Raw genomic sequence first — 57,671 nt, 5'->3', positions numbered from 1 at the left:
TATACGAAGTCATGTGCAGTTACAGGTGTTCCATTTGACCATTGTGCATCACGAATTTTGAATGTATAAGTCAGTCCATCTTCACTGATTTCTGGCTCACCTTCTGCCATAGCTGGTACCGGAAGGCTTTCTTGGTCAAGGCGGTAAAGCCCTTCCATGATGTTGTTCAGTACGTTGAAACCAACTGCATCTTCTGAAATTGATGAGTCAATAGAAGGAATCTCTGCCTCTTCAACCAAATTAAGAACTTGTGCTACATCTTCAGCAGGTTCTTCCGTAGTTCCTTTGTCTTTGTCTTTGTCTTTTTCCGGTTCTGTAGTGCCTGCGTCTTCATTTTTGTCGCCGCACGCTGCTAGGAACACGCTAAGTACAAGCATGATACTAATTAGCCACATAAACTTGTGGGTTTTCAAATCGATGACCTCCTCTAAATTGTCTGATAACTAGGTACTTCATCATTATACTATGATTATTTCAGTTGTACATACCTTTTTAAAATATCATAGTGTACTAATACAGATATTATTCCTATAATGCTATAATGGTAACGCTTACAGCAGAACTTTTTGGTAAAACATTCATAAACTTTTTTCTGTACTATTGATTTTTTCTGTCTATACCATTACTATTACTTTGGAACGAGGTAGTTATATGAAAACAATTTTCCGTAACTTTCTAATCACACATCTACTAATTGCTGTAATGATGCTTGTCTATTTCAAAGAGATGACTCTCCTCTCTTATATAAATGCATCTTTCATCATTGGCGGTATTATAATGTTCATCGGTTTGGTTTCACTTGTTTTTTCAACCGGTTTTTTCGATGTATTCACGGTAAGCATGAGAAAAGTATTTACATCTAAGAAACGAATGGAAGATGTCATGTCAATGCGAAAGCCTTCAGAAATATTTACAGGGAATGTTGGCCCTTTTCTAAGCGTTGGTGCACTCATCCTCGCTGTAACAGGAATTGCCCTCGTTATCTTCTATTTATAAGGAACCCGCCTATTGCATTGTTTTCTTTTACGCTTTATAATGGTGAATAACATTTATAGCGAATGGCTTTGAAGGAAAAGAGTATTTCAGTATTCGTATTGCAGAGAGCTTGTGGTTGGTGCAAACAAGCATACTAAACTGGAAGAATGGGATCCTGAGCCTGACAAGTCAACCCACTTGAGTTCGTTCAATTTAGCTTGAATTTATTGATCGAACCGTGTGGAAATTTGTCACGTCCCCCGCGTTATGGGAATCAGAGTGGCCTTCGGGCAATTCGGGTGGTACCACGGTTGATCAAACATCAGTCGTCCCTTTTTTACGGGGACGGCTGATGTTTTTTTATGATTGAGGAGGAGATGTAAAGATGAAAACCATTTTTTCAGGCGTTCAGCCTACAGGAACAGTGACACTGGGCAACTACATTGGAGCGTTCCGTCAATTTACAGAGTTGCAAAATGACTTTGAATGTCTGTTTTGCATTGTTGATCAGCATGCGATTACAGTTCAACAGGATCCGGTGGAACTCGCAAAAACCATTCGTTCTCTAGCTGCCATTTATATTGCAAGCGGGATTGATCCTTCCAAGGCGGTATTATTCATCCAGTCGGAGGTTCCGGCGCACGCACAAGCAGGATGGATGATGCAATGTATATCGACGATCGGCGAGCTTGAGCGCATGACACAATTTAAGGATAAGGCGGAAGGCAAAGAAGGTGTTTCGGTTGGCTTGCTGACATATCCACCACTTATGGCCGCTGATATTTTAGTGTATAACACTGACATCGTTCCTGTCGGCGATGATCAGAAGCAACACCTCGAGTTAACACGAGATTTGGCGGAACGTTTTAATAAGAGATACGGCGAGGTCTTAACAATTCCTGAAGTCCGGATTCCAAAGAATGGTGCACGTATCAAATCCCTTCAGGATCCCTCAAAGAAAATGAGTAAATCCGACCCTAATAAAAAGGGAACCATCTCTCTTCTCGATTCACCGAAAGATATTGAAAAGAAAATCAAAAGCGCAGTGACTGATTCAGAAGGCATCGTTACATTCGATATCGAGAATAAGCCCGGCGTATCAAATCTGCTAACAATTGAAGCTGCATTGTCTGGCGTGTCAATTGACGATCTCGTTGCGAAATACGATGGTCTTGGATACGGTGCATTTAAAGCGGGTGTTGCTGAAGCAGTTATTAATCATTTGACGCCTATTCAAGAAAGATATTATGAATTGTTGGATTCAGCTGTTCTTGATGAAATTCTGGATAAAGGTGCGGAGAAAGCAAACGCAATTGCGTCTGTCACTCTCGGTAAGATGGAGGCCGCGATGGGGCTCGGACGTAGACGGTAAGAATGATCACGATTGAAGAAATGACGAACAGTGTAAAATCTGCCGTACGTAAAATAAAATAGAATATTTGATACCATTCATATCCTAGTGATCTGTAGTTAAAATAGAAAATCATATTTGAAACTGTAACGACAATGAGTCCGTAGCTCATAAGGAATAGGAATAACCTTGTCATTATGCATCGTCCTTTTGATTTTCTTTGATTATATGACTGCATGCCCCTCTTTTAGACGAAAGAGGGGCTTTTGTGTGGAGTAAATTTAGAGATATAGTTGGTTGGCTTATATGGCTAGGGCAATTTGGAGTGTGGAATTTAGATTTCTTGGCGCTTTGGGGATGCCTCTCGCCATGAGCCTAGATTAACGCTTCGCATCCAGTCTTATAGCTTCGCCGACCCCTTTGCCGCGCCGGCACTGGAGTGTAACATTATTGATTGAGTTTTAGTTCAGAGTGTGGAATTTATACCGCTTGGCGCTTTGGGGATGCCTCTGGCCCTGAGCCTGGAATAGCGCTTCGCATCCTGTCTCAGGGCTTCGGCTACCCCTTGTCGCGCTTGCGCTGGAGCGTTCCATTATTGATAGTAATTCTGAGAGGTATGCACTGAGATTATAATGTGATTACTATTTGATACTAATTTCATTGGAGAAAAAGGCACTATAGATTGCAAGTCAAATCTCCAATAACGAAATAAGCTTTCCTATTACATTGACCTTCCAGCGAAAGCGCGACTTCGTGGTAGCAGAAGCGATAAGACTGAAAGCGATCTCCTTTCCGGCTTATCGCGGGAGGCATCCACAAAGCGCTGAAGCAGTATTAGCCGGCTTTCTGGTTCGTTCTATATATACATACTGTTGTCAAACTCATTCTCTCATTTTATGGAATTAACATTTACCAATCTCATCCTCAATAACGAAATGTGCTTTCTAAAATAGACCTTCCAGCGCAGGCGCGACTACGTGGTAGCCGAAGCGATAAGACGGAAAGTGCCCTCCTTTCTGGCTTATCGCGAGAGGCACCACAAAGCGCCAGAGCGGTATTAGCAGAATCTCCGTTTCACTCTATGTATATATACTGTCGTTAATTGCCATCGCGCTGTTTATAAACCGAATCCAATACCTAACCAAGCAAAAAAAGACGCCCCTTTTAAAAGGGACGCCCAATCATTAAAATTTATATCTTTTTGAACACGAGTGTAGCGTTATGTCCGCCAAAACCAAGAGAGTTGCTCATTGCATAAGTGATGTCGGCTTTACGTGCACCTTCAGTGACATAATCAAGATCACATTCAGGATCCGCATTGACATAATTTGTTGTCGGTGGAAGAATTCCTTCTTGTAGCGCCTTCACTGTGAAGATTGCTTCCAATCCGCCTGCCGCACCAAGTAAATGACCCGTCATTGATTTGGTTGAACTCATTGCAAGTTTATAAGCATGCTCACCGAAAACTGTTTTTGCTGCCATTGTTTCGTATTGATCATTATACGCTGTGCTAGTCCCGTGGGCATTGATGTAATCGATTTTGTCAGGACTGATGCCGCTGTCTTCAATCGCTTGCATCATCGCTCGCGCACCGCCTTCGCCACCAGGTGCTGGAGCTGTTATGTGATATGCATCACCTGTCGAACCGTAACCGACCATTTCCGCGTAAATTTTCGCACCGCGTGCGACAGCATGTTCATACTCTTCAAGAATGAGAATCCCCGCACCTTCTCCGATTACGAAGCCGTCACGTTCCTTATCGAAAGGACGTGATGCAGTTGCTGGATCCGGATTTAGTGATAAAGCTGTGTTTGCACAAAAACCAGCAACAGCCATCGTTGTAATCGGTGCTTCTGCCCCGCCGGTAATCATGACATCCGCTTCACCTCGACGGATGACTTCAAATGCGTCGCCTATTGAATTCGTACCTGATGCACAAGCTGTTACTGTACATGAATTAATGCCTTTTGCACCGTGGTAAATGGAAACTTGGCCAGCTGCCATATCCGGTATCATCATTGGAACGAAAAATGGACTAACGCGGCGGTAGCCTTTCTCTTGGAATGTTAGAAACTGTTGTTCATGTGTTTCCATGCCACCGATGCCTGATCCAATCCATACACCTGTACGAAGCGCTAAGTCGCCTTCAAGTACCAGGTCCGCATCTTTCATCGCCATAATCGAGGATGCAAGCGCGAAATGTGTGAATCGGTCCATTTTACGCGCATCTTTCCTCGAGATGTACGTTTCGATATCGAAATCTTTAACCTCTGCTGCTACTTTTACAGGAAACTTATCACTGTCAAGTCTTGTCAATGGTCCAATTCCAGACTTGCCTTCTAATGCCGCACTCCATGACTCCTCAGCGGAATTCCCCAATGGAGAAACAGCACCAATTCCTGTAACTACTACACGTTTTGTTTCCATAGCGTATAAACTTCCCCTCTATATAAGATAATTCGATCAGTTATTGCAAAACCATTTTAAAACGTATTTCCCCAATTCTTAACGTCCCCACTTGATGCATAAAGCACCCCATGTTAATCCTCCACCGAATCCAACAAGAACCAGGACATCATCATCTTTTACTTTGCCTTCAGCTAAATCATCGACAAGTGAAATGGGAATAGATGCCGCAGATGTATTACCATATTTATGAATTGTCTTCGACATTTTTTCGACTGGTAAACCAAGTCGTTGTCTAGATGCTTCCATAATTCGGATATTTGCTTGATGTGGAATGAGAAAGTCAATATCTTCTTTTTGAAGACCCGCTTTTTCAATAACACTTTCAGCCGTTTCTCCCATTTGACGAACAGCAAATTTGAATACTTCGCGGCCGTTCATGACAAGTTTTTCATCCTGGTAAAGATGTTTGCCACCACTACCGTCTGCACCAAGTTCGAATGACAGAATTCCACGTCCTTCACTCACTTTTCCGATGACAGCAGCTCCCGCTCCATCTCCAAAAAGAATCGCGGTATTGCGGTCTTCCCAGTTGGTGATTTTTGAAAGTTTTTCAACACCAACAACGAGTACATAATCATATGCTCCCGACTCGACGAATTGTTTCGCAGTAACAACACCGTACATGAAACCTGCACAAGCCGCTGAAACATCCATTGCTGCTGCATGTGTTGCGCCTAACTGTTCTTGAAGCATGGCAGATACAGAAGGAAACGGTCGGTCCGGTGTTACTGTCGCAACAAGGATTAGTCCGATTTCTTCCGGCTTAATTCCTGCTTTATCAATCGCTTCCACTGCGGCATTGTAGGCCATATGAGAAGTATTCGTTGAATCATCTGCAATTCGTCTTTCTTCGATGCCTGTCATTGTACGTATCCATTCATCTGAAGTATCTAAACGCTTCTCAAGGTCCGCATTCGTTAAAACTTGTGTTGGCACGTATTTACCCATGCCTAATATACCAGCATTCATTTCGCATCCCCCGCTCTTTATCATCTATTATTAGTACCTGCTCTTAACTATAAAAGAAACAGGCCGATTTTTCAACCCGCTGACACTTTTTCGCCAAATAAACTTCTGATTCCATGGAAAATAGTTTCTCCAATGCACTTGCTGTGCTATGATAAATAATGAAATAGTAATGTAGAGGTGAATTCGATGAGATACGTAATGACATTTTTCTGGTCTTTCTGTTTAATCACAATGTTGAACTATGTAACTGGTGCAATTGCCAACGTACCATTTGACTTCATGGCAGGTGTGGTTGTTTCTTTAATCGTTGGTGTAGTCGTCATCATCTTGGGTGAAGCTTTACCAAACGGCGAAGTTGCAGATAATTGATCAACAAAAACCATCTCCCACGTCGGAGATGGTTTTTTATTGGATAACCCATAGAAAAAGCCACGGAATTCAAGCGCCGCGGCTTTTTCTTTTAGACTAGCTGAATAACCAGTTTTCCTTCTTCCATAGTAAGAACGAGCTTATCATTCAGCTTGAGATCGCCTTTAATGACTTCTTTTGCAACAATTGTTTCAACATGGCGCTGGATGAACCGCTTCAATGGACGTGCACCGAAATCGGCATCTGTTCCTTCATTAATAATCCAATCAAGTACATCTTCGCTGTATTCCAAAGCAATTTCCTGCATGCGTAATCGTTTGACGAGGTCATCAATCATTTTTCGTGCAATCCTGCGGAACGAATTTCCTGTAAGCGAATGGAAAATGATAATATCATCCATTCGATTTAATAATTCCGGTTTGAAATGATTTTTTAATTCAGCCATAACGAGATCTTCTGCTGCATGATTTTCTGTATCGTCCAAACCATGAAGCAAGTAGGCTGAGCCAATATTGGACGTCATGATGACAACTGTATTTGTGAAATTTACGAGTCTTCCCTGACTATCGGTAATCCGTCCATCATCTAGCACTTGTAGCAAGATATTTGCAACGTCCGGATGTGCTTTCTCGATTTCATCCAACAAGATGACCGCGTATGGATTGCGACGAACCGCTTCTGTCAACTGGCCGCCTTCTTCGTAACCGATGTAGCCAGGTGGTGCGCCGACCAGTCTCGATATACTGTGTTTTTCCATGTATTCCGACATGTCGATGCGGATGAAATGATCTTCCGAATCAAACAGTGTTGCTGCAAGCGTTTTCGCTAGTTCAGTCTTTCCGACGCCGGTTGGCCCTAAGAACAGGAATGAACCAATAGGCTTGTCTGGATCTTTAATACCTGCACGCGCACGCCATACGGCTTCCGTTACAAGTTGAACCGCATCATCTTGCCCGATAACTCGCTCTTCAAGTGTTTCACGCAAACGCAGCAGTTTTTCACGTTCACCTTCAACCAGTTTCGTCACTGGAATGCCCGTCCACCTCGCAACAATCATTGCGATTTCTTCTTCCGTTACTTCTTCACGGAGCAGTCGATTTTCCTGACCATCTACGAGGATGGCCTCCAGTTCATGCAACTCTTGCTCAAGCGTTGGGATTTTTCCATAAGAGAGTTCCGCTGCTTTGTTTAAATCAAAGCGGTTTTCAGCATCTTCCAGTTCGCGCCGGAAACGATCTAATTTTTCCCGTTTGTCCTGAATGACACGCAATGCCGCTTTTTCCGAATCCCACTGCTCACGCATTCCTGCGGACGAATCTTTCAGTTCTTTCAATTCCCCCCGCAGTACCTCTAGACGGTTTTTACTCACTGCATCTTTTTCTTTACGCATAGCTTGTTCTTCAATTTCAAGTTGCATAATCCGACGTGTCACTGCATCTAATTCAGATGGCATTGAATCGATTTCAGTCCGAATCATCGCACTTGCTTCATCAATTAAGTCAATTGCTTTGTCCGGCAAGAAACGTTCTGTTATATAGCGGTCTGATAAGGTTGCCGCTGCAACAATTGCGCGATCATGAATGCGCACGCCATGATGAAGTTCGTAGCGTTCTTTCAAACCCCGTAAAATTGATACGGTATCCTCCACGGAAGGTTCGCGTACAAGTACCTGCTGGAAACGACGTTCTAGTGCTGGATCCTTTTCGATATTCATGCGGTACTCATCGAGCGTTGTAGCCCCGATACAATACAGTTCGCCACGTGCTAGCATTGGTTTTAGCATATTTCCAGCGTCCATTGCACCTTCAGATTTTCCAGCACCGACAATGGTATGGATTTCATCGATGAATAGAATGATTTCCCCTGCACTGTCTTTCACTTGTTTCAGTACGCCTTTTAAGCGCTCTTCAAATTCACCGCGGTATTTTGCACCCGCGATAAGTGAACTCATATCAAGTTCGTAAATTTGACGGTCTTTCAATCCTTCAGGCACGTCGCCCTTCACAATCCGCTGTGCGAGTCCTTCTACGATTGCTGTTTTCCCAACGCCAGGTTCACCTATTAAAACAGGGTTATTTTTCGTTTTTCTCGATAAAATCCGAATGACGTTTCGAATTTCTTCATCACGTCCAATAACTGGATCCATTTTACCTTTTTTTACTTCTTCGACAAGATTGCGTCCGAATTGTTCAAGAGGTGTACGCTGGTCTTCTTGTTGTCCATCCATTCGCATAACCATCCACCTTTCTATAGGTCACTTCTAACTTTGACTATCTTTGATTAATTAAATTATAGGATGGATTGAACTTGTTGTAAAGTATTTGCACTAGATTGTAAACAAGGAATAACCTCTGAGAAGAGGCTTTCCTTCTCAGAGGTTTGTCAGTTGCTAAATAGATTTCTAGGAGCGACGACGACACCATCCTCATCAGCATAAACATAATGATTTGGCGTCCACTCGATGTCTCCGAAGCGTAATGCGATATCCCGCTCCCCATTACCTACTTTTATAGTCTTCATTGGATTGGATCCAAGCGCGAGAACACCGATGTTGTGCGCTGAAAGTTCAGTTGTATCGCGGACACAACCATATATAATTATACCGGCAAGCTTACGTGTTTCCGCAATTTCACCTAGGTTTCCTCCAAGTAGTGCACATCTTTTGGATCCGCCTCCATCAACCACGAGAACGCTGCCCTCGGGAATTGTTTGCAGCGCTTCTTTTACTAGAACGTTATCTTCAAATACTTTAACCGTTGCAATCGGACCAGAAAAGTTTTTATTTTTACCATATGATTTAAATTCAATGGCACATACTTGTAACTCACTTGCAAAATCGTCACACACATCAGCTGTATTTATCGACAAAATCATCCACTCCCTATATGTATATCATTCGACATTAATTCCAGATTCCTTTTTTACCAGGTACTAATTTAAAGCTATGTTTGAATTACGTTCGACTTTGTAGATTTTCCAAACAAAAAAACTGCATGACTCATCTCTAAGTCACACAGCCTGGATATTGGTATCATCTAACGCCAAGCGCTATTTTTGCATAGCGTGACATTTTTTCTCTAGACCATGGTGGATTCCAAATGATGTTAACATCAACATTTTTCACTTCTGGGAGTTCCATCAGTTCTTGTGTCACGTTGGCAACGATTTGCGGCCCCATCGGACAGCCCATCGATGTAAGTGTCATTGTAACTTTTGAAGTACCTTCTTCGTCGAGTTCAACATCATATACAAGCCCTAAGTTGACGATATCGACGCCAAGTTCCGGGTCAATAACGTTTTCCAAAGCGCCCATCATACTGTCTTTCATATCCTGACTCATCTACATCCCTCTTTCCCTGCGTTTGATAGTCCCATCATAACAGAGTTTGCTCCATCATTTCAAATGAACAGCAAGCCACTCAGCTGCTCCTAGCATTCCCGTTCTGGAAACAGCATGCCCAGCCAACTCATCCGAAACAAATTTAATGTTGTCCGGCGTGTCAGTATACGCTGCTTTGACGGCCTTATAAAAGTTATGCGTCGGTTCATAGGGCACAACTGTATCCTGCTCACCATGCCAGAAATAGACAGGTCGCTTGTTTAGAAGTGATGGTTGTTTCGTTAAATCGAACATTGCTAACGTTGTCAGTAGCTTCTGCTTTTCTTCAATTGTTACCGGTAATTTAAAACCGCGTCGCTCAAACTCAGACATTTGTGCTTTTGCCAACTGAACGAAGCCTGGTGCGCCCATCATTACCGCGGCCGTGTCAATCCATTTATAAAGGGCAAGACATCCGAGCGTTGTAATGCCGCCCATCGATGTGCCCGCAAAACCAATTTTCCCTGTTGTATGAAGACCCCGTTTGTGCAGTTCGTCATGCAAGAAACCTGCTTCTTCAATGGAGGTTAAGACGATTTCCCAAAACCGCAAACTCAACTGAACTTCGTCTAAATCCTCTCCCCTAGCGCCATGCAGATGCGCATCAGGCAGTAGAACCCGAATACCTTTTTTCGCTATATTATATGCGTAATGCAAATTATGTTCTTTAGCACTCGTAAATCCATGGAAGAAAATAACGACAGGCACTTGTTTGTCTGCAAACTCTTCTTCCACTATATGAAGTAATGGGATACTTCCCCAAGATTCGTCAGTTATCATCATGGACAATCACCTGTTCCTTTTCAATCTAGCCTACCAAAGTTTTTCTAATAAAACAAAAAGTACGGTTTATGCGTTGGAATTTTTTGACGTGCATCACACTTTAACGATAGACTAATTAACAGAAGGAGGCGTTTTTTTGAAGCCACATTTAATCGTCCTCGACCTTGACGGGACGTTACTCACAGATGAAAAAGTCATATCAGATAAAACAAAAAGCACATTAAAATTAGCAGAGGATAATGGCCACCACATCATGATCGCAACCGGTAGGCCATACAGAGCAAGTGAAGTGTATTATCGTCAACTTGGGCTTAAGACGCCCATCGTTAATTTCAACGGTGCTTTCGTACACCATCCGGGCGATCAATCCTGGAAAACCATACATGAGACGATTTCGCTTCCAGTAGTCAATGATGTCATTGATGCAATGCAGGAATTTACGTTCCATAATATCGTTGCTGAAGTGATGGATGATGTATATATGCACTATCATGACGAAAAATTGCTTGATATTTTTGGTTTTGGGAATCCTACAATTACACAAGGCGACATCCGTAAGTTTTTACAGGTCGATCCGACTAGTTTATTGATCCATGCACCTGACGATAAAGTCGATACCATCCGACGGCATCTCGGTGACGTGCACGCTGAAGTTATTGATCACCGCCAATGGGGTGCACCATGGAAAGTCATCGAAATCGTTCGGCATGGATTGAATAAAGCGGTTGGCATTTCTCATGTATCCAAATGGATGGATATTCCGAAAGAACGGATTATTGCATTTGGTGACGAAGACAATGACCTAGAAATGATTGACTATGCTGGGGTTGGAGTTGCAATGGGAAATGGAATTGACAGATTGAAATCGATTGCGGATGAGGTGACTGATACCAATAACGAAGATGGCATTGCACGTGTCCTTAGAGAGAGGTTACACTTGAAGTAACTATATGTACCCAATGGAGGAATTTAAATGAGAATTTTTGTGGACAGTGCTTGCGATCTGCCAAAGTCATTTTACGAAGAAAACGATGTTACACTTTTCCCTTTACGCGTCTTAATTGACGACAAGGAATACGATGACATAGCAACAATTGATGCGTTGGAAGTTTATAATGCCATCCGGAATGGTAAACAACCTAAGACATCACAAGTAGCCCCCAAGTTGTTCCTGGAAAAATGGAGAGAACTCGCAGCATCTGGCGAAGATGGAATATACATTGCTTTTTCATCAGAGTTATCAGGTACATTTGATACTGCAATTATGACAAAAGATCAAATAAAAGAAACAAATCCGAGTATGAATCTAATAGTCATTGATTCTAGATGCGCATCTCTTGGTTACGGACTGCTGGTAAAAGAGGCAGTTCGGCTCCGTGATGCTGGAGATGACGATGTCCGGACAATAGAACGTAAAATCCGTTTCATGGCCGGCCACATGGAGCATCTTTTCACTGTGGAAGATCTTGACTATATGGCACGTGGCGGACGTGTATCAAAAGCAAGTGCATTCATTGGTGGTTTACTGAACATTAAACCTTTACTCCACGTCGCAGGTGGAAAACTTGTTCCAATTGAAAAACACCGCGGACGTAAAAAAGTGTTGCGACGTATGACTGATTTGATGGCAGAGCGAGGCGATAATTTGTCTGAACAAACGATTGCAATCAGCCACGGCGACGATGAAGCTGTAGCACTGGAGTTGAAGGCAACGATTGAAGAGCTTTTCCATCCTAAAAGCATTGAAATACACCTAATTGGTTCAGTCATTGGCGCTCATGTAGGGCCTGGGACGGTCGGTATCTATTTTTTAAACAAGTTGAATAAATAATATTTCTCGAGGAGAATGAATGCATGAAAGTAGTCATTGTCGGAGCGATTGCAGGAGGTTCTACTGTCGCTGCTCAAATTAGACGAGCAGTGCCGGATTCAGAAATCACATTATTCGGACGTGATCCAGTACTGGGTTATGGCACATGCGGTATGCCGTACGTCATCGGTGGCTTGATCGATGAGAAATCGAAACTCGTTGGTGCATCGCCTGAAGAATTTGGTGAACAGCGGGATATTAATGTCCAGTTAGCGCATGATGTTTTGTCCATTAACCGACAGAATAAAACCGTCGAGGTACAAAACCTGGAAACTGGACAGACTTATACCGAATCTTACGATAAACTCATTTTGTCTCCGGGCGGCACTTCCCGTATTCCTGATTTGAAAGGTCTTGGCAAACTCCCTTTATTTACATTGAAGAATTTTGCCGAGATGGAAGAAATCATGAATTACATTGAACAGGAAAAACCGCAATCCTGTGCAGTCATTGGCGGCGGATTCATCGGCATAGAACTTGCTGAAAACTTCATCCATAAAGGATTGAAAACAACAGTTATTGACCGAAATGATCGTATTATGAATATTATGGACCCAGAAATCTCTGAAGTACTTGGGCAAGAGATGAAGGACAATCATGTAAAAATCTACTTCGAAGACGCCATTGAACGCATTGAAGGCAAGCGTTTAGTAATGAAAAATGGTGTGGATTTTGAAGTCGATTTTATCGTTGCGAGCATCGGAATCGATCTGGATACAAAACTTGCCATCGAAGCCGGTTTAGAAATCGGTCCAACAAAAGGGATTGTCGTCAACAGTTTTATGCAAACCAACGATCCAGACATTTATACGATTGGTGATGCAGCAGAGTCCAAAGATTGGTTCACGGGCAAACCGAAAAATGTCAAACTCGCATGGCACGCACACCGGCAAGCGTTCATTGTTGCAAGCCATCTGGCAGGAAAACCCGTAAAAATGAATGGACTGCTTGGTTCATCGATTACAAAACTGTTTTCACTGACAGCTGCTATGACAGGACATTCAGCGAAAAGTCTGGCGGATGAAGGCATTGCATTTGGCACTTCCGTCTATAAAGGCCGGACGAACGCGGGCTACTATCCGGATCACGGACAGATTTTATTGCGTGTCCATTATGATCAAAAGTCTAGGCTCGTCCTTGGCGCACAAGCCGTCGGTGATAAAGGAGTCGACAAGCGAATCGATGTCATCACTACCGCTATCATGGGCAAAATGACAATTGAGGATTTAGCTGCTCTTGAACTCGTCTACTCCCCTGCTTACTCTTCACCAAAAGATCCGGTGAATATGGTAGGTTATAAAGCGGATTAGTAGACCTGAAAAGCGCTGGAGTTTAGACACTCGGCACTACGTGTATAGTATGTTTGGATCGCTATGAATTGAACGACTTCTATACCATTATCGAGATGTTTTAATAAGTAGGGATGCGACTTTGTCGCATCCCTACTTATTTTTCCGATAATCGTATGGTGTTCGTTCATCCGTCGCTTTCCAAAGACACTGGTACAAGAAGTGCCTAAGCTTTTCGGGAAGATAGAATAGATTGCTTCTCACATGGAGAGAAGCGGTCAAAGATACAATTTTGACCGCTAAAGCCTTCTATTATAGTGTTTCTCTTTTTATTATAAAGAAGTATCAATTTCGTATAGAGTAAGGCAATGAATACAATGTACAGCGTGAGAGAGTGCCCGAAATTGCATCTTCGGGCACTTACACTCTTTATAGAAGCTCATCTATTCTTTCATTCAAAACAACTGCACTTTTCACTTGAATATTGTAGGAACGCGACAGGCGAATAATCACAACAGTATGACCGAAAAATGCGTGGCTAAAAGTGTCGTGATTAATTCGCCGAAAGCGGGCCGAAAATAATCCAGTGAAAATGGCGACTCAATAAAAAAACACCAGGGCTACTAACCTTGGTGTTTTTCCTCTTATTTTACATTTCCTTCTTTTTGTTCTTTTCTACCTTTTCTTCCTTTACGCCAAACTGTCAATAAGAATCCTAAGAACAGTACATATATAAGAATGGATGCGATTAGATAAGGGATATTGAAACCTTTGTCTTCATCAGCGATGTAAATCTCAGCAACTTCACGTTCCTGTACGATACGGAAAATCTCGTCTTTTCCTTCAAGTACCGTATCACCAGTAAGCAAACCGCGTAGTTTCTTATTTTCCCCGAATACTTCTTTCGGTATTTCTAGACTAGCCGTTTCTGTCGTATTATTTAGCGCGATAATCCATGTTTCCTCGTCATTTGAACGCTTATAGACCGTAAATCCGCCCTCATTGTGCAGCATTTCAAAATCTCCGTTACGCAACGCTTCAGACTTGTTGCGCAGTGTGTTGAGGTCCCCGATATGCTCAATCAGTTCTGTGTCAATCTTGAAATTCATAAGCTGGTGACTTTCAGGTGCCTGTTGTCCGTTCACAGCTATTTCACTACCGTATGTCATTACGGGTACTCCAGGAAGTGAAAATAGAGCAGTTGCTGCAATTTTCCATCTGGTTGGCGGGAACATTTTCGCTTCCACCATATCGAAAGTCAATCGCGGTCCTGTCAAATCATCGAACTGGATCATTTCCTTCTCAGTGTCATTTGAAAAAATCGATAATGGTGAAGAGTCCGCGTCAAATTGTGAAAAAGATGCTCTCATTGCGTTTACTTTTTCCATATTAGGTGTAGAATCGAAGTCCGCATCACTTTCTTCATTTGTCACTACATACGCTTTCGGATTAGCCGTTTTCACAGCCTGAATGATGTCATTCAATAGAGCCGTGTCAATTTGTTCGATCTTTGTTAAGCGAACTCCGTCCAACTTATTCGTTTTAACAAAATCTGCAATCGTTTCTATCAAAGCCTGTTGAGTAGCTGTATCAGAATAATCCCAATCGATTATTCCTTCAGCGACAGGCACTGCTTTCACTGTTCCTTCTGTCGCCCAGATATGATTCGAACTAACTCCAGCAAGTGGGAAATCAGCGATAACGGACATATCTTTCTTATGAATTGCTTTTACCATTTCTGAGAATTCTGCGTCAGTCCCAAAGTGAGGGTCAAACTTTGTATAATCTAGCACTTTGTTTCCGTCATACGTTTCCGTCTCAAACACAGGTCCTAGCGAAATAAGTGTGAAACCCATTCCTGCGATATAATCCAAGCGCGTAGACACGCCGGTGAAATCACCGCCATTAAACGCACTAAGGTCTGTTGCATCGACATCAAAATCGTTATTTCCGTCGCCATTGTTAAACCGGTCAACTAGTAAATCATATATACTTTCATCCTCTATTGTCTTTTCCGTTTCTGCAAATGCCCCCGATGGATTGAGGGTCGCTACCAGTAATAGAAAAGTTACAATAAGTCCAAACCATTTATTCGCTTTCACAAAATAGCCTCCTATATAAACGAACTGTCATCCGTCATTTTACCAAACCGAGTGACCGCCCGCCATCTATAACGTGAAAAACCTTCTTCTACACCGCGAAATAGGTCGATTATGTGAAATTGGTAAGGATTAACGTTATCCACTGACCAACACTTTATTGTTTCCTAAAAATCAAAAAAAACACTTGCCGGCAATTAGCCAGCAAGTGTCTTATTCATTCTCTTCTGAAGATGTCCGCTTTTTCCGGGAAGTATAGAAGGCAGAAACGACAAACAATGCCATTAACATCAAGACAACAATCAGAAACAATATTCCGATTCTCGATTCCATCCTCATTCCTCCCCATCACAAAAATTTATGCGAACCAGTCAAATCCTACCGGTAGTTTGAATCCGAGGAATAACGTCGCCAATAAGAAGACGAAGAACAGAATCCAGACCACTTTGACGCTTTTGTTCTTTGTAGAACGGACAAGAACCATTTCCATCATACCTATTGTTACAAGACCCAATAGGAATTTGACGCCGTACAGCGCTGCGTCAAGCGAAGAGTATTCGAAGAATAGCAATGCGCCTGAGATTAGGATTAGTACGTAGAATAGACGTGCAATCATGTGAAGTATTTTTCTGCCTTTGGATTCGTTGTCCATGCTTGTAGCAACTAGGAATAAAATGATTCCGACAACCCAAGTGAAAATATGAAGATGTGTTGTGTTTGTTAATGCGTCCATACTTGTCACCTCATTTGTTATTATAACTACATAATAACCCTATCATAATCTCCTATTTCACAAAAGGAATATACCTTACACAAACTTGTTTACAAGAGTACCAATGCCTTCAATTGAGACTTTCACCGAGTCACCTTTTCTCAAAAATGTTGGCGGCTTCATGCCTTTTCCGACACCAGCGGGCGTGCCTGTTAAAATAACATCGCCCGGTTCAAGCGTAACGAATCGTGAAATCTCTGCGATTAGTTCATCAATTTTGAAAATCATCGATGCCGTATTGCCATTTTGTCTAACTTCATCGTTGACCTTCGTAACAATCGATAAATCATGTGCATTCGGAATTTCATCTTTCGTCACAATATATGGACCCATCGGACACGATTCATCGAGACTTTTCCCTAGGAAGTATTGACCATGCGCAGTTTGTACGTCACGCGCTGTTACGTCATTCGCAATTGTATAACCAAAAACATAGTCATAGGCAAGCTGTTTCGGGATGTTGCGACCTTCTTTGCAAATAACAACTGCAAGCTCTCCCTCATAATCGAGGTTATCCGTTATATCGCTATGAATTGAAAGTTCTTGCTCGTCCGCAGCAATGGATGTCGGAGATTTAGTAAAGATCATCAATTTTTCAGGCGGTGCATTCGAACCCATTTCTGCCGCATGGTCTGCATAATTTTTGCCTACACACAGAATATTTTTAGGCGTTCTCGGAATTGGTGATAGCCACTCAATAGCCGTAAACGCATGTTTAAATTGATCTGCGTTTTCATCCTCCCGTGCTCGCTCAGCGAGTTTTGTCACTTTATCAACGAAGTCACGACCTGATGCGATACCTTCCGTGATTGTTTTAGGAAATTCAGCATCTTCATATGCTTCTGCAATGGCAATCATATCCCATACAGCTTCTTCCCTTTTCACTTTCGGACCGAATAATGTCCTACCTTCATAACGGAACGATAATAACTTCATCTGAGTGCCCACCCCTTCATATTGAAAAAACGTCTTATTCTAATTCATTACGACAAACGTTATCCTTTTTCCTCTTTATCCGGCAAATTCTTTCCATAAGTCGCTTTTCTCCAAAGCCATTCCAGTGGTCCTAGACGGAATCTCGACAACCATAGCTCTGCGAATAAGACTTGGATGACAAATACACCAACTGCAATCCATATCCCTGTAGCTAAATCCACTTTGCCGTACATGCCAAAACCATAGGCATAGAAAATTAGTGTACCCACAATGGATTGTGTGATATACGTTGTCAATGACATGCGTCCCGCTTTTGAGAGCGGACGGAATAATGTGCGAAACAGCGGTACCTGATAAAGTAAAAGCACTAGACCGACATAACCCGCCCCTAAAACAGGACCGCCGAATAGCGATTGCAACATAATCGAATCTGATGATGGGCCTCCTATGAAGGGAGCAGTCTTCATCCATATCCCGGCAGCAAGCGTAATAACAGTCACTATTAGGATGCGTCCTTTAAATTCACTAGCTCGTTCAATTACTTTCCATTTAGACAAACCCGCACCGACTAAGATTAGTGGCAATACGATGAATAGAGCAGTGAGAACCCCTGTCAATCCGTATAAAGCCCACTCAAAAAAACGGAAGGTGAAGATTTCACCGAAATTTCCGTAAGCATACGCTTCTAGTGATCGTTCAATCTGATGAATATCAGCGTACCCTTCCATCATGGCATCCGGGCGCAATTTGTTTAAGTAGTAAGTCGCTGCATACACGATACCCGTAGGAATGATATACAGCACCGCGGCCAGCGGAAGCATCCATTTCTTTGGGATTCTAATGAAAGCAATCATGATAAAGCCCATTAATGCGTAAGTAAACAGGATGTCACCCATCCAGATGAACAACGCATGGAACAATCCAAAAAGCAGCAAAATCCCCATGCGTCGTGCAAGAACTGGAGCAAACGGTGACCTGTTGACAAGCGTTTTTTCATATTGCATGTTTATGCCATAACCGAACAGCATTGCAAAAATCGGATAAAAACTAGCCTCTACAAATATATCTATCCACTTGAAGTTTTCCACATCACCCGGTGCACTGAACCATGTATACGGATCCAAGTACAGATACGGGGAATGGAAATGCAACATATTCGCGATAAAAATCCCGAGAAGCGCAATTCCGCGTAACACGTCAAGTGTCTCAATCCGATTTCCAAGCGTAGTTGAAGTTAATTTCAATTTCTTTCCCCCTGTATGTCCACAGTCCTTTCTCCATCAAATAAATAGAGGACCATCTCTTTAATTTCGATTTTCAAGATTTCTTCAATTGCTTTCTTATACAAATTCAACTGGATTCCATAACGTTTTTGCATTTCTACTTCCACTTCTTCATCAGAACCATAGCGTCCGCTTACCCGGTCCGTTTTATAATCTAGCAGTACCCAACCGTCCTTTTCTTTGAATAGACAATCGGCGATTCCCTGCAAGATTTGATAGTCGCCATCTAGGTCATCAAGGGCATATGTAAACGGCAATTCCCGTTCAATGCGCTCAGCTGACATCAGTCGTTTTGCAATATCCATATTGAAAAATTTGGCTATCCGATTCGCATCGACTGCATTCGCTTCTTCAAAAGTCAGCAATTGGCGGGCCGTCAACTCTGTTATTAGCTTTTCAATCGTAGAGACGTTACCTTTTTTACGAATATCAATATGCTGCATAATTGTGTGCATCGCCGTTCCGACTTCAGCAGCAGACAGCGCACGCGATTGCATGAATGCCGGTCGTTGATGCAGATACGCTGTACTTACATCTTCATTTCCCGAGATTACGATGTCTTCTTCCGCCTGTTGTTCTAGAATCGACAAGCGTTTCAACTCGCTGACGGTCTGTTTCGAACGCTTCGTTACGGACGAAAGAAACGGATAGGTCGCATCGAATCTTCGTTTCACTTCTACGAGCATATCTTCGTCGACTTCTTCTATTGGAACGATTTCGGGCGGCATCTCTTCCTCTTCTATACCCTCAATTCGCGTAAATAACGAGGAAACAGGCAGTGCATTTATATGCCAGTTTGATGAATCCATAATGGACTGCCCCCCTGGCATAGTGCCAAATTTCGCGAATGATGAATGTCTCGCAACAGCCGGCCCAATCCAATCTAAGTAGCCATTCGCACGTGATCGAGTATATTCCGGCAGCATTTGGTCAGGATTGACAAGCTGTGCATCCTGCCATGTCACAATCGATTTCTCGATGTCTTTTACAGAAGCAATTATTTCAAGCTGCTCTTTTGCTCTAGTCATCGCGACGTACAAAATACGCATTTCTTCCGCGCGCATTTCAAGTTCTTTCTTTTCCTTCATTGCTAAGAACGGCAATGATGTATACGTGATGCGATTATCTGGATCGATTGCTTTGACCGCCAAACCAAAATGCTGGTCAAATAGATAAGGTTCATTGAAATCCATTTTATTGAATTTCCGGCCAGCCCCTGCGATGAAGACAAAAGGAAATTCCAGTCCTTTGGATGAATGAATTGTCATCATACGAACGACATTTTCCTTCTCTGTTAGTGAACGTGCTGCGCCGAGGTCATCCCCACGCTTTCGCATCCTGTCAACAAAACGAAGAAAGCGGAACAATCCTCGAAACGAAGTCTTTTCATAATCAATTGCACGATCATGCAGTGCACGTAGATTTGCCTGGCGCTGCTTACCATTCGCCATGGCACCCACCATTTCATAGTAATGTGTATCTGATAATACTTGCCAGATCAGTTCTGACAACGAACCGCGTCGCGCCAAGTTGCGCCAGTCCTCAAATTGCGTGAAGAATCGTTGCAGTTTTTCTTGCGTAGCTGGTGCAATACCGGCTCCACCAGTTGACACAAAGCGGTTCAACGCCTCAAAGAACGGCTCACTTTTTCCAGCAAGTCGAATTTGCGCCAATTCATTTTCTGTCATACCGATAAATGGAGCGCGCAAGACGGACGCGAGCGGAATATCTTGATACGGATTATCGATGACCCGTAACGTGTTTAGCATAATCATTACTTCGAGCGCATCGAAATAGCCGCGCTTTAGTTCTGTGTAAATCGGAATACCCGCCAGTTTAAATTCCTCAGCAATTTCTCCTGACCAAGTCATTGAACGCATCAAGATGACAATATCTCGATACTCAAGCGGCCTCTTTTTATCACTAAACGCATCCGTCACTTCCGCGCCAGATGCAATCATATCTTGAATCTTTTTAATCATAAAGCGTGCTTCTGCTTGCGAACTTTTCAAGCTTTGTCCCGCCAGTTCAGTCGCATCGTCTAATTCTAGTTCGTCATCCGCTTCTTCGTAAAGAAGTGTTAGACCCGTCGTCACAGATTTCTCAGGATAATTTGCGCCATATTTCAATGCTGCCGCGTCGTCATAGTCAATTTCACCAACACGCACGCCCATCACTTGCGAAAAAATGAAGTTTGTTGCATCCAGTACTTCTTTACGACTCCTGAAATTGGCATTCAAGTCGATTTTCAAGCCTTGATCTCCATCCGTTTCGGTGAAGCGATTGTATTTCCCTAGAAACAACATTGGCTCCGCAAGGCGGAAGCGGTAAATCGACTGCTTGACATCGCCGACCATGAACAAGTTTCCATCCGCTTCCCCACCACGCTTGACGAGCTGGATAATTGTCTCTTGCAACAAATTGACGTCCTGGTATTCATCGACCAACACTTCCGCAAAACGGTTCTTATAATCAACCGCTATATCAGATGGCACAATTACCCCATCTTCTACTTTGGATAGAATCCGCAGTGCGTAATGCTCTAAATCCGAAAAGTCGACAATCCCACGGTCTATTTTTACAAGTTCAAAACGTCTGCCAAAATCGATGACTAAGTCAATCAGCGTATGCATCGTCGGTGCCATCAACCGAATTTCATCGAGCAATCGAGCCGGAGTCCTTGTAAAATAGGACTCTTTAAGTGTGTTAATAATCTTTTTCACTGCATCACGAAGTGCTTTCGCACGTTTTGCCAGTTCCTCGTCACACGAATCTTTGCGAATTGTAGCGGCCTTCACCCATTTCAGCGTACCAAAAAATGCATAGGTTTGTTCCCATGTACCTTCAGTTATGCGATGGATGGCTTCATTTATCCACAGTAGATCCGTTTCCGCCGTGGCCGCAAGCGGTTCTGGTCCGTCCAGCATAAGTGCAATGCGTTTCATGTCGTTAGTCAGTGCCGCCGCTTCTTCAAGGGTATGCGTGATAGCTGTTTTCAGCGGTCCGATAAATTGCAGATCATCTATGGAAGATCCGGCATCGATTTCATACTGCTCCGGAATGAGGCGAAGCCACTGTTCCGGCACGGGATGGACGCGGGAATAATCATACAACCTGTCAATCAGTGTTTCAATCGACTGATCATTGCGGTCAGACGTGAAACTGTCCGCCAGCCGGTACATGGCTTCAGGATTTTCCGCGCTATACGCATCCTCAAGCACAGCCCCAATTGTATCGTCACTCAAGAGCGCTGCTTCCGTGCTATCCGCAATTCTGAATCCAGGATCGATGTCTATCAAATAAGCATATTGCCTGACGACATTCATGCAAAACGAATGCAATGTTGAAATCTGAGCTTTATTCAATAAATTCAATTGCCTGCGCAAATGTACAGATTCCGGCCTTGCAGCAATGGCTTCTTCTAGTGCCTCTGCCATTCGATGCCGCATTTCTGCAGCGGACGCATTCGTGAATGTAACGACAAGCAATTCGTCAACATCTATCGGATCCATTTCATCCAACACTTTTTCAATCATTCGTGTGATTAATACTTTCGTTTTACCGGAACCGGCGGCAGCGGAAACAAGAATATCTTTTCCTGTCGCCCAAATCGCTTTCCACTGGGCATCTGTAAATGTCAGTCCTTCAGGTTTCAAGGGTATCTGCATCATCCGCAACCTCCTTACGCATTTTATCAAGTGACGTTTCTGGGTCCATTTCACTGTACGGCCTGTGCTGTGAAGACGGATCTGTCGGATCGAACTGACAAACCGAACGGTACGAACAGAACTCGCACGGCATTTTGTCTTTTAATTTGTACGGATAAACGCGGGTATCGCCCGCTAACATCGCGTCTCCTGCCTTTTGATGGCGCGTTCTGACAAATGACCGCATCATCTGTAAATCATCTGGAGACAAGACTTTTGAAGTTTTTGCAAACGTTCCATCTGTTTTAATGGAAGCCGGTACAATAGAAGAAGACCGTCCAATATCAGCGTCCATTCCGATAACGACTTCCGGATTATCGAGCAGATAGCCTCTCATTTTGTAGGATTTCACAATTTCTGCCTCTAAGAGTGCCGGTGTTAATTCCGTGCCGGATCTGATCATCGGGTTATGGATATGCATATATAAAACACCCGCTGGATCCGCATGGATTCCGAGCCATTCGTCCGCATTTTCGAGTGCAACATCAAGATACGTCATCATTTGCAGGGACAAGCCGTAGTAGACTTCCGTTAGGTCAAGGCTTTTCGCAGATGATTTATAGTCGACAACGCGGACATAGTTTTTTCCGCTTATTTCTGTTGCATCGACACGGTCAATCCGCCCGCGCAGTTTCATCAAATCGCCCCGACGTAGTGGAATTTCAAGCGCTGGCAGTTCCTCGCCCGGACCAAATCCTGCTTCAATAGCAACCGGTTTAAACACAGTCGATTTCGCCTGCGTACTAAGTGAATAGATTGTCCGCTGAATAATGTGCATCAACTTTCGTTTAATATAGACATAACGGTTCGTCGACAATAAAATCCTATTGAAAAAGTATGGCGAAATGTCTTCCACGGCACCTCTTGCAAGATTCCAGCATTCCTCGCGCGACAACGCTGCCCATGACTTTCCGAGACGCATTGTTTCATCCGAAATCCATTTAAGCGCAGCGTGAAATAAATCACCGATTGCTGGTGCTTCCAGTGTAAATTCCGTCCGCTCGCGTAAGCCAAGCCCAAACGACGCATAATGTTGAAACGGACAACTGTAGTAGGATTCAATGCGCGATACGCTAGAAACAAATGATTCCCCGTATAACCCTGTTGTGATTTCGGATCGCAGACGTTCTGCATCATTCTTTGAATGCATCGGGCGCGAGATATGGCTTATCACAGATGACCAGTAGGGATCCTCTTCGTAATACGCCATCACCGCACGCCATTCACGTTCCAGGACACCTGACTGTTCCGCCACTTTCAACTTCATGGAAACGTAAGGGAGTGCTGATCTTGGGTGACTGATGTAATCGAATTGATCGGCTTCAAGTGGCAATTCAGATGGATCTGTCACAGCGATTTCAAGTGGCGTTCCCGGGAGCAACTGTCCAATTCTCGTTATATATAACGATGGAATGAGTGCTTTTCCTTCCTCGTCTGCAATCGGATACGATACATATAACTTTTCGCGCGACGCCGTGAATGCACGGTACGCCATATATGTTTCATCCATCAACTTCATTTTCGAGGTTGGCGCAAGTTCAAAGCCAATTTGCGAAAACCATTCACGATCTACATCCGAGAGAAGCCCTTCATTGTCCACTCGTTTTGGCATTACGCCATCGTTAACGCCGAGAACAAACACCGCATCGATGTCCATTAAACTGGAAACCTCAACAGATGTAACAGTCACTTGGTCGAGCGACGGCGGAATGCGGGCAAATTCGAGTGAATCAAACCCTTCATCCAATATGCGAACAGCTTCCACAACATCCATTTCCTTATCACCAAACATCAATACAAACTGATCGAGGACGTTAATCCACCCGTTCCATGCCTGTTCATGTTCCGTTGCACCAAGCAGACGCCCCGCTCGTTCTTCCTCAGCACGTAAATCGATAATTTTATCGTACACATGAAGTTTTTCCATGAATACAAACAATGCCTCCGTTACATCGCGGCCTGTTTTCGATCGTTTTAAACGTTGTTCTAAAGCCGCGAGCGGTTCTCTAATTGCATCCCGAATCATATGCAATTGCTGCTCCATTGCTAGTTCTTCATCGGTTTGTACATTTGTATGCATTTCGAGCCCACGGTACTTTTTCACGCGCCAACGAGTGTCGTCGAACCAACGATGTCCATGAATTCCATGTGCAAGTACGTAGTTTTCAAGTCTGTCTGCCCTGTCACGCCATAGTAATTTCGTTTCCCTATGCGGGAAGAACAAATCCGTTTTAACAGCACGGAATACCGATTCATACGACCATCCCATAGTCACCGCTTCTAACACTGAACGCGAAAACTCAATGAGTGGATGATGCAGCATAGGCTTTTTCTGGCTGATAAACACTGGTATATCATAATGTGGAAAAATGGTCTCAATCAATTCATCGTACTTTTCAGGCTGCCTGTAGAGGATTGACATGTCTTTGTACCGTTTCCCTGATATCATCAGCTCACGAATTTTGCGTGCCACTGCATGGATTTCTGCACGCCGGTCAGCAGATTCAATCAGAACGACATTGCCTTCAGATGGTTTTTGCTGCGCTGGATAGTGGTCAAATTCAGCTTCAAAATGAGTAAGATCCGTATTGAGAAATCGGTGCGAATCCTGCATGAAGACGTCTTCTTCAACGTCGATGGAATCCGCCCTAGCCAATTCACGCAATTTAAGTGAAGTCCGAACCGGATTGAAAAATAATTCGTGATCCGCAAAACCCGTTAGCGCACCTTCCATCGGCAATACGACCGTCAACCGATTTGCATGTTTCATCAGTTCCGTCACGATTTCGTATTCCCTTGTTGTAAAGTTTTCAAAACCATCTATATAAATGTCAGCCCCTTTTAACAGGTCTGCGTGATGAATTTGCGAAGCAAGGAGTGCAAGATGCCCTTCACTATCGACATATGTTGTGCCTAGCTTTTCTTCAAGTTTTGTCAGCAATAGTGATAAATCTTCCGCCTTGTCGAGCAATGTACGCGGCGCGCCTGATGCAGCGAGTGTCTCGTGTAGCGTGTTCATTGTCTGATGGTCAAGAGAATAGCGGCTGAATTCCTTCAACAAATCCCCGATTTGTTCAGTGAATCCCCGTTTACTCGCAGCTTGCCGAAATAGTTTAAAATCGTCTCGGTTGTCTTCAAGAACGCTTCTAACAAGCATCCTGTAACCGAAGCTATCTATTTCCTTACGTGTTATGCCGCCCGTTTCCTGCAACACACGCCATGCCAAGCGTTTGAACGTCAATACTTGTGCACGGATGATCCCTTTTAAGCCAAACTTAACGGACAAACTATGCTCCATCGAGAATGACATCTGATCCGGAACGATGACAATGATTGGTGCGCCCATTGGATTCTGCTCGAGTTCGGTAGCGATTTCGCGTTCAATGAATGTCGTTTTCCCGGATCCAGACCTTCCGGTAATGAAACGCAGTGACATATGGTTTCCTCCTTTTTATGTATGTAGGTTATTTATTTCTATATGTGTTTAACATTTAAGACTAATTGATATTATTTCCCATCTTACACGCTTCGGCGCTTTGTGGATGCCTCCCGCGATAAGCCGGAAAGAAGCCCACTTTCAGTCTTATCGCTCCGGCTACCACGAAGTCGCGCCTTCGCTAGATGGTATTTGTAAGAAAGCGTATTTTTTTATCTATAATTGCAGTGGAGATTAATAAAAGTCCCTATGCAATGGATAGAATTAGTTATTCCACTATTACCGCTTCGGCGCTTTGTGGTTGCCTCCCGCGATAAGCCGGAAAGAAGAGCGCTTTCAGTCTTATCGCTCCGGCTACCACGAAGTCGCGCCTTCGCTGGATGGTCTCTTTAAGAAAGCACATTTCGTTATTGGGGATTAGAGCTGCGTCCTGTAGTGTGTCTTTCTTCAATGAAATTAGTATTATATAGCAATCACATTATATTCTCAGTCTATACTTCTCAAAATCACTTTCAATAATGTGAAACCCTAGCGTAAGCGGTATAAAATCCACATTCCAAATATAATTCCCTCAATAATGGAAAACTCTAGCGCAGGCGCGGCAAAGGGGTCGCCGAAGCCGTGAGACTGGATGCGAAGCGCTAATCCAGGCTCAGGGCCAGAGGCATCCCCAAAGCGCCAAGCGATCTACAATCCACACTCCAAATTACAACTCTCCCGATAATGGATACACCAGCGCAGGCGCGACAAGGGCGTGAGCCTGGATGTGAAGCGCTAATCCTGGCTCAGTGGAGGCCACTGAAAAAGTTCTTTATTATAATAAGAACTAGTTGATTGTAGTGAAGAGCGGCGACTCCAGCGGGAACAGCGCGAGCTGAAGACCCCACAGGAACGCAGTGACGAGGAGGCTGAAGCCGTGCCCGCGGAAAGCGTCCGCTCGGAACGGAAATCAACGGGATTGAAGGAAATCCGACTTTTTCAGTGCCCTCGCTCATGGCGAGAGGCATCCCCAAAGCGCCAAGCGTTCTATAATCCACACTCCAGATCTCAACTCTCTCATTATTGCGCGCCGCAGCAAATTCAACAGGATTCTTCATTTCAATATATCTAGCTAAAATCCCCTGTAACCCTTTCCTTCTATTGTACAGAAATAAGAAGACTTAGTATAACGTTGACTATGTAGCGATGTATCCAAAATAGCCCAAACCGTTGAGTGGTTGGGCCCTACCGTTTACGATTCACAAATCTTAAGAATTATCGACAATACAAAAAGAAGAGAGTTTATAGCTACTCCCTTCTTCTCGAATAGATACTATCGGCAAATTAAGACTTGACCGCACTGCCCTTGATGGAGAGACCCCAGTCAAGTTCAGGATGAATATTGCTTTCTAAATTATAAAACGAACGCAGCTTTTGCACTGCTTCTTCAGGTGGTTTCGCATTAAAGTATCCCTTGCGTGTCATATAGACGCCGGAGTTTTTTTGTAAATCAGTAAGTGACTCACACATTTTAATGCCTGCCGCGAATGAGTCAACAATGGGGACATCACCGATACGGGAAATGCCATGAGTGGCTAGGAATACATTCATTGGTCCTTCTCCCGGTACAATTACATCCGCGCCAAGTTCAATCGCTTTATTTGCTGCCTTTGTGAAACTCTCAATAATCGGTTCTGGATTACTGAAACCTTCTAAAATATCATAAAAACCTACATCTGTTTGGACGATAGGACCTAGCTTTTCTCCCAAACCATATCGTTGAATATTTTGTTTGAGCTGATCTTTTAATGGCTCTAAGAAATTGACAATTCCAATGCAATCACCGAGCATCGAAGCAAAGTGAAAAGAGGCTTGTCCATAGCCAATCACTGGAATATCTACAAGTGTGCGCGCTTCCAATAAGCCCACATCCGGTATTGTCCCAATGAACATACAATCATAGCCCGCACTTTCTGCAATCAGCGCGTTTCGAATGAATTGCTCACGATGCAAGTTTTGCAAATAGGCATATGTGATAAAATGACCCGGGTATTCTGCAGGATAGGTTTCTTTTGACATGCCATGTATTACGACTTCTACATCAGGACGTGCCACTTTTTGAATATGTTGAATGACTGCATCTCGATACTGCGGCACGTTTTCAATTGATGTTAGACTTTGATGCCATATTTTCATGTAACCCACCTCGTTTTCATTTAGATTATATTAATATTTCCCGCTTTTGTAAGGCTGTACGTACGGCAACTCGGCCAAATATCGATGCCTTACCTAGCGAACTTCCTGTCATATAGCCCGCTCCGTGAAAGCCACCGACAACTTCCCCAGCAGCGTATAGTCCCTCGATTGGCTCATTATATGGGTTGAGGACTTGTGCAAATTCATCAACCGCAATGCCAGCATATGTCGCAAGCATCGCAACAGTCGTTCTCATTGCATAAAATGGTGCCTGTAGAATTTGTTTGGGTGCTCCGAAAGTATGCGTCAATGTTTCGCGTCCACATTGTGAATCGTTGCCATTCGCGACATCTTGATTATATATATGAAGCGTTTCTTCCAATTCATCGGAAGGGACAGCAACTTTAGTTGCCAATTCTGCAATTGTTTCGGCTTTTTCGATCAAGCCTAATTCAAGCAATTTTTCAAAATCATACAATGCATCACCAGGAATACTTTCTTTCATGATGTTTTGATCCCACACCTGATAGGTTATTCCTTCTGGCTGTTGCAATGCTTCCGTGCCGATTAACTTGTAAGAAATCGACTCATTGACAAAGCGCTTGCCAAATTTATTAATAATAATGGCACCTTTATAAAATACGAGTCCTTGTGATTTACGAGGGCCGTCTGCAGTTGGATGGAAGCCGTATGTGCCTTTTAAAAATGGCAAATCACGTACCCAAGCACCTTGTTCCCAAGCAAGCTTAATACCGTCACCTATATTCCCTTTGCCGCCTATTCGAAGTGCACCTTTTAACTGAGGTGCGAAGGTATTCAGAAGCTCCTCGCTGCGTGAAAAACCTCCGGAAGTTAAGATAACGCCATGATTGGCCTTGACTGTACGGATTTCACCATCTATCTCATAAGAAACTTTATCTACTCTGCCTTCGTTATTTTTACGTAAACGCAACACATTTGCTTTGCGTTTAACTTTTACTTTTTCATGGCTATTCGCATTTTCAAATAACTTAGTGATTGCCTGTTGTGGTGTGATTGTATGCCCACGCGGGACACTATGGCCACTTACCGCTTGAATGGCATGAAACAAAACACCTTTATTTACGAGCCATTCATACGTTTCTAGTTGGTGTGAACCGTAAGCTTCGACTAAAACGGGATCGTTCGCCCCGTCCCCGACTGACAACATGTCGTTGACGAGACATTCAGTTGAATCCACGATCCCTTTACTTTTTTGCAAGTCTGTTTCTGCGAAGGCCATGTAACGCCCGCTGAGCAAAGAGCTTCCACCCATTTCGGCTTCCTTTTCTAGCACAAGTACACTTGCACTTCGCTCCGCAGCCTCAACAGCAGCACAAAGTCCGGCCATACCAGCGCCAACGATAATAATATCGTAGTTTTCCATAGGCTATTACACTTCCTTTAGCTCAAGTTGCTGAACAACTTCTAACGCCGCTTCACATACTTGCATATCATGTGTATAGTGCCCCCCACTCACACCAATACCACCGATTAATTCACCGTCCACTGTAATTGGATAGCCCCCCCCGAAAATGACAAGACGCTCCGTGTGGACAAGGCCATGTAATAGAGGTGGGTCATCTTTTAAACGGTCATACCATTCATGCGTAGCCCGGTTATAGGCTGCTGCCGAGAATGCTTTATTTTGGGCGATTTCTAAAGTTAATACAGTCGCTCTATCCATGGATGAAAATGCCTTTAAGTTACCAACCTTATCTACAATCGCAATACTAAATGGCATGCCAAGTTCCTTACCTTTTTCAACAGCTGCTTCCAATAATTTGTTAGATAGTTCCAGACTGATATTCTTCGATTCAATTGCTACGACCATTTCTGTCATTGAGTATCTCTCCCTTTTTAGTTAGTTACGGCAACAGGTTGCCCTGCTCCGAATGCTTCAATTATTGATGCTGTGATGGCTTTCATTTTCGGTAAACAAAGCTCGACAATGACATTCGCCATATCGATTGGTTGGAGCCAACCGGTTCTATTCACGTCTGGTCCCATATCGTCTGTCATTTGTGTAACGACAGGACCTGGACAAACTGCATTTACGCGTATGCCATATGGCTTTAACTCCTCACCGAGTGCTTTTGAAAAGCCGATGACTGCATGCTTAGAAGTGATATAGGCGCTCCGATTCGGTCCGCCCTTCGTTCCCCATATCGATGAAATATTCACGATGATGCCATCCTGTTTCTCAATCATATTTGGAACGACAGCCTTGCACAGTAAAAATGGTGCTTTTACATTAATGTCATTGACTTGATCCCATTCCTCAAGGGATGTTTCCGTAAATGGTGAAAAGCTCATTATGCCAGCATTATTGATGAGTACTGAAACTTTCCCTAACTCTTTTTCAACTGATTGAATGATTTGTTGAACGTCTGCCTCATTCGACACATCACCTGTAACAACAAGTGTCTTCGTGCCATATGTTTTGTGAATATATGCTGCCACTTCTTCACATTCGGAAGCCGTCCTTGAACTTATGGCTACATCCGCACCATGTGATGCAAGCAAAATACAAGTTTCACGGCCAATGCCGCGCCCACCGCCTGTGACAAGCGCAACTTTACCTTTCAAATCCCCTGTAGACATCTAATTCCTCCTCATATAAGGTTTTTTGCTTCCGACAAATACGTGACTACATGCTCTCCCGAACGTTTGCCAAATACCAATCCTCTTAACACGGAAGTTCCACCTGGGTATTTTCCATAGTAAAGTCCGGTAATTTCTCCAGCGGCGTACAAGCCAGGAATTGGATCGTCATCATTCGATAACACGCGCCCGAACGTATCTGTCGCCAATCCACCATTGGTAAATACGTTGCAACAAATGACGGGGTATGCAATATAAGGTGCTTGGTCAATTGCAATGGCCCAATTTGACTTGGGCGGCTCAATGCCAACTGCTTCTTTCCCGTCTTTTTTGTTATAGATAAATTCACCAGGCTGAACCGCAGCATTAAATTGTTGAACCGTTTCAACTAACTGAGCTGCTGGAATACCGAGTTTTTCTGCAAGTTCTTCCAATGTATCTGCCTCAATTGCGGGTTGCTCTGTTTGAATTGCCTCTTCGATATTCGGAATAGCATTCATTTTCTGGTCACTGATCATGTATGCAATGTGATTTGGTAAATCATAAAAAATTTCCCGAGCCACTTCTTCATATTGCTCATCTATTGTTGTTTGCCCTTCATCTGTAAAACGTTTGGCATTTTGGTCAACCAATATCGCATAAGGGTATGCCATAATTCCTGCTTCTTCCCTTTTGCTGCGTGGATCTACAGGCTCTGCATGGAAAGCATCAAACTGTCCGGATCCTCTGGCACCAATATTCATCGCCATTCGAATCGTTTCACCTTTGTTGTAAAGGCCACCTTCTGCTACAGTTGGAATTTTATGCGCATCTCGACCGATGTATTGTGCCATCATTTCCTGACTGCCTTGGAAACCTCCTGCTGCTAAAATGACAGATTGGACATTAAGCTTCAGTGATGCACCGCCTTTGATGCGAACCTTTAAGCCACTCACTGCACCTTCATCATCCAACACAATGTCCCACGCCGTTGACTCATAAATGATTTCAACTCCTAGAGCGCGTGCCTTTAATGAAAGTATGTCAATGATGGCACGGCCGCCGCCTACAGGTAACAACCGGGGCTTAGATGCCGTTAAGAACATCGTCGGTAAATAATCGAATTCAACACCTTTTTCCTCAACCCAGCGAAGCGTTGAACCCGCGTCTTGTGCGAGCGTCTCGATATATTGGCGATCTGAATAATTATTTGAAAATCCCATCATATCTTCTACAAAACGATCAGCGGGTTCGTCAATATTTTCCATACGCATATAGGCTGCAGTCCACCGTGAATTCCCTCCACGATTATCGAAGTCCGCACGTTCTAAAATGGCGATACGAAGGTTTTCCCCTTGTTCTTTTGCTCTTTCGGCTGCTGCTAATGCAGCGGACGTACCTGCTACCCCACAACCAATAACGACCAAGTCATAATCGATTTCTGTTGTCACGATGACTTACCTCCCCCAACTAGTATCTCTTCAACTAAATATTGCTTTTCCCACTGTTGTATTTGATTTAATTTAAATAGTTCCTGACGTTCTTCCCACGTACAAATCGCGTCATGGATATTTGCTTGTGACTTATCAGTTGATAAAATCTGTAAACTCTCACGTATTCCTTTAATAGCCGAACGCAGTACCGTATTCGCGCAAAGCATAATCTTAAAGCCGTATGCTTCCGCTTCTTCCAATGATAGTAACGGTGTTCTCCCACCTTCAACCATATTCATGATATGTGGAATATCAGGCACGCCAGCTGTAATCATTTTCAGTTGTTCCAAAGTCGTTGGCGCTTCCACAAACAGGACATCCGCTCCTGCCTCTTTGTAGGCATTTGCCCGATCCAACGCATCTTCAATTCCGTTGATAGCAAGCGCATCTGTTCTTGCGATAATCGCCAAGTTATTATCAACTCTTGCATCTAAAGCGGCCTTGATTTTATTCACCATTTCTTCTTTGCTGATGATTTGTTTACCACTAAAATGCCCGCATTTCTTCGGAGAGACTTGATCTTCCAGTTGAATGGCGGCAGCTCCTGCACGTTCCAACTGCTTCACTGTTCGAATGACATTAATGGCATTACCGAATCCTGTATCCCCATCCACAACAATCGGTATTGTCGTAACATCGGACATTCTACTTACGATTTCCGCTATTTCAGTTGACGTTGTCAGTCCAACATCCGCCCATCCAAGTTGGGCATTTGAAATACCTGCTCCTGTTGCATACAGAGCCGGGAAACCGAACTCCTCTACTAAGCGCGCTGTCATGCCGTCATATCCACCTGGTAAAATAAATGCATTCGGTTGTTTTAGCAATGCTTGAAACTGTTTTGTTTTTGACATATATACATCCCCTTTCCCTTTGGATAAATTCAACTAATTTCTCTACATGCTTTACTTCTCACTTGATAATGCCAAGAAATCGAAAGCTGTTCTTCATTTGAAAACGGTAATTGGTTGAAAACAAGTTGTCCGTCATTGTTCACGATCACTATACAATTCACTCTGCTACCAGCTGCTTGAATTGAAGCATAGTATCGTCCTGGTGCAGGAAGTGTATAAAACGGTGAAAGACCCGTCAGTTTATTCCACTCTATTTGATAGGGTTTACCAAGCAACTTATGAATATAATTAACCTTTCCCTCTGCTAAGGACGCTCTTATTAAGGTCGAGCTAATCTTTTCGCCATAACATTCTACCTTTGGCACTTCTGTAACTTCTATCCGATTTCTTGAATCTAATTTCAAGCGACTCATGTTGCCCGCACCACGATGGCCATAAGTATAGTCAAAACCACAAACTGCGTGAACAATACCTAAATCGACTAGATAACTTTCAACAAAACTTTCAGGAGATAAAGAGGCTAGTTGTTTGTCAAACTGGACCACAAAGAAATAATCGACTCCTAATTTCTTTAACCTTTTCTCCTTCTCATTCAGTGGCATTAAATAATCCACTTTTACTTTGCCGTCAGACAAAACACTTTTTGGGTGTGGAAAAAAACTCATAACGGACAATGCCAAGTTTTTCGATTGCGCTTGTTTCTTTGCCGTCTCAATGACCTGAAGATGTCCTTTGTGTAAACCGTCGAAAAAACCGAGTGCTATAATTTGTTCCGGCAAACGATTTTGCCAGTAGGATAAGTTATCGCGATTGATTTCAATTGTTTTCATATCGATTTTCCTCCCTTCATTTCACCCAGACACATTACGCTTCGATTGTTATTTTGTTTTCTTCCCGGTCCTGCACAGATTCTCCCCAATACGTATTGCCAACGGAACGCTCTTCCATTGTCCATTCCACCGGTTCCCAGTCTGGTTCGAAGATGAGATATCCGCCTGTAAACAATTCAACCCGACATCCACTTCCTGGATCCATGACATATAAATACAACGCTTGGGTGATCCCGTGTTTACCAGGTCCGATAAATTCAATATCATTTTCTTTCAATATATCTGCTGCACGTAAAATGTCTTGTGAATCATCTGACCAATAAGAAATATGATGCAAACGTGCAGGCGTCGGTGAATCTGGCTTAGCCAAAACCGCCACATCATGCACAAGCGGCGTGACACTCATCCAGCTCGCAACAACATCTCCATCGTTATCACGTACATATTCACGTAATTTGAATCCAAGTATTTCTGCTAAAAACTCATACGTCAATCCTGCATCTGTGGATGTATGGATATTCACATGATCGAAACGGCGAGGCGATATGCCTTTCGCCCATGATTTGTAAGTTTGGTTTTTCAGTACAGAACGACGATGCTCTTCTACAACCGGCCGCTCCACATCATAATAGAGTGAGAATGTATGCTGACTTGGGATTTTAAAACGGATCGAGTCCCCGATTCCTGGCGTTTTCCACGCCTCTACAAATTCAACCTCAACGCCATCTTGCTCCAGTCTTTCTTTGAATAAAAGAACGTCTTCACGATTTTTCGTACGCCAACCAATATGACGAACATAGCCGCGATCCCCTTGTTCTAATGAAAGTGTATGGTGCTGGAAATCTCCCCAAGCGCGTAAATAGTGAACTCCATTTACTTCTTCCGTGACTTCTAAGCCGATGACATCTCTGAAAAACACAAGTGACTTTTCGAGATCTGGTGTAACGAGTGCAACATAGCCGAGCTTTGCAATTTCTGGATTCGTCATTTTTCATCCCTCATTATCTTTTAAATGTTTTTCGTATTTGACTCTAAACCGCATAATACACGGCCGAAGTTTTCTCGAGATGTTAACGGGTTGATGGTACGATGTGTATAAAGTGCAGTGAAATCGTGGTATAACCTTTGGAATGGATGTCCTTCCCCTACAATTCCAGATCCCAGTGCCATAACAAATATTTCCATCGCGTCCTTACACATCTGAACTGCATAACCGATCTTAGCGAGCATTTTGACACGCTCTTCTTTCGGCATGTATTCTCCACTTTCCGCATAGGCATCCATTTTTTCCGCTATGTTCGTGAAATGGAGATCTGCTGTCTCGATATGTAATGTCGCCTCAGCCAATTGATGATGCGTAATAGAAGCATCCTTCACGAACTCGACGCCTAAATTTGCTGCGCGACGCGTTTCCAAGGTCTTATTAAAAAAGTCCAGTGCAGCATTTGCAATTCCTAGCGCCGGAACACCGATTGACATTGCCAATGCAGGGAAAAGTGCTGAATTGTATAAAGGAGTATCTCGGAAATGATCTGACTGGAATTTACCATGTATGGCATCCGTAAAGGAGACTACCCGGTGATTCGGTACAAAGACATTATTCATATGAATGCTGTTACTGCCCGTTCCCTTTAAGCCCGATACATGCCAATCATCTGCAATCTCCACTTCACTCAATGGAAGTGTAATCAGTCCTTGATCGATTACTTCACCTTGCTCATCGACAATCGGCATTCCGAAGTATCCCCAAGTCGCATGCAGTGACCCTGAACAAAACGGCCAATAGCCTTCTTCAATAATGTATCCGCTTTCAACTTTCTTAACGCTGATCTTTCTAGGCTCAAATACGCCTGCAAATATGATGTCGTCCCCAGAATAGTAAATTTCATCATGAGCTTTTTTCGAGAATGATTGTGCAATCATCAGTTCTCGAATATTGCAGAGGCCAAAAATCCAGCCCGTCGATCCACAGCCTCGTGAAATTTCAGCGACACATTTCGTATAGGTTTTCATATCTGATTGAAGACCACCATATAGCTTCGGACGTAAGATTTGGAATAACCCAGCATCCTTTAGCTCTTGCATCGTTGCCTCTGGGATTCGTCTCCCCTTTTCTGTTTCAACTGCTCTTTCCCTTAATTTCGGAATGAATGAAATTGCCTTTTCCACTAATTCCTTATTCGTATCAATCATTGTTGTCGTCATTGTCGTCATCTCATAACCTCCTATTCCACGCTAAAACTTTACTTGTATAAAAGATTTTATCAATTTGAACTATACTGATAGTTTATAAAACTAACCGCTAAAATTCTAGAGTGTTAATTGTTTGTATTGCCCTAAAGTTCCACTAGTTTTTTATGGTTTTTTAGGATTCCCACTCTAATGCCTCAATAAATCCAACAGTTTTTCTTATTCCCGGGATTTGTCACGCTACTTCTGTTCTCCAGAATGAAAATGAGCTATTTCATGGGTAATGTTTTAGAGTACATAATGTCGAGAGAGAGTTGTGATTTGGTGTGTGGATTATAGATTGCTTGGCGCTTTGGGGATGCCTCTCGCCATGAGCGAGGGCACTGAAAAAGTCGGATTTCCTTCAATCCCGTTGATTTCCGTTCCGAGCGGACGCTTTCCGCGGGCACGGCTTCAGCCTCCTCGTCACTGCGTTCCTGCGGGGTCTTCAGCCAGGGAAGAGTGAACTTCTTTCTCTTCCTAGCTGTTCCCGCTGGAGTCGCCGCTCTTCACTACAATCAACTAGTTCGTATTATAATAAAGAACTTTTTCAGTGGCCTCCCATGAGCATGGATTAACGCTTCGGATACCCCTTTTCCGCGCCTGCGCTAGCGTGTACATTAGCGGGGGAGTTTTTATTTTGAGATGTATAGACTGAAATAATAATGTGATTACTATTTGATACTAATTTCATTGAAGAAAGACGCACTACAGACTACATAGAGGTCATCTAGCGAAGGCGCGACTTCGTGGTAGCCGGAGCGATAAGACTGAAAGCGGTCTCCTTTCCGGCTTATCGCGGGAGGCATCCACAAAGCGCAGAAGCGGTATTAGCAGGAACTCTAAATCACTCTTATCATTTAGGCCTTTTCCAGTGATCTCCCGTTTTCATTTGTTTAACGTATATATGTAAGAGTTGTTTTTAAAAAACTCCAAACAATTATAAAATTGTTTGGAGTTTAGACCGATATCATTTCTGTTTTAAGTGCATTGCAGTAAATCCTTACGTTTAATATCTGATTGCATTGGATTCTAATCCCGAAAGCACACGACCGTAATTTTCTTTCGTGATTGATGGAGATAGTGACCTGTGTGAATATAGCGTCATGAAATCACGGAAAATCCTTTGCAACGGATGACCTTCATATACATAGCCTGACCCACTGCCAAGCAGCAAGAGATCCAGTGCTTCTTTACACATCTGATTGGCATAGCCGATGTCTGCCAAAGCTCTTACTCTAGCCGCGCGATCCATATACTTTCCACTTGCTGCCCATGTATCCAAGTCTTCAGCTACACGATAATAGTGCATAGAAGCGCTATCAATTTTCAATGAAGCGTCCGCAATCAGTGCATGCGTGCTAGCCGCATCACGAAGATTTTCGACACCGATATGAGCAGCTTTCCGATTGGGCAATACTTCTTGGAAAAATTCAAGTGCGTGCTTCACTAATCCGAGGCCTGGTAATCCAAGCGACAAAATCAAAGCAGGAAAGAGTGCTGTATTGTATAAAGGGCTATTACGAAGATGTGTAGATTCAAAATCTCCGTCCAATGCTTTAACAAACGATGTACATCGATGATCCGGGATGAATACATTATTCATTTTCACACTATTGCTACCTGTTCCTTTCAATCCCATCGTATGCCAGTCATCCATGATTTCCATTTCACTGAATGGCAAAGTCATTAATATTTGATCTACAATTGCGCCCTGTTCATCCAGGATTGGCATGCCGAAATATCCCCATGTTGCATGAAGTGACCCCGAGCAAAACATCCAGAATCCTTCTTCAACAAGATATCCGCCTTCTACTTTGTGTGCAATGCACTTCCTAGGTTCGTACACCCCTGCAAAAAGTACATCATCTGCGTTGCTGCCGAAAATCTCTTGATGTGTTTTTTCGGAAAATGATTCCGCTACCATCAGTTCGCGAATCGCGCATAATGCCACAATCCAGCCAGTCGAACCACAGCCACGGGAAATTTCTACAATAATATCTGCGTAGGTTTTCATATTTGTTTCATAGCCGCCGTATCTTTCGGGGCGTAGTAATTTGAAAAGACCTGCTTCTTTTAATTCATTCATCGTCGCTTCTGGGATACGACGAATTTCTTCAGTTTCTTTGGCTCTCTCTCGTAATCTTGGAATAAAAGAGCTGGCTTCATCTACTAGTAAACGTTCCTTTTGTGCGACCTTACTCATATGAACATCTCCTTTAATCTATTGAGTAGATATATTGAAATAATGAATCCCACCAACAACGCTTGGCGCTAGGGGATGCCTCCCACAATAAGCCGGACAGAAAATCACTGTCAGTCTTATTGCTTCGGCTACCCCAGTAGACGCGTGCGCTGGAAATTAGATAAAACCATTAGTCCAACTTATATAAATACAAATTTCTATGATTTCACCAAAGTCCGCTGTTTACTAAACAGCGCTGCATTTTCGCCCGCAATCTTGCCAAAAACTGAGCCCGCCATTAAACCAGCTCCGCCAGGATAGTTGAAGTAGAATAGTCCCCCAACTAGTTCCCCCGCTGCATACAGCCCTGGAATGGATTGTGACAATACATTTTGGACTTCTGTTTTCGTACTGATTTTCAATCCACCGAATGTAAAAGTAATCCCGCATGTGACCGCATATGCTTCAAATGGACCTTCATCCAAAGTATTAGCCCAATTGGATTTTGGAACAGCCAATCCTTCCGTACTACGTCCATCCTTTATAGTAGGGTTGAAAGAAATGTCCTTTCGGATCGCTGCATTGTATTGCTTGATTTCATTTAAAAATGCTTCACTCTTCACACCATCAAGTTTTTCAGCCAATTCTTCTATTGTATTGGCTTTTACTTTTGTAACTTGCCTGCCTTTGTATTCTTCCCGCAGTAGATGCGCAACCTTTTGATCAAAAACTTGCCAAGCAAACTGGCCTGTTTGTTCAAGAATGGTCCGGCCATACTTTGCATATGTGTAGTTTCGGAAGTCAGCGCCCTCATCTAGGAAACGTTTCCCTTCCGCGTTTACTATGATGCCAAAAGGATAACTTAACTTTTGAAATCCTTCCGAGAAATCCGGCAAGTAGCGATCCCCGCCTACAGAATGGGCACCTGACCAATTACCATGCGAAAGCGCACCTATGTTTAAAGCCATTCGAATGCCTTCTCCGGTGTTAAAACGACTTCCCCTTGCATGAGCAAGATCCCATTTCGGTCCTAGGTACTGCGTGCGCATTTCTGGATTTGCATGGAAGCCGCCAGAGGCCAGAATGACAGATTTTGCACGAACTTCTATTGTTTTACCTTTGTAGTTAACAAGTACGCCGTGTACACCATCGTCATCATGAATGAGTTCAGTCGCCATCGCTTCGAATAAAACTTGGATGTCTAACCTTTTTGCCTCTTCATGTAAAGTCTCTACCAGTCCTGGTCCACCACCAGCCGTTTCAGCAATCATCCCGCCCCAAAACTTGAATTTCCCATCAACTTTAAAGGCTTGACGTCCATAAATCGGAACAAATCTGACTTTATGTGATTGCAACCATTTCATCGTAGCAAAGCTTTCATCTGTAAGAATCGAAGCCAACTCTTGGTCTGTTCGATAATCCGTTAGTCGGCACATATCTTCAAAAAAGTCTGCCTCCGAATAGGTACCGAAATCCGTATTCTCAAAGTCTTCCTGTGTCAAATCAGGCATAATTTCTTTCAGATCTTCCACACCGTTATAAGCAAAGCGAACGGAACCATGGGTGAAAGTGGTATTTCCCCCTTTTTCCGCTTCAGGCGCTTTCTCGAGTACAATGACATTTGCACCATTTTCCCGAGCCGCAAGCGCAGCACTCATGGCGGCATTACCTGCCCCCACGACCACTACATCTGTTTCATAGATTATCCTTTCACTCACATCGATTTGCCTCACTTTCAAAAATTAGCTTCACCAATGAACGAATATCCTCAAGCTTCAATTGTTTCTTTATTTAGTTCCTTGTCCATCACGGAATCGCCCCAGTAAGTGTTACCAGTCGCATGATCCTCTTCCGTCCACTCGACAGGCTCCCAATCCGGTTCGAAAATTAGATAGGACCCGCTAAACAATTCAACGCGGCAACCGCTGCCCGGATCAATCACATATATATACATGGCCTGACTAATTCCATGCTTACCAGGACCGATAAACTTGATGCCTTGCTCTGATAAAATGTCGGCTGCCCGCAAGATATCTTGGGCATTATCGAGCCAATAAGAGATATGATGAAGTTGGTTCGGTGTTTTTGCATGTGGTCTCGTAGTGACGGCAATATCATGTACAAGTGGCGTTACACTCATCCATCCTGCAACTACTTTTTCTTGATTGTGTTTGACGTATTCACGCAGCTTAAATCCTAATTGACTACCTAAATAATCAAGTACTTCTCCCACATCCATTGACGTAGCGATATTCACATGGTCAAATCGTCTTGGAGATACTCCGCGATTCCAAGCTTTATAGGTTTGATTTTTCAATACAGAACGTCTTTTTTCATCAGCTTTTGGTTTTTCTACATCATAATAAATTTCAAATGTATGCTCGCTTGGCAGTTGAAAACGAATCGCTCGCCCTTGCCCTGTCTCTTCTCCTGCTTCGATCCACTTGACCGGTGTTCCCGCTTTTTCCAACAACTGTGCAAATCCTTCCACGTCTTCAGGACGTTTCGTTCTCCATCCAATATGGTCCACGTAACCTCTATCTCCCGCTGTTAGAGAAAGGGAATGGTGCTCAAACTCTCCCCATGCCCGTAAATAAACTGTTCCATTTTGTTCTTCGGTTACTTCTAGGCCAATGACGTCCCGGAAAAACCACAGTGACTTTTCAAGATCTGGAGTAACAAGTGCGACATGACCTAACTTAGCGATTTCTGGTAGTAACATTCCCTTTTCCCCCTTAGTAATAATAGTATTAAATGCTGTTAGAAAAATATTGCTGTATCAAGTTGTTGAAGCTTTCATGTTTTTCAATTTGTGTCCAATGCCCACATTTTGCATAGACATGCAGTTGTGCATTCGGCAAATGAGACAGTAAGTAATAGCTAGACTCAACAGAACAAACTCTGTCATCACGACCATGAACGAGTAATATAGGATTCTGTATCCGATTAAGCGCTGTTGTAGGTACGGGTACGGCAGCTGTCGCAAAAATGGAATCATTCGAACGTTGGACTTCAGGTCGCATGGCTGTTTCAAAACGAACATCCGTTAAAGCATCAATTTCTGATGCCATTTCTTCCGCATCGTATACAAACCAACTCATAATTTGACGTAATTTCTTAGGTGACGGATTATCGTAAAATCCTTTGGCACGTGCAAGCTCTGGACTCAATTTTGTATTTGGCGTTCCTCCAGGACCCATTAAGACAACCTTTTCAAATCGTTCCGGATATTCCAGCAATAATTCCAAGGCAATGGAACATCCCAATGAATTCCCGACAACATGAACCTTTTGAATACCAAGTTCGTCCAACAGTTCAATGAGTTGGTTGACCCATAAATCCATCCATCCTTGTCTACTTTTCGGAAGTGTTTCAGGGTGCCCGCTATCCCCAAAACCAAGCAAATCCGGAGCAAGGCAATCGTACGTTTCACCACAAGCTTTTAGGGCATATCGCCAATTCGCAAAAGCGGTAACACCTGGTCCGGATCCGTGTAGAAACAGAATTACTTCAGAATTCCCCTCACCTGACCGATTTAAATATGTTTTAAAGTTTTTAGTATTAACTACTTTTTGTGTATTGTTTGTCATTGATAATATTCCTCCTTCTATAAATCCACTTTTCACGAAAGCCCTTACATACATTTGTATAAAAACGACTTATTCTACAAAACTTAAAACCTGGCTACTACTTAAAGTTTAGAATAGGTAGCATTCAATTCCCAGAGTAAAAACTATTTGAATACCTGTAATTTTCCGATAGTTTATTGCAGTCATCCATAAACTAGTCGTGTTACTCCGCACATTTCAGTTTGTTTAATCTTTTAAAATGGCATTGAAATTCAATTTGAAACTTCAATCGGTTGCTCTATTATTTGTTCGCCCTGACGATTCTTCTCTAATTTCAATGTAAAAAGTGTGATCAGACTGACAAGCATGAAGCCAGCAATCACGAACATGCCTTCTCTTAACTCAACAACACCCAGCAACATCGGTCCTATGAAACCACCAATTGCGGAAAGTGAGCTTACTAAAGCGATGCCTGCAGGTGCTGTGGATTGCGTAAAGAAGAATGTTAAATACGCATAGAAAGAACCGGATATTCCATACAATCCTGCAGAAGTAATTGATAACATTAAGACCATTAATGGTGCAGTCGGTACTAACGCACAACCAATGAGCCCAAGCATGGCAATTGAAATACATCCATAAAGGTGCTTTTTATAGGAATTTGTTCGGTCTGCATTCCATCCTACAAACAGAATTGCCGGAATGGCGATGAGTGATGGAATCATGGCCAACCAGCCAATTTGCATGTTCGTCGTTGAAGATGAAGATAAGGATTTAAGAATCGTTGGCATCCAGTAGGCCAACCCGTTGACAGCGACGAAGCCCGCCATATTAACGAGAGATAACTTCCAAACCTTCGAATCTTTCAACATGGCAAGATGTGAAGATTTATTGACCAAGGAACTCAGTTTTCTTTCTTTTTCTAATTCGCCTTCAAGCCATGTTTTCTCTTCGATTGTTAACCACTTTGCATCTGCAGGTTTATTGGTCATGTAAAACAGAACGACAAATCCTAATAGAACAGCTGGTATCCCTTCTAAAATGAACATCCATCTCCAACCGGCTAAACCACTCCATGAAATCGTATCGATGATCCAAGTTGACAGCGGCGCACCTATCAATGCACTGAGTGGCAATGCAACAAAAAAGACAGCGGTTGCTTTCCCTCTTTCACGTGCTCTGAACCAATACGTTAGGTAAAGAATGATACCCGGTGTAAAACCTGCTTCAGCCACACCAAGTAAAAAGCGTAATATATATAAATGTGTAGCAGATTGTGCAAATCCAGTTAATACGACGATAATCCCCCAGGTAACCATAATCCGAGAAATCCATAGTTTTGCTCCAAACTTTTTTAACATCAAATTGCTTGGAACTTCAAATAGGAAATATCCGATAAAGAACAAACCTGATAACAAACCGAATACTTCAGCCGTTAAGGCTAAATCTGCATTCATCTCCAAAGCAGCAAAACCAAGATTGATCCTGTCCAAAAAAGCAACCGCATATAACAGTAAAATAAATGGTAAAATCCTTCTCATCGTTTTCTTAATCGTACTTTTTTCAATGGCGGTATTCGAGTGTGTTTGATCCATTTCTTTCCCTCCGCTTCAAATTGAATTTCGGATTGTGCTCATGTGCCTTTTCAAACATATCACCATAGACCAGCAATGTTTTTTGTTAAAAACGTCAGATTCACATGGAGTTTTACCCTTTTTTCTGCATTTTGCATGGAGAACTAGCCCCGAGTCTTATTCAATGACCAAAACCCCTTGCAATAATGTATCCGCTTTCAAATATCTCTTCACAGTGATTTTCCAGACTAGAATACAACTGTTATTTCCGGCAAGAGATTTCGTATAATTCATTACATCTGATTAAGAACCACTACATGGATTAGAATGAAAAACATGAAATATCTCCGCCTCCTTTATCTTTTTCTTTAATTCCTCAATGCATCCATATGCGCACTATTCAACAAATTCAAACTATAATAATACTTTACGAGGTTAGCTACTCAAGTTCTAGAGTGTTAATTGGTAGTTTTCCATCGAAAACTCCGTAACTTTTTTACAGTTTTTTCCGCAAAGGTGTCTTAAAGCCTGAAATTCCATAGGATTTTCTAAATTAAATAAAATGACCTTAAAACACTAATGTGTTTTAGGTCATTTTCCAAGGCCATATTGTTTTGGTGTATTGGAAGTGCCATCCTTCTCCCTAGATAGATAAATTGAACTAGAGAATCCCATTAAATCCGCTACGGCGCTCGCTTAGTTTATATGGTTTTTCAATCGTTCAACATTGATAGTAATTAGAAAAAAACCTTCCCTAACAAGTGAATTACAATTGCTCAACTAACTATTTCCCATAAGGCTTTAAACCGCTTTTTTTAACTTCGATTCGCCAAACCTCATTTTTAGACGACTCCGTCACATACAAATAACCTTTATGAAAAACGAGGTTGGTAGTGAATGTTCCCGTCTCTTCAGGTAGACGGATTACGCCATATTTAAAACCACTCGCATCTAGTACGACAATTTCACCTGCTTGGAAATGCGCTACATACAGATTCCCCTCAGTATCGACAGCTAAGCCATCTGGTCCTATCCCACCTTCAAACTGACCAAAAACATACGGTACTTCACGTGCGTCTTTTGCAATCGCGGATGGTGCTGCGATAATTCGATTTTTGGTAAAATCGGAAATATAGACACGTTGTCCGTCAGCCGAAACGGCAATTCCATTCGGATAGGCAAGATTACTCTGAAAAAGCTGCAGTTCTGAATCCTTGCCCGGTGGTAAATAGAAAACCCGGCCAGTAGGGTTCGTTGCACTCGAATCTCCTGGTTCAGTAAAATAGAGTCCGCCCAATTTATCGAAGACTAGATCATTAAGCCCTTTTAAAGGAGCGCCTTCAAACGAATCTACAATGGTCGTCCGCTCTGATGTCTTAGTATTGAATGCATAGAGTTCTCCAGCATTATCAGTGACAATCAGGCGTCCATCCTTGTGGAACTTTGCCCCAACAGGAATGCTATACGGTTTACCAATTACAGTAACTTTATCCCCTTCAGCCTTCATGATTTCCCCGGTAGGCGGACTGACCATCCACATACCACCTTTCCGATCAAAATTAATACCTTCCATGAATCCGTGACCCGTGACAACCTTCTCCCATTCGCTTTCAGGATCTACAATTTCCGAAATCGTATGCCTTTCCTGAGGCGGCTGTGGGAATGTATGAGACACTGCCGCTACGACTGACCCTGCTACCAATATGAGAAAAAATAATACTGCTACGATTTTGGTTTTCATTCTATAACTCCCCCAGTTATTAGTTAATTGGTAATAATTAGTGTGAATCGTACAATTCTTTTAGACTAGATTTCCCTAGAAAAATACTGTGAAATCAGTTGATTAAAACTTTCTTTTCTTTCGATTTGCGCCCAGATAACTTTCCTTATACCACAAGACTCCTACAGTAAAATACCGAGGAGTCCAAATGACAGTTACCCTTATTTGCTAGCGGCAAAGCTTTGCGCGACATCATAAATGAGATCCTCTTGCCCGCCAACCGCTTTCATCCGTCCTAGCTCAACCAAAATATCTCGCTCATCAATACCGAACTTTTGGGCTGCAGCCTGTGTGTGTAGTAAAAAGCTAGAATAGACGCCCGAATACCCCATTATTAAACCTGAACCAGTTACTTCTTGTGGGCGCTGCATATATTTCGCGACTACATCATTTGCCACATCCATTGTTTTGTATAGATCAATGCCTGTTTGGTAGCCTAAGCGCTCTAGGACCGCAACCATTACCTCGGTCTGCGTATTGCCACTTCCAGCACCCAACGCACGCAAACTTCCGTCAATATAAGTCGCTCCAGCTTCAACAGCCGCCAACGTATTGGCCATCGCCATCGATAAATTATTATGGCCATGGAAACCGATTTCACACGATAAAGCATTCTTTAAAGCTTCTATCCGTTCCTTAACCTCGTTTGGTAGCATGTAACCAGCCGAATCTGTCACATATACAATCTCCGCACCGTAGCTTTCAAATAACTTTGCTTGCTCCACTAATTTCTCAATGGGTGCCATATGGGCCATCATTAAAAAGCCCACTGTTTTCAAGCCAAGTTCACGACCTAATCCGATATGCTGCGCAGCAACGTCTGCTTCCGTTACATGCGTCGCAACACGAACCATTTTTGCCCCTACTTTAACGGCATCCTGCAAATCCTCTTTAATGCCGATTCCGGGAATTAACAACACGGAAACTTCTGCCGTTTTACACTCATCTGCCGCCGCTTCAATTAGCTTTAATTCACTTACCTTTGAAAATCCATATTGTAAAGATGATCCTCCCAAGCCATCGCCATGTGTCACTTCAAAATAGCGAACACCAGCCTGATCCAGACCTCGAGCCGTTGCACGTACTTGTTCCTCTGTAAAGGAATGTTGCATCGCATGACTTCCGTCTCGTAGAGTAACATCTAAAATTTCAATTGAGCGATTCGTCATTTTCATTCCTCCTTAAACATTTGCTGCTACCATTTTTCTTGCATATTCATTTGCAACCTTCGCTGCGGCTGCTGTCATAATATCCAAATTCCCAGAATAAGGAGGAAAGAAATCACCAGCACCTTCCACTTCTAGAAATACAGAAACTTTTTTACCGTCAAATTGTGGTACGCCTCTTAAACGGTAGCCAGGCACATATTCCTGTACCTCTTTTACGATTTGCTCAATTGACTGTTTAATTTCTTCTTCCTTACCTTCTTCTTCAACAAGTACAAGTACAGTATCACGCATAATCACCGGCGGCTCGGCAGGATTTAAAATGATAATCGCCTTCCCTTTTTTAGCGCCCCCAACTTGCTCGATTGCTTTTGCAGTTGTGCGTGTAAACTCGTCAATATTTGCACGAGTACCAGGACCAGCACTTTTACTTGATACTGTTGCGATAATTTCAGCATATTCGACTTGACTCACACGATTAATGGCATGGACAATCGGAATTGTCGCTTGCCCACCGCATGTGACCATATTTAGATTCGGTTCGGTATGATGATCACTTAAATTCACGACTGGTACTGTAAAAGGTCCAATAGCAGCTGGCGTTAAATCGATTACCTTTTTTCCTGCTGCAATTAACTTCGCACTATGCCATTCATGTGCTTTGGCAGTAGTCGCGTCAAACACAATATCCACGAGCTCCAACTTTTCCAATAAGCCGTCAATACCATTGTCAATTACTTCATAACCACGGTCACTTGCTCTTTTTAACCCTTCCGAGCTCGGATCAATTCCAACCATTACGCTCATTTCAAGGGCATCACATCGTTCAATTTTATACATTAAATCCGTTCCGATATTTCCCGAACCTATAATGCCCACTTTAAGTCTTGTCATCTACTATTCTCCACCCTCTGAAAATGAAATCGACACCGATCCTAGCCCTTCAAAATCCACCTTAAAATGATCTCCTGCTTCAAAAGGTACGGCTTTTGTCAATGCTCCCGCTAAAATCACTTCTCCAGCAAGTAAAGAGATGCCGTACTCAGCAACTTCATTCGCAAGCCATGCAACTGCAGTTGCTGGATTTCCCATGACAGCTTCTCCCTTTGCCCCGTCTAAATAAGCTCCGTTTTTATAAGCTTTCATCTCGACTGCCGCTAAATCTATGCCTTCAACAGAAGTCTTCTTTTTTCCAATAACAGCACCAGCGGAAGAGCCATTGTCCGCAACTGTATCTTCAAATTTAAACTTCCAATCTTCAATGCGGCTATCAATAATTTCGATTGCAGGCACTACATAATCCGTCGCAGCAATGACATCCGCAGCTGTAACGTTCGGGCCTTGTAATCCTTCTTTTAAAACGAAAGCAATTTCAAACTCCACTTTTGGTTGTATGAATTGATCGATTGAGACTGTACTTCCGTCCTCATAAATCATATTATCCAGTAGATGCCCATAATCAGGTGTTGTGACATTAAACATGTCTTGCATGACTTTACTCGTCAATCCGATTTTCTTCCCTTTGATCTTCGCCCCATTTTCAACCTTTTTGTTAATTTGATAGAGTTGAATTTGATAAGCTTCCTGAACGGAAATCGAATCCTTTGAAGATGTAAATGGTGCAATCGGTTTTTTATCCGTTTCTGCTTGTAACAATGCTTCAGCTGCTTTTTGAATCACCATACTTATCATCTCCTTACGAATTAACTAGCGCATCTTCAACTAAATTACGATACTTACCATTAAAGAAAATGAGTGGTTCTCCCTCTTCTAGCTTAATATCATTCACTTTACCTATGAATAATGTGTGGTCGCCTTCTACATATTCGGAAACAACCGTACAGCTAACTTGTGCGAGTGCACCTGGCAATACAGGTACACCTGCTAACTGATCAAATACCACTTCGACACCGTCTTTAATTTGTCCGGCAAATAGCTTGGAGAAATCTTGTTGATGATCCGCCAAAATATTCACTGCAAACTTTTGACTTTCTTTAATTCTTTCGAGTAAGCGCGCTTTATGGCCGATTGAAATTACCACAAGCTTCGGATCCATCGAGACAGACATAAAAGCATTCGCTGTCATTCCAAAGTTTTCACCTTCAAGTTCTGTCGTTATGACCGTTACACCCGTAGCAAATTTCCCCATTGCATTTCTAAATAGTCGATCATCCATTATAATTCCTCCTCTTATTTTTCCGTTTTAAGCTTTAATCGTCGGGTTGTTTTCAGCATTGGCATCCATCTGATCTCCCCAATATGTGAATCCAACGTCCATTTCATCTAATGTCCATACGATTGGTTCCCAGTCCGGTTCGAAAATCAAGTAACCATTCGTGAAAATTTCTACTCGAAGTCCACTGCCCGGGTCAATTGCATAAATGTACATAGCCTGTGAAATACCATGTTTACCTGGACCTTTAAATTCAATACCATGCTCTGTTAAAATATCTGCCGCACGAAGTAAATCTGACGAGTTATCTAACCAATACGAAACATGGTGAATTTGATTTGGTGTTGGTGACAGCGGGTCATAACTAACAGCAATGTCATGAACCAACGGCGTCACGCTTAACCATGCTCCGACCAAGCTTTTATCAGGTGCTTCTATACATTCACGCATTTTGAATCCTAATTTCTCCTGTAAGAAATCCGCAATGACATCTGCTTTAAGCGATGACAGCAAATTGACATGATCGATTCGTCGAGGTGAAACACCACGTGCCCATGATTTATATGTCTGATTTTTTAATACAGAACGTTTAGATGGCTCTGCCAAAGTCTTTTCCATGTCATAATAGATTTCTAATGTATGCTCGCTCGGCAATTTAAAACGGATTGCACGACCTTGACCCGCTTCAGTACCTGCTTCGACCCATGTAACTGGTGTTCCTGACTCTTCAAGTAATATCGCAAAAGCTTCTACATCTTCGGGACGCTTCGTCCGCCATGCGATATGGTCGAGTCGAGCTTCATCTCCAGCTTGAAGTGACATCGTATGGTGTTCAAAATCTCCCCATGCACGTAAATACACGACGCCATCAACGGTTTCTGTTTCCTCAAGCCCTATAATTTCTTTAAAAAACCAAAGTGACTTCTCTAAATCTGTTGTAATTAAAGCGAAATGACCTAATTTTGCGATTTCTGGTGCGTACATTCTAATTCCTCCCAAGTTTTAAGTAATTTTTATTTGATGTTACAATTGCACTTTAATTTATTACACAAAATACGTATTCGGTTCCATTCCACAAATCACTCGTCCATACGTTTCTATTAAACTTGATGGTGTAATGAAACCGTGTAAATGCATCGTTAAGAAGTCACGGTAAATGAGCTGGAATAGATTGTTCTCATAGGCGAAAACAGAACCCGCCCCATCTGCCATTAAATCAATCGCTTCTTTACACAGTTGGTTGACATATCCAAAGTCTGCCTTCATTTTAATGGACTCTTCCAGCGTAAGCTTTTGCCCTTTTCTCGAATATTCATCCAACATGTCAACTGCACGATATAGATGCAATTCAGCAGAATCGATTTTCAATTGCGCCTGTGCGACCTGCATATGTGTAATCGGTGCTTCACTCATTTTGTTATAAAACGTATTTCCGATTCCTGCCTTTTTCACACGTTCCATATGCACATCCATTGCAGCCTGTGCTAGACCAAGAGCAGGTCCTACGATGGAAAGTGTCAACGACGGTACAAAAGGTGTTTGATATAACGGTTCATCTTTTAGTTCGTCGATGATATAATGCCCTTGGGTTGCAAGGCGGTCCAGTGACACACGATGATTAGGTACAAAGACATTCTTTGCAATCACACTGTTACTACCTGAACCTTTGAGTCCGACTACATGCCAATCGTCTAAGATTTCAAGCTCGTTGCGTGGCACAACCATAATGGCCATCTCCATACCGCCATTTCCGTCGTCTATTGGAAAACCGAAATAGCACCAGTCTGCATGTGGACTTCCCGATACAAATGGCCACTGCGCTTCTTCTATTAAATAGCCACCATCCACTTTCTTAATGTCACATTTAATAGGTTTGAAATTCCCCGCTAGTACAACATCTCCGCCATGACCAAAAATCTCTTCCAATGCTTCTCTACCAAATGCATACGAAATCATATAATCACGAATATTACTTAACGAAACAAACCAACCAGCAGAACCGTTACCACGTGAAATTTCAGTTACAACTTCGGTATATGTGCGCATATCCGTTTGATATCCGCCAAACATTTCAGGACGAAGAACCTTTATTAGCCCTTCACTTTTGATCACATCGATTATTTCTTTAGGTAGATTACTCGTTTTATCTATTTCCAGGCTACGTTCCCTTAGCATTGGTATTAGTCCTTTTGCGCGTTCCCTTAGCATTGCCTTCGTATCTAGTACAGCTTGTGTCATTTTTATTCCTCCCTTGTAATGATGGTCTGTAATGCAGGAACCAGTAACACGATGCGCTCCAGCTAGCTTAGTTCACGAGGCTTGGTACAGCATTTCTGTCAAAAAAGTCTTTTGTCAGTTTGATGAACTGCTCTTTTTGTTCCACTTGAGCCCAATGTCCACAACGCTTGAAAATATGAAGCTCTGCATTTTCTACATAATCCAACATATACAAGCTACTTTGTAAGGGTACAAATCGATCCTGATGACCATGGATCATTAAGAACTCATTTGTCATGCGTTTCAATGCAGAAGGCGGTACGAGCATGTCAGATAAACTTGATTTTGTGAAGTTTTCTTCATATGATTTGCGAATATCTGGGCGTGTAAACAACTCATAGCGTTCTGCCACAATCGCATCTAATTTTTCTTCCATGCCATCCAAGTCATATAGGAACCAGCTCAATAAATTTTTAAATGCCTTTGGCGATGGATCCTTATGGAAGTTCGCTAATTTCGCAAGCTCAGGAGTCGGTTCAGTTAAACCACCGCCTGCCCCCATTAATGTAATTTTGTCAATGCGCTCTGGTGAATGCATATTCATATGAAGCGCGATGACACCACCTAATGAGTTTCCAACCAGATGTGCCTTTTCTAGTTTTAATGTATCCATTAGATCTAGTACTTGCTCAATGCGACGGTTCATCCATTCCACACCATTTTCAGGATACTGTTCTGGATGGTCCGTATCCCCAAATCCTAAAACATCCGGTGCAACAACATGGAACCTGTCCACATAATGTGGTAAAACATCCTTCCAGTTCGCACTTGCACTAGCCCCTGGACCGCTACCATGAAGGAATATAATTGTTTCCGCGTTTTTTGTACCGCCTTCATGGATAAATGTTTCGTAGTTACCTGTTTGAACTTTACGTGTAGTAATTGACATAATTTTCAACACTCCCTTATATGATTTGAACAATATAATACTGTTTGCTTGCTGAACGAACATGCTTACTGAATTAATTACGATCGTCTGAAATGCTAACATTTCAGTTAGGGTAAAAATAAATGCCCTTTACACGTACTGCATTTTCCTCACAACGTTTCGTTGCGTACCTAAGTCAATTTCCCGATTGCGACTATATATGCTTGTTTCAATTAAATCGCCTTCTTTTAAATAATTGGCTAGACCTAACTGACGATTAATTACCTGCTGCTTTTCCTCATATCTTGCGACTAAGCTAGTCATACAGTTCATTTCATCACTTGTTAACTGCATCGCTACTCCACCAGGTGTCCCTGTTAGCAATAAATCTCCCGGCTTCAATTCCATGAGTTGTGATAGCTCAGTTAAAGTCTCAGTAGGCTTAAATAATAGTTGGTCTGTATTTGCAGATTGACGAACCTCGCCATTGACCTTTAATTCCAGCTCTAAATCGTATAAGTAAGCGTATTCATCTTCATCCAAGACATAGAAGTAAGGGCCCACTGGACAAAATGTACGATAGCTTTTTCCCTTTAACCATTGAAGCTGTGTTAGCTGAACATCCCTAGCCGACACGTCATTTCCAATGACTAAACCCGCTATATATTCATGTAGATTATCTTCTGTCACTTGTATTTCACTCGTAATCTCTTTCCCAATCACCAAACCTAACTCAATTTCGTAATCGAGTAGCTGAACATGACCTGGCTGAATGATTGTTTCAAACGGTCCACAAAGTGAACTGTCCAACTTACTGAAAATCATATTAAAGGCTGGTCTTCCTGAAGACATGCCTGACTCTTTGCGATGCTGCGAATAGTTCACACCCTGGCAAATGATATTTGCCGGTTTTGTTACAGGACTTAACAAGTCAATTTCATCAAGTAGAATCATTTTTTCATTGTTCACTTCTAGTTTATTTTTTGCTTCCTGAATACCCAATTTTAAAAAGTCCGCTAACGTATCTGAATCATTGTCCAATGCAATAACTGCATTATCATTGACTACGCCCCATTGAATTCGTTCGTCCTTTTGAAATCGTACAATTGTAGTCCCCAAGTATTTTCATCCTTTCACATGAAGTGGGCTTGGCCATCGTGTCGCGAAATTATGCTAACGATGGCTCGTCCCTTTTCTCCCCGTTCCCCTGTAACAATGGATACTTTATCTTGTAATCGCTTCAATCTATAAAATGCATAAAATCATTTATTCTATAGAAACCAGTACTTCTTCATTAGGCTTCGGCAGTTTAACAGCTAAATACCAAATTAGTGCGAGTAAGAGCAACCCTACTGTACTGATTAATAATGGGAATCTTCCGATGTCCTGATTGAAAATGTTCATAATCACACTGAAAGCGAATGGACCCATAATCCCACCAAGTCCTTGCCCTACTACGACTAGTCCAACATATGATGTACCAGAATTTGGCGGTGTAGCTTCAGTAACGCGTGCAAACACCCCTGGTAATCCAATTCCCATACCTGCTCCAGCTATAATACTTCCGACAAAGATCATCGGTAAACTATGCGAGAAGTAACAGATCATCATACCTAATCCAGTCATTAACACGGCTACTGGTAAATAGGAAATTGGCAGCATATGCTTAACTTTTCCAAACACAAAGCCCGCTAGTAAAGTTCCGAATGTAAAGACAGAAATCGCCATACCTGCTTCTGTCGCATTTCCTAACTGTTCATTTTGAATCACTACAGAAATATTTGTGACATATCCAAAAATCAAAGCCGAATAGAATACTTGACCTAATGTCACTCCATAAATGACTTTCGGAACTTTAACTTTTGCTTTCTTCACACCTGGTTCATGTCCAGGCCGTTTTGCCGGCTCAGGTAAAAACAGGAACGTTAAAGCTAAAATCCATATTGGGAACAAATACGTAAGGAACCCGTATTGCCAACCATACGTATCAGCAAGAATTCCGCCACCTAATTGGAAGAAAATCGCTCCGATACATGCAATTGTTGAAGTTCCGAAACCAATCAAGAAATCACGTTCCCGATTATCGAAGAAATCTGAAATGATATCAACTGATAATGGAATCGTAATTCCAACGCCTAGCCCTAGCAGACCGCGGAATGCAATGATTAACGGCAAGCTATCTAGGAAAAATGGCATTACCCCACCAATCATGAATAAAATTAGACCCGTAAATAAGAGTGATCTCTTCTTAAATGTTCTGGAAAGTTTTCCATAAAACAAAGCAGGTATGATTTGCATTAAGCCCGGGAATGTTGCAACGAGCATAACAATCGTTGGATTATAATCTGGAAATGCTGCGATAATATCCGCCATGATCGATCCCGCAACACCTGCGGCGACATCTTGGAAAGCAATAATTACAATTAAAAATTTGAGGAAGTTTCCACTAACCCTTCTCTTCATCAATCTATCCCCTTTGTTTTTTAGTAAAAGCTTCCGGATAATGCATCTACAGAGAACCCAAATTATCTAATTGGCTTTGGAATCACCACATCTTTCAGATTGAGGATTTCGCAAGCAAGGAACAACCTACAAATGAAAACCCTTACATTCGATAAGTAAATAATAATCCCAATTTTCTATTTTCTCAACAACTTTAGAGAACTCCGTATATTCATTACTAAATTACAAGCATTTACTATATAAAATTCACGGAAAAGATTGTCGACTGTTTTTCACTTGATAGATTCACCAACAAATAGTTTGTACTTTTCACTCACAGAATTGACAATGCGATACAAGTGCTTCTCCATCACATTTCTAGCAAGCAGGACATCTCGGTCTTTCAATGCATAGTAAATTATCCAATGCTCAATTTGTGATTGTTGCCTTAATTTCCCCATAAATACTTCGTCTGACATGCGAACGTAATTCAAGTAGTCCCAGTTCACACTATTCATCTTAAGAGCATATTCAAGGTTTGATGCTTTATAAATTTGAGTGTGAAAACTTGTATTCAATTCCTCATAATCACTCGCCGTTAAATGACTGTTATCCATTTTCTCAACAGTCTTTAATAGATTTGCTAACTGCTGATCATTGATATTTACCGTAGCTTGTCCTGTCATTAAAATATCTAACGTCGCACACACGAGGAGTCTTTCGTGAACATCTTGATGACTTGGCCTCTTAACAAACACACCAACTTGAGGCGTAATTGTTATATATCCTTCTAATTCAAGTTGCGTTAATGCTTTATGAATTGGCGTTCTACTCATTTCTAATTCCTTTGCCAATAGATGTATATCGATTGCCTGTTTCTCTGAAAACCGTCCCTCTACTATTAATTTCTTTATATATCTATAAGCTTCTTCTTTTTTCAAATTAACCATCCCCTTGTAAATTTGCTAACCATTCTCACAGATTAATATCACCTATTGCATTTAGTCCATCCAAAATAAGCAATAGTTGAAAACCTTCGACTGGATCTCTTAAATCTTTTTGAATCAGTTCCTCAATCTTAGTGATTCGATACATTAGGCCACTCATTGACAATGACAAGTCAGCCATTGACCGTTGTAGATTTCCACCATTGCTTAAAAAAACATGCATCGTTTTTAGTATTTCAACTTGTCTCGTTTCCTTTAGTTCAAAAATAGCCTTCAATTCTTGCTGTCCTATTTTCCTGATTTCGTTAATATTTTTCGAATTGATTAATGTCCCCATAATCCCAACATTTTTATAGTGGCAAATTTCATCTTGCGACTTCATGCGAAGTGAAATTTGTGATTCCTCTAAGCTGTCTTGAATTTTATCGATATTATCTGTGCTATTACTCACTCCAATTTTAAATTGGTAGGCTTGAAATGATTTCTTCAAGTGCTGCACTATTCTTTCTATATTCTCTACATAGTTTTCTGTTTTAGGGAGCAACAAGACGATATTTTCCTCGAATTGGCATATGAGCACTTTGTAATCTTGAATATCCAGAAATTTAATGATGGACGTTAGCACCGCTCTATGCTCTATAACCGATAGCAATCCATCTGGCTTAATCTGACATGAAATCGTTGAGATATAAAATGGCTGCTCCAAATTAATCCCAATATAGTAACCCTGGGAAATTACATTCGATTTCGAATTATATTGCTTCAGTAATAGTTGCTCTAGAAAATAGCCTTTCATTTTTTCCAGTGCTTCAAAACTGGTTTTCTCATTCAGAAAATATAATCCTGCTACATTAGCTGCTCGTTCAAGGAACATTGAATCACTTTCAACATATGAATTTTCATGTTTCAAATAAATAAATGTACAATAACCGATAATCTTTTTCTGCACGATAATCGGAGTAATGAGTCTTTCATGAATGGCTCCCTGAATAACGGTTGTCTTTTTAAACAATGGCAGTTCTTTATTTCTATTTTTCAACTTAAGAAAACTTTTTTTCAAATCTTCAGTGACTTCTTCATATTGTTCCTCTGTTAAACCAACGTATGTCTTATTGTGAAACGTTAAATCCACAATTGAAATCGGAATCCCAAGTACTTCAAAAACCCTATTCGTGATGTCAAAAATATCATTTCCATCTGATACCATTTGTGTAAGAACACTATGGAATTTCGCTAGCTTCTCAATGTAATTTCTTTGCTCAAGCAATTGTTCATATGAAACTTTTAGTTCATCAATAATGTTTGGCTCATTATAAGAAGAGATTTCTTCATCCATCGAAGCGTCCCACTCTTCTTCAATGCGCATTTCATAGCGACACTCTTTGTCACCCATCGCTTTGCAATGAGTTTCTCTAACGAACATTTTCCGTTCACAGATTTTCGACATGTAACCGCTCGCAAAACCAGATAACATATGGCATACAGGGGTGTCTGAGAGTCCAAGGTTTTTTAAATGTTCATGTGCCTCGACAGAATCAATCCATTTCCCTGTTGCGTACATATATTTAAGTTTATTGGAGTCGGTCATTTCAATCTTTCGCTCCGATGTTACATTACTAACTTGTCCTGTGTTTAAATGTAATACCGACGCTTGTTTGATCAGTTCCTCAAAGTCTTTCGTATCTTCCATGGCTTCATTTGCATTCGTTTCCCCCAAATGCCATCCGTAACGCAATAAAAATCCTTTTGCACGCTGAACGCCAAGATTTTCAATCAACTCTTTTCTTAACAATCCAAAGCTGGCTGATGTCATTAACACTTTTCTACTATCAAAATATTCCGTCTCTTTTTCGAATACGTTCACTCTAATCACCCCTACTATAATTTTAGAATGTCACTTATCGTGCGATATAGATGGATATCTTCTTAAAAGTGCGTGAAAATCATGATTTATTGATTTGTTATAATTTTACTTAGTAGTATAGCATGAGTAAAGGTCTAAGTATTCATTATTTTAGAATAGTTAGTTTTTAAGAAGTATTACTTCTTAACTATTTTGTTAGTAAAAAAAGGTGCCTGGCTCAGATTGTATGTCTGAGTCAAGCACCAAGATATAAAAGTAGCAGTTTTATGATTCACTTCAAAAGAGGTAAAAGATTTTTTTACGAGACTTCTAATTAGGTAGGTTTATGCCGCAGGTCTGTTAACCATTTATATGCACATAACGCTGGCAAGGAGGGCATGCCCCCATTTTTCACTAGACTATTTCCGACCTACTTTCGGCGAATTAATCATGACAAACTACCCTAACAGGGGGGGCATTCGTACTTAACATTAGTAGGAAGCGTCGACAAGCATATTTGGAGTGGTTTAGGAAACGGTAAACAGCGTCTTTAGCTTGGACTCCTTCCGCCTATTTTGAGTCAAGTATTGGATTGAAGGACCTTATTCAGGTGCCAAGATTGAGATATTATTATTTTTATTATCTTCAGGAATATCCTCGTTCACTGAATCCTCCAACGGCTTCGATTTCGTTTCTTCTCCTAATAGTATTACCATAATCATTCCAAAGAGCAGAACGCCAGTAGTCATAATAAAAACTCCGCTAAATCCGTAAATCGGATACATAAAACCAATATAAATCGGAGCAGAAAGCCCACCTAATCTTCCAAATGCGGAAGCGCTCCCTGTACCAGTTGCACGAATAATTGTTGGGTATTGTTCAGGCGTATAAGTATACATCCCGCCCATAGAACCTACCATAAATAACGATGTAAAAAATCCAGCAATTAAGATTTGTGTAGGCGAAGTAGCTTGTCCT

47 protein-coding genes and 1 other annotated feature (2 of these 48 running past the window's edge) are annotated in these 57,671 nt (G+C 42.2%); of the genes, 6 read left to right on the top strand and 41 right to left on the bottom strand.

The window, feature by feature from the left end:
• Window positions 1–413, bottom strand: the start of a protein-coding gene (locus AC1TO4_RS01075) for a peptide ABC transporter substrate-binding protein (RefSeq protein ID WP_482103805.1). The gene continues 1,300 nt to the left of window position 1, outside the view; only the first 413 of its 1,713 coding nucleotides appear in the window; it begins with the start codon at window positions 411–413; the stop codon falls past the left edge of the window.
• Window positions 414–651: 238 nt separating this feature from the next.
• Between AC1TO4_RS01075 and AC1TO4_RS01070 the strand changes: the two genes are divergently transcribed.
• Window positions 652–996, top strand: a complete 345-nt coding sequence (locus tag AC1TO4_RS01070; protein WP_482103804.1) for a DUF3899 domain-containing protein — start codon at window positions 652–654, stop codon at window positions 994–996.
• A gap of 59 nt (window positions 997–1,055) precedes the next feature.
• Window positions 1,056–1,312, top strand: a binding site (T-box leader).
• Between the two features lie 48 nt (window positions 1,313–1,360).
• On the top strand, window positions 1,361–2,347 hold the full coding sequence (gene trpS / locus AC1TO4_RS01065; protein WP_482103803.1) for a tryptophan--tRNA ligase: 987 nt from the start codon (window positions 1,361–1,363) through the stop codon (window positions 2,345–2,347).
• Here trpS and AC1TO4_RS01060 read toward each other — a convergent pair.
• From AC1TO4_RS01060 to AC1TO4_RS01050, 3 genes are all read right to left on the bottom strand, one after another.
• The gene (locus tag AC1TO4_RS01060; RefSeq protein ID WP_482104032.1) at window positions 2,298–2,462 is read right to left on the bottom strand and encodes a hypothetical protein; all 165 of its coding nucleotides are present in this window, start codon (window positions 2,460–2,462) and stop codon (window positions 2,298–2,300) included. The two genes, trpS and AC1TO4_RS01060, sit on opposite strands and share 50 nt — an antisense overlap.
• 1,055 nt (window positions 2,463–3,517) lie before the next feature.
• Entirely contained in the window at window positions 3,518–4,753 is a 1,236-nt protein-coding gene (gene fabF, locus AC1TO4_RS01055) for a beta-ketoacyl-ACP synthase II (protein ID WP_482100226.1), read from the bottom strand.
• Window positions 4,754–4,831: 78 nt separating this feature from the next.
• A complete protein-coding gene (locus AC1TO4_RS01050; protein ID WP_482103802.1) occupies window positions 4,832–5,764 on the bottom strand; it encodes a beta-ketoacyl-ACP synthase III in 933 nt (310 codons plus the stop codon).
• A gap of 186 nt (window positions 5,765–5,950) precedes the next feature.
• Between AC1TO4_RS01050 and AC1TO4_RS01045 the strand changes: the two genes are divergently transcribed.
• Window positions 5,951–6,133 carry a DUF2929 family protein gene (locus tag AC1TO4_RS01045; protein WP_482100224.1) on the top strand — a complete coding sequence of 61 codons (183 nt, stop codon included), beginning with the start codon at window positions 5,951–5,953 and terminating at the stop codon, window positions 6,131–6,133.
• 91 nt (window positions 6,134–6,224) lie between these two features.
• On the opposite strand, the gene AC1TO4_RS01040 is transcribed toward AC1TO4_RS01045, so the two are convergent.
• The 4 genes from AC1TO4_RS01040 to AC1TO4_RS01025 form a co-directional block, all read right to left on the bottom strand.
• Window positions 6,225–8,360 (bottom strand): ATP-dependent Clp protease ATP-binding subunit, encoded by a 2,136-nt coding sequence (locus AC1TO4_RS01040; protein WP_482103801.1) that lies wholly within the window; start codon window positions 8,358–8,360, stop codon window positions 6,225–6,227.
• A 155-nt stretch (window positions 8,361–8,515) separates the two neighbouring features.
• The gene (rraA, locus tag AC1TO4_RS01035; RefSeq protein WP_482103800.1) at window positions 8,516–9,001 is read right to left on the bottom strand and encodes a ribonuclease E activity regulator RraA; all 486 of its coding nucleotides are present in this window, start codon (window positions 8,999–9,001) and stop codon (window positions 8,516–8,518) included.
• 163 nt (window positions 9,002–9,164) lie between these two features.
• Window positions 9,165–9,473 carry a metal-sulfur cluster assembly factor gene (locus AC1TO4_RS01030; protein ID WP_482100221.1) on the bottom strand — a complete coding sequence of 103 codons (309 nt, stop codon included), beginning with the start codon at window positions 9,471–9,473 and terminating at the stop codon, window positions 9,165–9,167.
• Window positions 9,474–9,527: 54 nt separating this feature from the next.
• Window positions 9,528–10,295: a prolyl oligopeptidase family serine peptidase gene (locus tag AC1TO4_RS01025; RefSeq protein ID WP_482103799.1), complete on the bottom strand. Its 768-nt coding sequence runs from the start codon at window positions 10,293–10,295 to the stop codon at window positions 9,528–9,530.
• Window positions 10,296–10,431: 136 nt separating this feature from the next.
• Here AC1TO4_RS01025 and AC1TO4_RS01020 point away from each other — a divergent pair, with 136 nt between their 5' ends.
• Genes AC1TO4_RS01020 through AC1TO4_RS01010 form a run of 3 tightly spaced genes read left to right on the top strand, consistent with a single transcriptional unit; the run spans window position 10,432 to window position 13,475 of the window.
• On the top strand, window positions 10,432–11,241 hold the full coding sequence (locus tag AC1TO4_RS01020) for a Cof-type HAD-IIB family hydrolase (protein ID WP_482103798.1): 810 nt from the start codon (window positions 10,432–10,434) through the stop codon (window positions 11,239–11,241).
• A 27-nt stretch (window positions 11,242–11,268) separates the two neighbouring features.
• A complete protein-coding gene (locus tag AC1TO4_RS01015; RefSeq protein ID WP_482103797.1) occupies window positions 11,269–12,126 on the top strand; it encodes a DegV family protein in 858 nt (285 codons plus the stop codon).
• A 23-nt stretch (window positions 12,127–12,149) separates the two neighbouring features.
• Window positions 12,150–13,475, top strand: coding sequence for a CoA-disulfide reductase (locus AC1TO4_RS01010; protein WP_482103796.1), 1,326 nt, complete (start codon window positions 12,150–12,152; stop codon window positions 13,473–13,475).
• Window positions 13,476–14,098: 623 nt separating this feature from the next.
• On the opposite strand, the gene AC1TO4_RS01005 is transcribed toward AC1TO4_RS01010, so the two are convergent.
• From AC1TO4_RS01005 to AC1TO4_RS00845, 33 genes are all read right to left on the bottom strand, one after another.
• Window positions 14,099–15,556: an alpha-amylase family glycosyl hydrolase gene (locus AC1TO4_RS01005; RefSeq protein ID WP_482103795.1), complete on the bottom strand. Its 1,458-nt coding sequence runs from the start codon at window positions 15,554–15,556 to the stop codon at window positions 14,099–14,101.
• A gap of 355 nt (window positions 15,557–15,911) precedes the next feature.
• Window positions 15,912–16,286 (bottom strand): YisL family protein, encoded by a 375-nt coding sequence (locus AC1TO4_RS01000; RefSeq protein ID WP_482103794.1) that lies wholly within the window; start codon window positions 16,284–16,286, stop codon window positions 15,912–15,914.
• A gap of 75 nt (window positions 16,287–16,361) precedes the next feature.
• The gene (locus AC1TO4_RS00995; RefSeq protein WP_482103793.1) at window positions 16,362–17,261 is read right to left on the bottom strand and encodes a fumarylacetoacetate hydrolase family protein; all 900 of its coding nucleotides are present in this window, start codon (window positions 17,259–17,261) and stop codon (window positions 16,362–16,364) included.
• Window positions 17,262–17,320: 59 nt separating this feature from the next.
• On the bottom strand, window positions 17,321–18,505 hold the full coding sequence (locus AC1TO4_RS00990; protein WP_482103792.1) for a DUF418 domain-containing protein: 1,185 nt from the start codon (window positions 18,503–18,505) through the stop codon (window positions 17,321–17,323).
• Window positions 18,502–22,215, bottom strand: a complete 3,714-nt coding sequence (gene addA, locus AC1TO4_RS00985; RefSeq protein WP_482103791.1) for a helicase-exonuclease AddAB subunit AddA — start codon at window positions 22,213–22,215, stop codon at window positions 18,502–18,504. The genes AC1TO4_RS00990 and addA overlap by 4 nt, the downstream gene beginning before the upstream one ends.
• Window positions 22,190–25,687 carry a helicase-exonuclease AddAB subunit AddB gene (gene addB / locus AC1TO4_RS00980; RefSeq protein ID WP_482103790.1) on the bottom strand — a complete coding sequence of 1,166 codons (3,498 nt, stop codon included), beginning with the start codon at window positions 25,685–25,687 and terminating at the stop codon, window positions 22,190–22,192. The genes addA and addB overlap by 26 nt, the downstream gene beginning before the upstream one ends.
• A 1,323-nt stretch (window positions 25,688–27,010) precedes the next feature.
• Window positions 27,011–27,862, bottom strand: a complete 852-nt coding sequence (locus AC1TO4_RS00975) for an aspartate/glutamate racemase family protein (RefSeq protein ID WP_482100210.1) — start codon at window positions 27,860–27,862, stop codon at window positions 27,011–27,013.
• A gap of 25 nt (window positions 27,863–27,887) precedes the next feature.
• Window positions 27,888–29,267, bottom strand: a complete 1,380-nt coding sequence (locus AC1TO4_RS00970) for an FAD-dependent oxidoreductase (protein WP_482103789.1) — start codon at window positions 29,265–29,267, stop codon at window positions 27,888–27,890.
• Between the two features lie 6 nt (window positions 29,268–29,273).
• The gene (locus AC1TO4_RS00965) at window positions 29,274–29,723 is read right to left on the bottom strand and encodes a GlcG/HbpS family heme-binding protein (protein WP_482100208.1); all 450 of its coding nucleotides are present in this window, start codon (window positions 29,721–29,723) and stop codon (window positions 29,274–29,276) included.
• Window positions 29,724–29,740: 17 nt separating this feature from the next.
• Complete coding sequence (locus AC1TO4_RS00960) at window positions 29,741–30,484, bottom strand: SDR family NAD(P)-dependent oxidoreductase (protein WP_482103788.1); 744 nt, start codon at window positions 30,482–30,484, stop codon at window positions 29,741–29,743.
• Window positions 30,485–30,495: 11 nt separating this feature from the next.
• A complete protein-coding gene (locus tag AC1TO4_RS00955; protein ID WP_482103787.1) occupies window positions 30,496–31,914 on the bottom strand; it encodes an FAD-dependent oxidoreductase in 1,419 nt (472 codons plus the stop codon).
• Entirely contained in the window at window positions 31,911–32,810 is a 900-nt protein-coding gene (locus tag AC1TO4_RS00950; RefSeq protein ID WP_482103786.1) for an isocitrate lyase/PEP mutase family protein, read from the bottom strand. The genes AC1TO4_RS00955 and AC1TO4_RS00950 overlap by 4 nt, the downstream gene beginning before the upstream one ends.
• 29 nt (window positions 32,811–32,839) lie before the next feature.
• Window positions 32,840–33,640 carry an adenylyltransferase/cytidyltransferase family protein gene (locus tag AC1TO4_RS00945; protein WP_482103785.1) on the bottom strand — a complete coding sequence of 267 codons (801 nt, stop codon included), beginning with the start codon at window positions 33,638–33,640 and terminating at the stop codon, window positions 32,840–32,842.
• Window positions 33,641–33,674: 34 nt separating this feature from the next.
• A complete protein-coding gene (locus tag AC1TO4_RS00940; RefSeq protein WP_482103784.1) occupies window positions 33,675–34,628 on the bottom strand; it encodes a VOC family protein in 954 nt (317 codons plus the stop codon).
• A gap of 20 nt (window positions 34,629–34,648) precedes the next feature.
• Entirely contained in the window at window positions 34,649–35,854 is a 1,206-nt protein-coding gene (locus tag AC1TO4_RS00935) for an acyl-CoA dehydrogenase family protein (protein WP_482103783.1), read from the bottom strand.
• A 1,024-nt stretch (window positions 35,855–36,878) separates the two neighbouring features.
• The gene (locus AC1TO4_RS00930) at window positions 36,879–38,075 is read right to left on the bottom strand and encodes an acyl-CoA dehydrogenase family protein (protein ID WP_482103782.1); all 1,197 of its coding nucleotides are present in this window, start codon (window positions 38,073–38,075) and stop codon (window positions 36,879–36,881) included.
• Between the two features lie 197 nt (window positions 38,076–38,272).
• Window positions 38,273–39,772: an FAD-dependent tricarballylate dehydrogenase TcuA gene (tcuA, locus tag AC1TO4_RS00925; protein ID WP_482103781.1), complete on the bottom strand. Its 1,500-nt coding sequence runs from the start codon at window positions 39,770–39,772 to the stop codon at window positions 38,273–38,275.
• A 50-nt stretch (window positions 39,773–39,822) separates the two neighbouring features.
• Window positions 39,823–40,776, bottom strand: coding sequence for a VOC family protein (locus AC1TO4_RS00920; RefSeq protein WP_482100199.1), 954 nt, complete (start codon window positions 40,774–40,776; stop codon window positions 39,823–39,825).
• 28 nt (window positions 40,777–40,804) lie between these two features.
• On the bottom strand, window positions 40,805–41,644 hold the full coding sequence (locus tag AC1TO4_RS00915; RefSeq protein WP_482100198.1) for an alpha/beta fold hydrolase: 840 nt from the start codon (window positions 41,642–41,644) through the stop codon (window positions 40,805–40,807).
• 251 nt (window positions 41,645–41,895) lie between these two features.
• Window positions 41,896–43,218 carry an MFS transporter gene (locus AC1TO4_RS00910; RefSeq protein WP_482103780.1) on the bottom strand — a complete coding sequence of 441 codons (1,323 nt, stop codon included), beginning with the start codon at window positions 43,216–43,218 and terminating at the stop codon, window positions 41,896–41,898.
• 763 nt (window positions 43,219–43,981) lie between these two features.
• A complete protein-coding gene (locus tag AC1TO4_RS00905; RefSeq protein ID WP_482103779.1) occupies window positions 43,982–44,938 on the bottom strand; it encodes an SMP-30/gluconolactonase/LRE family protein in 957 nt (318 codons plus the stop codon).
• Between the two features lie 200 nt (window positions 44,939–45,138).
• Window positions 45,139–46,146 (bottom strand): 4-hydroxy-2-oxovalerate aldolase, encoded by a 1,008-nt coding sequence (gene dmpG, locus AC1TO4_RS00900; RefSeq protein WP_482103778.1) that lies wholly within the window; start codon window positions 46,144–46,146, stop codon window positions 45,139–45,141.
• A 12-nt stretch (window positions 46,147–46,158) separates the two neighbouring features.
• Window positions 46,159–47,037, bottom strand: coding sequence for an acetaldehyde dehydrogenase (acetylating) (locus tag AC1TO4_RS00895; RefSeq protein ID WP_482103777.1), 879 nt, complete (start codon window positions 47,035–47,037; stop codon window positions 46,159–46,161).
• Between the two features lie 3 nt (window positions 47,038–47,040).
• Window positions 47,041–47,826, bottom strand: a complete 786-nt coding sequence (locus AC1TO4_RS00890; RefSeq protein WP_482103776.1) for a 2-keto-4-pentenoate hydratase — start codon at window positions 47,824–47,826, stop codon at window positions 47,041–47,043.
• Between the two features lie 13 nt (window positions 47,827–47,839).
• Window positions 47,840–48,319 carry a flavin reductase family protein gene (locus AC1TO4_RS00885; protein WP_482103775.1) on the bottom strand — a complete coding sequence of 160 codons (480 nt, stop codon included), beginning with the start codon at window positions 48,317–48,319 and terminating at the stop codon, window positions 47,840–47,842.
• A 27-nt stretch (window positions 48,320–48,346) separates the two neighbouring features.
• Window positions 48,347–49,300: a VOC family protein gene (locus AC1TO4_RS00880; RefSeq protein WP_482103774.1), complete on the bottom strand. Its 954-nt coding sequence runs from the start codon at window positions 49,298–49,300 to the stop codon at window positions 48,347–48,349.
• 60 nt (window positions 49,301–49,360) lie between these two features.
• Window positions 49,361–50,554, bottom strand: a complete 1,194-nt coding sequence (locus tag AC1TO4_RS00875; RefSeq protein ID WP_482103773.1) for an acyl-CoA dehydrogenase family protein — start codon at window positions 50,552–50,554, stop codon at window positions 49,361–49,363.
• 67 nt (window positions 50,555–50,621) lie between these two features.
• The gene (locus AC1TO4_RS00870) at window positions 50,622–51,482 is read right to left on the bottom strand and encodes an alpha/beta fold hydrolase (protein ID WP_482103772.1); all 861 of its coding nucleotides are present in this window, start codon (window positions 51,480–51,482) and stop codon (window positions 50,622–50,624) included.
• A 129-nt stretch (window positions 51,483–51,611) separates the two neighbouring features.
• Entirely contained in the window at window positions 51,612–52,580 is a 969-nt protein-coding gene (locus tag AC1TO4_RS00865) for a fumarylacetoacetate hydrolase family protein (RefSeq protein WP_482103771.1), read from the bottom strand.
• Between the two features lie 147 nt (window positions 52,581–52,727).
• On the bottom strand, window positions 52,728–53,924 hold the full coding sequence (locus AC1TO4_RS00860; protein ID WP_482103770.1) for an MFS transporter: 1,197 nt from the start codon (window positions 53,922–53,924) through the stop codon (window positions 52,728–52,730).
• 272 nt (window positions 53,925–54,196) lie between these two features.
• Window positions 54,197–54,844, bottom strand: coding sequence for a GntR family transcriptional regulator (locus AC1TO4_RS00855; RefSeq protein ID WP_482103769.1), 648 nt, complete (start codon window positions 54,842–54,844; stop codon window positions 54,197–54,199).
• A 34-nt stretch (window positions 54,845–54,878) separates the two neighbouring features.
• Window positions 54,879–56,714, bottom strand: a complete 1,836-nt coding sequence (locus tag AC1TO4_RS00850; protein WP_482103768.1) for a XylR N-terminal domain-containing protein — start codon at window positions 56,712–56,714, stop codon at window positions 54,879–54,881.
• Window positions 56,715–57,295: 581 nt separating this feature from the next.
• Window positions 57,296–57,671 carry the final stretch of an MFS transporter gene (locus AC1TO4_RS00845; RefSeq protein WP_482103767.1) on the bottom strand. The gene runs 1,022 nt beyond the window's last position, so only the last 376 of its 1,398 coding nucleotides appear in the window; its start codon lies off the right edge, out of view — the gene reads right to left on this strand; its stop codon occupies window positions 57,296–57,298.

This window comes from Sporosarcina sp. Y838 (genome assembly GCF_056786515.1).
Note: the sequence above shows the minus strand (reverse complement) of the source record. Positions and strands in the feature narration are given on the sequence as shown.

Coding starts and splice junctions, on each gene's coding strand:
- AC1TO4_RS01070 (WP_482103804.1), top strand. CDS start 652: ATGAAAACAATTTTCCGTAACTTTCTAATCACACATCTACTAATTGCT.
- trpS (WP_482103803.1), top strand. CDS start 1,361: ATGAAAACCATTTTTTCAGGCGTTCAGCCTACAGGAACAGTGACACTG.
- AC1TO4_RS01060 (WP_482104032.1), bottom strand. CDS start 2,462: ATGATTTTCTATTTTAACTACAGATCACTAGGATATGAATGGTATCAA.
- fabF (WP_482100226.1), bottom strand. CDS start 4,753: ATGGAAACAAAACGTGTAGTAGTTACAGGAATTGGTGCTGTTTCTCCA.
- AC1TO4_RS01050 (WP_482103802.1), bottom strand. CDS start 5,764: ATGAATGCTGGTATATTAGGCATGGGTAAATACGTGCCAACACAAGTT.
- AC1TO4_RS01045 (WP_482100224.1), top strand. CDS start 5,951: ATGAGATACGTAATGACATTTTTCTGGTCTTTCTGTTTAATCACAATG.
- AC1TO4_RS01040 (WP_482103801.1), bottom strand. CDS start 8,360: ATGGATGGACAACAAGAAGACCAGCGTACACCTCTTGAACAATTCGGA.
- AC1TO4_RS01030 (WP_482100221.1), bottom strand. CDS start 9,473: ATGAGTCAGGATATGAAAGACAGTATGATGGGCGCTTTGGAAAACGTT.
- AC1TO4_RS01025 (WP_482103799.1), bottom strand. CDS start 10,295: ATGATGATAACTGACGAATCTTGGGGAAGTATCCCATTACTTCATATA.
- AC1TO4_RS01015 (WP_482103797.1), top strand. CDS start 11,269: ATGAGAATTTTTGTGGACAGTGCTTGCGATCTGCCAAAGTCATTTTAC.
- AC1TO4_RS01010 (WP_482103796.1), top strand. CDS start 12,150: ATGAAAGTAGTCATTGTCGGAGCGATTGCAGGAGGTTCTACTGTCGCT.
- AC1TO4_RS01000 (WP_482103794.1), bottom strand. CDS start 16,286: ATGGACGCATTAACAAACACAACACATCTTCATATTTTCACTTGGGTT.
- AC1TO4_RS00995 (WP_482103793.1), bottom strand. CDS start 17,261: ATGAAGTTATTATCGTTCCGTTATGAAGGTAGGACATTATTCGGTCCG.
- addA (WP_482103791.1), bottom strand. CDS start 22,215: ATGATGCAGATACCCTTGAAACCTGAAGGACTGACATTTACAGATGCC.
- addB (WP_482103790.1), bottom strand. CDS start 25,687: ATGTCACTGCGTTTCATTACCGGAAGGTCTGGATCCGGGAAAACGACA.
- AC1TO4_RS00975 (WP_482100210.1), bottom strand. CDS start 27,862: ATGAAAATATGGCATCAAAGTCTAACATCAATTGAAAACGTGCCGCAG.
- AC1TO4_RS00970 (WP_482103789.1), bottom strand. CDS start 29,267: ATGGAAAACTACGATATTATTATCGTTGGCGCTGGTATGGCCGGACTT.
- AC1TO4_RS00965 (WP_482100208.1), bottom strand. CDS start 29,723: ATGACAGAAATGGTCGTAGCAATTGAATCGAAGAATATCAGTCTGGAA.
- AC1TO4_RS00960 (WP_482103788.1), bottom strand. CDS start 30,484: ATGTCTACAGGGGATTTGAAAGGTAAAGTTGCGCTTGTCACAGGCGGT.
- AC1TO4_RS00950 (WP_482103786.1), bottom strand. CDS start 32,810: ATGTCAAAAACAAAACAGTTTCAAGCATTGCTAAAACAACCGAATGCA.
- AC1TO4_RS00945 (WP_482103785.1), bottom strand. CDS start 33,640: ATGAAAACAATTGAAATCAATCGCGATAACTTATCCTACTGGCAAAAT.
- AC1TO4_RS00940 (WP_482103784.1), bottom strand. CDS start 34,628: ATGACGAATCCAGAAATTGCAAAGCTCGGCTATGTTGCACTCGTTACA.
- AC1TO4_RS00935 (WP_482103783.1), bottom strand. CDS start 35,854: ATGACGACAATGACGACAACAATGATTGATACGAATAAGGAATTAGTG.
- AC1TO4_RS00930 (WP_482103782.1), bottom strand. CDS start 38,075: ATGAGTAAGGTCGCACAAAAGGAACGTTTACTAGTAGATGAAGCCAGC.
- AC1TO4_RS00920 (WP_482100199.1), bottom strand. CDS start 40,776: ATGTTACTACCAGAAATCGCTAAGTTAGGTCATGTCGCACTTGTTACT.
- AC1TO4_RS00915 (WP_482100198.1), bottom strand. CDS start 41,644: ATGACAAACAATACACAAAAAGTAGTTAATACTAAAAACTTTAAAACA.
- AC1TO4_RS00910 (WP_482103780.1), bottom strand. CDS start 43,218: ATGGATCAAACACACTCGAATACCGCCATTGAAAAAAGTACGATTAAG.
- AC1TO4_RS00905 (WP_482103779.1), bottom strand. CDS start 44,938: ATGAAAACCAAAATCGTAGCAGTATTATTTTTTCTCATATTGGTAGCA.
- dmpG (WP_482103778.1), bottom strand. CDS start 46,146: ATGACGAATCGCTCAATTGAAATTTTAGATGTTACTCTACGAGACGGA.
- AC1TO4_RS00895 (WP_482103777.1), bottom strand. CDS start 47,037: ATGACAAGACTTAAAGTGGGCATTATAGGTTCGGGAAATATCGGAACG.
- AC1TO4_RS00890 (WP_482103776.1), bottom strand. CDS start 47,826: ATGGTGATTCAAAAAGCAGCTGAAGCATTGTTACAAGCAGAAACGGAT.
- AC1TO4_RS00885 (WP_482103775.1), bottom strand. CDS start 48,319: ATGGATGATCGACTATTTAGAAATGCAATGGGGAAATTTGCTACGGGT.
- AC1TO4_RS00880 (WP_482103774.1), bottom strand. CDS start 49,300: ATGTACGCACCAGAAATCGCAAAATTAGGTCATTTCGCTTTAATTACA.
- AC1TO4_RS00875 (WP_482103773.1), bottom strand. CDS start 50,554: ATGACACAAGCTGTACTAGATACGAAGGCAATGCTAAGGGAACGCGCA.
- AC1TO4_RS00870 (WP_482103772.1), bottom strand. CDS start 51,482: ATGTCAATTACTACACGTAAAGTTCAAACAGGTAACTACGAAACATTT.
- AC1TO4_RS00860 (WP_482103770.1), bottom strand. CDS start 53,924: ATGAAGAGAAGGGTTAGTGGAAACTTCCTCAAATTTTTAATTGTAATT.